Origin of the sequence: Acinetobacter sp. CFCC 10889 (genome assembly GCF_003268395.1) — a bacterium.
In the GTDB taxonomy this organism is placed as follows: Bacteria; Pseudomonadota; Gammaproteobacteria; order Pseudomonadales; family Moraxellaceae; genus Acinetobacter.
This window is the reverse complement of record NZ_LQXQ01000002.1, coordinates 57,672-115,342: the sequence shown is the minus strand read 5'-3', so window position 1 is coordinate 115,342 and position 57,671 is coordinate 57,672. Positions and strand designations below refer to the sequence as shown.

At 36.9% G+C, this 57,671-nt stretch carries 58 protein-coding genes, 1 tRNA gene, 1 other RNA gene and 4 pseudogenes (2 of these 64 cut by a window edge); 26 read left to right on the top strand and 38 right to left on the bottom strand.

Annotated features, from left to right (window positions below; all coding sequences use genetic code 11):
* On the top strand, positions 1-370 hold the 3' portion of the coding sequence (locus AVJ19_RS01090; RefSeq protein WP_111857990.1) for an SMI1/KNR4 family protein. 8 nt of this gene lie to the left of the window's left edge; only the last 370 of its 378 coding nucleotides appear in the window; the start codon falls outside the window, past its left edge; it ends in the stop codon at positions 368-370.
* Positions 371-421: 51 nt separating this feature from the next.
* Here the strand turns inward: AVJ19_RS01090 and AVJ19_RS01085 are convergent, their stop codons facing one another.
* On the bottom strand, positions 422-1,678 hold the full coding sequence (locus tag AVJ19_RS01085; protein WP_111857989.1) for a tyrosine-type recombinase/integrase: 1,257 nt from the start codon (positions 1,676-1,678) through the stop codon (positions 422-424).
* 161 nt (positions 1,679-1,839) lie between these two features.
* On the opposite strand from AVJ19_RS01085, the gene AVJ19_RS01080 reads away from it, so the two are divergent.
* A tRNA-Ile gene (locus tag AVJ19_RS01080) sits at positions 1,840-1,916 on the top strand.
* A gap of 386 nt (positions 1,917-2,302) precedes the next feature.
* On the opposite strand, the gene AVJ19_RS01075 is transcribed toward AVJ19_RS01080, so the two are convergent.
* The 4 genes from AVJ19_RS01075 to AVJ19_RS01060 form a co-directional block, all read right to left on the bottom strand.
* Positions 2,303-3,154 carry a DMT family transporter gene (locus AVJ19_RS01075; protein ID WP_111857988.1) on the bottom strand — a complete coding sequence of 284 codons (852 nt, stop codon included), beginning with the start codon at positions 3,152-3,154 and terminating at the stop codon, positions 2,303-2,305.
* 251 nt (positions 3,155-3,405) lie between these two features.
* Positions 3,406-4,443 carry a class II fructose-bisphosphate aldolase gene (fba, locus tag AVJ19_RS01070; RefSeq protein ID WP_111857987.1) on the bottom strand — a complete coding sequence of 346 codons (1,038 nt, stop codon included), beginning with the start codon at positions 4,441-4,443 and terminating at the stop codon, positions 3,406-3,408.
* A 132-nt stretch (positions 4,444-4,575) separates the two neighbouring features.
* Positions 4,576-4,857: a hypothetical protein gene (locus AVJ19_RS01065; RefSeq protein WP_111857986.1), complete on the bottom strand. Its 282-nt coding sequence runs from the start codon at positions 4,855-4,857 to the stop codon at positions 4,576-4,578.
* A 152-nt stretch (positions 4,858-5,009) separates the two neighbouring features.
* Positions 5,010-6,197, bottom strand: a complete 1,188-nt coding sequence (locus AVJ19_RS01060) for a phosphoglycerate kinase (protein ID WP_111857985.1) — start codon at positions 6,195-6,197, stop codon at positions 5,010-5,012.
* A gap of 138 nt (positions 6,198-6,335) precedes the next feature.
* On the opposite strand from AVJ19_RS01060, the gene AVJ19_RS01055 reads away from it, so the two are divergent.
* From AVJ19_RS01055 to AVJ19_RS01040, 4 genes are all read left to right on the top strand, one after another.
* Entirely contained in the window at positions 6,336-6,719 is a 384-nt protein-coding gene (locus AVJ19_RS01055) for a DUF2237 family protein (RefSeq protein WP_111857984.1), read from the top strand.
* 5 nt (positions 6,720-6,724) lie between these two features.
* A complete protein-coding gene (locus AVJ19_RS01050; protein ID WP_111857983.1) occupies positions 6,725-7,333 on the top strand; it encodes a Maf family protein in 609 nt (202 codons plus the stop codon).
* A gap of 40 nt (positions 7,334-7,373) precedes the next feature.
* Positions 7,374-8,180, top strand: a complete 807-nt coding sequence (locus tag AVJ19_RS01045; protein ID WP_111857982.1) for a GIY-YIG nuclease family protein — start codon at positions 7,374-7,376, stop codon at positions 8,178-8,180.
* Between the two features lie 83 nt (positions 8,181-8,263).
* Complete coding sequence (locus AVJ19_RS01040; RefSeq protein WP_111857981.1) at positions 8,264-9,427, top strand: cupin domain-containing protein; 1,164 nt, start codon at positions 8,264-8,266, stop codon at positions 9,425-9,427.
* Positions 9,428-9,501: 74 nt separating this feature from the next.
* Here the strand turns inward: AVJ19_RS01040 and AVJ19_RS01035 are convergent, their stop codons facing one another.
* Complete coding sequence (locus AVJ19_RS01035) at positions 9,502-9,720, bottom strand: hypothetical protein (RefSeq protein WP_111857980.1); 219 nt, start codon at positions 9,718-9,720, stop codon at positions 9,502-9,504.
* Between the two features lie 317 nt (positions 9,721-10,037).
* On the opposite strand from AVJ19_RS01035, the gene AVJ19_RS01030 reads away from it, so the two are divergent.
* Positions 10,038-11,708 carry an FMN-binding glutamate synthase family protein gene (locus tag AVJ19_RS01030; protein ID WP_111857979.1) on the top strand — a complete coding sequence of 557 codons (1,671 nt, stop codon included), beginning with the start codon at positions 10,038-10,040 and terminating at the stop codon, positions 11,706-11,708.
* A gap of 90 nt (positions 11,709-11,798) precedes the next feature.
* On the opposite strand, the gene AVJ19_RS01025 is transcribed toward AVJ19_RS01030, so the two are convergent.
* On the bottom strand, positions 11,799-13,112 hold the full coding sequence (locus AVJ19_RS01025) for a hypothetical protein (protein WP_111857978.1): 1,314 nt from the start codon (positions 13,110-13,112) through the stop codon (positions 11,799-11,801).
* A gap of 114 nt (positions 13,113-13,226) precedes the next feature.
* Between AVJ19_RS01025 and AVJ19_RS01020 the strand changes: the two genes are divergently transcribed.
* Together AVJ19_RS01020 and AVJ19_RS01015 are read left to right on the top strand one after the other, a co-directional pair.
* Positions 13,227-13,874 (top strand): hypothetical protein, encoded by a 648-nt coding sequence (locus tag AVJ19_RS01020; protein WP_111857977.1) that lies wholly within the window; start codon positions 13,227-13,229, stop codon positions 13,872-13,874.
* A 106-nt stretch (positions 13,875-13,980) separates the two neighbouring features.
* Positions 13,981-14,604: an aminotransferase gene (locus tag AVJ19_RS01015; RefSeq protein ID WP_111857976.1), complete on the top strand. Its 624-nt coding sequence runs from the start codon at positions 13,981-13,983 to the stop codon at positions 14,602-14,604.
* Positions 14,605-14,663: 59 nt separating this feature from the next.
* Here AVJ19_RS01015 and AVJ19_RS01010 read toward each other — a convergent pair.
* Positions 14,664-15,139 (bottom strand): annotated as a pseudogene (locus tag AVJ19_RS01010) (hypothetical protein).
* Positions 15,140-15,264: 125 nt separating this feature from the next.
* Here AVJ19_RS01010 and AVJ19_RS01005 point away from each other — a divergent pair.
* Both AVJ19_RS01005 and ygaH read left to right on the top strand, forming a co-directional pair.
* The gene (locus tag AVJ19_RS01005; RefSeq protein ID WP_171334137.1) at positions 15,265-15,996 is read left to right on the top strand and encodes an AzlC family ABC transporter permease; all 732 of its coding nucleotides are present in this window, start codon (positions 15,265-15,267) and stop codon (positions 15,994-15,996) included.
* Between the two features lies 1 nt (position 15,997).
* Complete coding sequence (gene ygaH, locus AVJ19_RS01000; RefSeq protein ID WP_111857974.1) at positions 15,998-16,339, top strand: L-valine transporter subunit YgaH; 342 nt, start codon at positions 15,998-16,000, stop codon at positions 16,337-16,339.
* A gap of 3 nt (positions 16,340-16,342) precedes the next feature.
* On the opposite strand, the gene AVJ19_RS00995 is transcribed toward ygaH, so the two are convergent.
* From AVJ19_RS00995 to AVJ19_RS00960, 8 genes and pseudogenes are all read right to left on the bottom strand, one after another.
* Positions 16,343-16,966: a protein DA1 gene (locus tag AVJ19_RS00995; RefSeq protein WP_111857973.1), complete on the bottom strand. Its 624-nt coding sequence runs from the start codon at positions 16,964-16,966 to the stop codon at positions 16,343-16,345.
* A gap of 21 nt (positions 16,967-16,987) precedes the next feature.
* On the bottom strand, positions 16,988-17,470 hold the full coding sequence (locus tag AVJ19_RS00990) for a hypothetical protein (protein ID WP_111857972.1): 483 nt from the start codon (positions 17,468-17,470) through the stop codon (positions 16,988-16,990).
* Positions 17,471-17,584: 114 nt separating this feature from the next.
* On the bottom strand, positions 17,585-18,721 hold the full coding sequence (gene rodA, locus AVJ19_RS00985; protein WP_111857971.1) for a rod shape-determining protein RodA: 1,137 nt from the start codon (positions 18,719-18,721) through the stop codon (positions 17,585-17,587).
* A gap of 86 nt (positions 18,722-18,807) precedes the next feature.
* Positions 18,808-19,530 (bottom strand): 2-C-methyl-D-erythritol 4-phosphate cytidylyltransferase, encoded by a 723-nt coding sequence (gene ispD, locus AVJ19_RS00980; RefSeq protein ID WP_111857970.1) that lies wholly within the window; start codon positions 19,528-19,530, stop codon positions 18,808-18,810.
* Positions 19,502-19,896 (bottom strand): annotated as a pseudogene (locus AVJ19_RS00975) (septum formation initiator family protein). Before AVJ19_RS00975 ends, ispD begins: the two are co-directional and overlap by 29 nt.
* Before the next feature lie 561 nt (positions 19,897-20,457).
* Entirely contained in the window at positions 20,458-21,747 is a 1,290-nt protein-coding gene (gene eno, locus AVJ19_RS00970; protein ID WP_068974291.1) for a phosphopyruvate hydratase, read from the bottom strand.
* Between the two features lie 64 nt (positions 21,748-21,811).
* A complete protein-coding gene (gene kdsA / locus AVJ19_RS00965; RefSeq protein ID WP_111857969.1) occupies positions 21,812-22,669 on the bottom strand; it encodes a 3-deoxy-8-phosphooctulonate synthase in 858 nt (285 codons plus the stop codon).
* A gap of 28 nt (positions 22,670-22,697) precedes the next feature.
* A complete protein-coding gene (locus AVJ19_RS00960) occupies positions 22,698-24,338 on the bottom strand; it encodes a CTP synthase (protein ID WP_111857968.1) in 1,641 nt (546 codons plus the stop codon).
* 226 nt (positions 24,339-24,564) lie between these two features.
* Between AVJ19_RS00960 and AVJ19_RS00955 the strand changes: the two genes are divergently transcribed.
* Positions 24,565-25,056 (top strand): internalin, encoded by a 492-nt coding sequence (locus AVJ19_RS00955; RefSeq protein ID WP_111857967.1) that lies wholly within the window; start codon positions 24,565-24,567, stop codon positions 25,054-25,056.
* A 670-nt stretch (positions 25,057-25,726) separates the two neighbouring features.
* Here AVJ19_RS00955 and AVJ19_RS00950 read toward each other — a convergent pair.
* Complete coding sequence (locus tag AVJ19_RS00950; protein WP_065993948.1) at positions 25,727-25,999, bottom strand: HU family DNA-binding protein; 273 nt, start codon at positions 25,997-25,999, stop codon at positions 25,727-25,729.
* A 148-nt stretch (positions 26,000-26,147) separates the two neighbouring features.
* Positions 26,148-26,639, bottom strand: coding sequence for a phasin family protein (locus AVJ19_RS00945; protein ID WP_111858026.1), 492 nt, complete (start codon positions 26,637-26,639; stop codon positions 26,148-26,150).
* Between the two features lie 197 nt (positions 26,640-26,836).
* On the opposite strand from AVJ19_RS00945, the gene AVJ19_RS00940 reads away from it, so the two are divergent.
* The 8 genes from AVJ19_RS00940 to fdx all read left to right on the top strand — a co-directional run bounded on the left by AVJ19_RS00940 (position 26,837) and on the right by fdx (position 33,052).
* The gene (locus AVJ19_RS00940) at positions 26,837-27,490 is read left to right on the top strand and encodes a hypothetical protein (protein WP_111857966.1); all 654 of its coding nucleotides are present in this window, start codon (positions 26,837-26,839) and stop codon (positions 27,488-27,490) included.
* A gap of 142 nt (positions 27,491-27,632) precedes the next feature.
* Complete coding sequence (locus tag AVJ19_RS00935) at positions 27,633-28,106, top strand: Rrf2 family transcriptional regulator (protein WP_111858025.1); 474 nt, start codon at positions 27,633-27,635, stop codon at positions 28,104-28,106.
* 1 nt (position 28,107) lies between these two features.
* Positions 28,108-29,325 (top strand): IscS subfamily cysteine desulfurase, encoded by a 1,218-nt coding sequence (locus AVJ19_RS00930; protein WP_111857965.1) that lies wholly within the window; start codon positions 28,108-28,110, stop codon positions 29,323-29,325.
* 108 nt (positions 29,326-29,433) lie between these two features.
* Positions 29,434-29,820 (top strand): Fe-S cluster assembly scaffold IscU, encoded by a 387-nt coding sequence (gene iscU / locus AVJ19_RS00925; protein WP_111857964.1) that lies wholly within the window; start codon positions 29,434-29,436, stop codon positions 29,818-29,820.
* 44 nt (positions 29,821-29,864) lie between these two features.
* The gene (iscA, locus tag AVJ19_RS00920) at positions 29,865-30,185 is read left to right on the top strand and encodes an iron-sulfur cluster assembly protein IscA (RefSeq protein ID WP_111857963.1); all 321 of its coding nucleotides are present in this window, start codon (positions 29,865-29,867) and stop codon (positions 30,183-30,185) included.
* Between the two features lie 104 nt (positions 30,186-30,289).
* Positions 30,290-30,805 carry a Fe-S protein assembly co-chaperone HscB gene (gene hscB, locus AVJ19_RS00915; RefSeq protein ID WP_111857962.1) on the top strand — a complete coding sequence of 172 codons (516 nt, stop codon included), beginning with the start codon at positions 30,290-30,292 and terminating at the stop codon, positions 30,803-30,805.
* Between the two features lie 32 nt (positions 30,806-30,837).
* On the top strand, positions 30,838-32,697 hold the full coding sequence (gene hscA, locus AVJ19_RS00910) for a Fe-S protein assembly chaperone HscA (RefSeq protein ID WP_111857961.1): 1,860 nt from the start codon (positions 30,838-30,840) through the stop codon (positions 32,695-32,697).
* Positions 32,698-32,713: 16 nt separating this feature from the next.
* On the top strand, positions 32,714-33,052 hold the full coding sequence (gene fdx, locus AVJ19_RS00905; RefSeq protein ID WP_111857960.1) for an ISC system 2Fe-2S type ferredoxin: 339 nt from the start codon (positions 32,714-32,716) through the stop codon (positions 33,050-33,052).
* Positions 33,053-33,141: 89 nt separating this feature from the next.
* Here fdx and AVJ19_RS00900 read toward each other — a convergent pair whose 3' ends face one another.
* The 9 genes and pseudogenes from AVJ19_RS00900 to AVJ19_RS00855 all read right to left on the bottom strand — a co-directional run bounded on the left by AVJ19_RS00900 (position 33,142) and on the right by AVJ19_RS00855 (position 42,990).
* Positions 33,142-34,590 carry an adenylate/guanylate cyclase domain-containing protein gene (locus tag AVJ19_RS00900; RefSeq protein ID WP_111857959.1) on the bottom strand — a complete coding sequence of 483 codons (1,449 nt, stop codon included), beginning with the start codon at positions 34,588-34,590 and terminating at the stop codon, positions 33,142-33,144.
* Between the two features lie 53 nt (positions 34,591-34,643).
* Complete coding sequence (locus AVJ19_RS00895) at positions 34,644-35,078, bottom strand: HIT domain-containing protein (protein WP_111857958.1); 435 nt, start codon at positions 35,076-35,078, stop codon at positions 34,644-34,646.
* Between the two features lie 239 nt (positions 35,079-35,317).
* A pseudogene (mfd, locus tag AVJ19_RS00890) lies at positions 35,318-38,778 on the bottom strand (transcription-repair coupling factor).
* A 189-nt stretch (positions 38,779-38,967) separates the two neighbouring features.
* On the bottom strand, positions 38,968-40,143 hold the full coding sequence (locus tag AVJ19_RS00885; RefSeq protein ID WP_111857957.1) for a DUF6396 domain-containing protein: 1,176 nt from the start codon (positions 40,141-40,143) through the stop codon (positions 38,968-38,970).
* Positions 40,144-40,290: 147 nt separating this feature from the next.
* Positions 40,291-40,497, bottom strand: a complete 207-nt coding sequence (locus tag AVJ19_RS00875; protein WP_111857955.1) for a hypothetical protein — start codon at positions 40,495-40,497, stop codon at positions 40,291-40,293.
* Positions 40,494-40,850 (bottom strand): hypothetical protein, encoded by a 357-nt coding sequence (locus AVJ19_RS00870; protein ID WP_111857954.1) that lies wholly within the window; start codon positions 40,848-40,850, stop codon positions 40,494-40,496. The genes AVJ19_RS00875 and AVJ19_RS00870 overlap by 4 nt, the downstream gene beginning before the upstream one ends.
* 130 nt (positions 40,851-40,980) lie before the next feature.
* Positions 40,981-41,766 (bottom strand): glutathione S-transferase N-terminal domain-containing protein, encoded by a 786-nt coding sequence (locus tag AVJ19_RS00865; protein ID WP_111857953.1) that lies wholly within the window; start codon positions 41,764-41,766, stop codon positions 40,981-40,983.
* Between the two features lie 33 nt (positions 41,767-41,799).
* Positions 41,800-42,312 carry a ribonuclease E activity regulator RraA gene (gene rraA / locus AVJ19_RS00860; RefSeq protein ID WP_111857952.1) on the bottom strand — a complete coding sequence of 171 codons (513 nt, stop codon included), beginning with the start codon at positions 42,310-42,312 and terminating at the stop codon, positions 41,800-41,802.
* Between the two features lie 12 nt (positions 42,313-42,324).
* Positions 42,325-42,990, bottom strand: a complete 666-nt coding sequence (locus AVJ19_RS00855; RefSeq protein WP_111857951.1) for a nucleoside-diphosphate sugar epimerase — start codon at positions 42,988-42,990, stop codon at positions 42,325-42,327.
* A 212-nt stretch (positions 42,991-43,202) separates the two neighbouring features.
* Here AVJ19_RS00855 and rpsT point away from each other — a divergent pair, with 212 nt between their 5' ends.
* The gene (gene rpsT / locus AVJ19_RS00850) at positions 43,203-43,469 is read left to right on the top strand and encodes a 30S ribosomal protein S20 (RefSeq protein WP_111857950.1); all 267 of its coding nucleotides are present in this window, start codon (positions 43,203-43,205) and stop codon (positions 43,467-43,469) included.
* Between the two features lie 54 nt (positions 43,470-43,523).
* Here rpsT and AVJ19_RS00845 read toward each other — a convergent pair whose 3' ends face one another.
* From AVJ19_RS00845 to AVJ19_RS00830, 4 genes are all read right to left on the bottom strand, one after another.
* On the bottom strand, positions 43,524-43,991 hold the full coding sequence (locus tag AVJ19_RS00845; protein WP_111857949.1) for a hypothetical protein: 468 nt from the start codon (positions 43,989-43,991) through the stop codon (positions 43,524-43,526).
* Between the two features lie 50 nt (positions 43,992-44,041).
* Positions 44,042-44,779 carry a histidine phosphatase family protein gene (locus AVJ19_RS00840; protein ID WP_111857948.1) on the bottom strand — a complete coding sequence of 246 codons (738 nt, stop codon included), beginning with the start codon at positions 44,777-44,779 and terminating at the stop codon, positions 44,042-44,044.
* Between the two features lie 61 nt (positions 44,780-44,840).
* A complete protein-coding gene (locus AVJ19_RS00835) occupies positions 44,841-45,692 on the bottom strand; it encodes a 3'(2'),5'-bisphosphate nucleotidase CysQ family protein (protein ID WP_111857947.1) in 852 nt (283 codons plus the stop codon).
* Between the two features lie 131 nt (positions 45,693-45,823).
* A complete protein-coding gene (locus tag AVJ19_RS00830; protein WP_111857946.1) occupies positions 45,824-46,405 on the bottom strand; it encodes a lysozyme in 582 nt (193 codons plus the stop codon).
* Positions 46,406-46,898: 493 nt separating this feature from the next.
* On the opposite strand from AVJ19_RS00830, the gene AVJ19_RS00825 reads away from it, so the two are divergent.
* From AVJ19_RS00825 to AVJ19_RS00810, 4 genes are all read left to right on the top strand, one after another.
* Positions 46,899-47,585 carry an HAD-IA family hydrolase gene (locus AVJ19_RS00825; protein WP_111857945.1) on the top strand — a complete coding sequence of 229 codons (687 nt, stop codon included), beginning with the start codon at positions 46,899-46,901 and terminating at the stop codon, positions 47,583-47,585.
* Positions 47,569-48,027: an RNA-binding S4 domain-containing protein gene (locus AVJ19_RS00820; protein WP_111857944.1), complete on the top strand. Its 459-nt coding sequence runs from the start codon at positions 47,569-47,571 to the stop codon at positions 48,025-48,027. The genes AVJ19_RS00825 and AVJ19_RS00820 overlap by 17 nt, the downstream gene beginning before the upstream one ends.
* 157 nt (positions 48,028-48,184) lie before the next feature.
* On the top strand, positions 48,185-49,234 hold the full coding sequence (gene recA, locus AVJ19_RS00815; protein ID WP_111857943.1) for a recombinase RecA: 1,050 nt from the start codon (positions 48,185-48,187) through the stop codon (positions 49,232-49,234).
* Between the two features lie 144 nt (positions 49,235-49,378).
* Positions 49,379-49,972, top strand: coding sequence for a regulatory protein RecX (locus AVJ19_RS00810; protein ID WP_111857942.1), 594 nt, complete (start codon positions 49,379-49,381; stop codon positions 49,970-49,972).
* A gap of 83 nt (positions 49,973-50,055) precedes the next feature.
* Here the strand turns inward: AVJ19_RS00810 and ffs are convergent.
* Positions 50,056-50,152: signal recognition particle sRNA small type (ffs, locus tag AVJ19_RS00805), an RNA gene on the bottom strand.
* 316 nt (positions 50,153-50,468) lie between these two features.
* Between ffs and AVJ19_RS00800 the strand changes: the two are divergent.
* A pseudogene (locus AVJ19_RS00800) lies at positions 50,469-51,328 on the top strand (YbgF trimerization domain-containing protein).
* An 82-nt stretch (positions 51,329-51,410) separates the two neighbouring features.
* On the opposite strand, the gene lpxA reads toward AVJ19_RS00800, so the two are convergent.
* The 6 genes in view from lpxA to rseP are tightly spaced (at most 49 nt apart) and all read right to left on the bottom strand, a layout consistent with a single transcriptional unit that may run on beyond the window.
* A complete protein-coding gene (gene lpxA / locus AVJ19_RS00795; protein WP_111857941.1) occupies positions 51,411-52,199 on the bottom strand; it encodes an acyl-ACP--UDP-N-acetylglucosamine O-acyltransferase in 789 nt (262 codons plus the stop codon).
* Positions 52,196-52,681 carry a 3-hydroxyacyl-ACP dehydratase FabZ gene (fabZ, locus tag AVJ19_RS00790; RefSeq protein ID WP_111857940.1) on the bottom strand — a complete coding sequence of 162 codons (486 nt, stop codon included), beginning with the start codon at positions 52,679-52,681 and terminating at the stop codon, positions 52,196-52,198. The genes lpxA and fabZ overlap by 4 nt, the downstream gene beginning before the upstream one ends.
* A gap of 2 nt (positions 52,682-52,683) precedes the next feature.
* Positions 52,684-53,754 (bottom strand): UDP-3-O-(3-hydroxymyristoyl)glucosamine N-acyltransferase, encoded by a 1,071-nt coding sequence (gene lpxD, locus AVJ19_RS00785; RefSeq protein ID WP_111857939.1) that lies wholly within the window; start codon positions 53,752-53,754, stop codon positions 52,684-52,686.
* Between the two features lie 3 nt (positions 53,755-53,757).
* The gene (locus AVJ19_RS00780) at positions 53,758-54,237 is read right to left on the bottom strand and encodes an OmpH family outer membrane protein (protein WP_111857938.1); all 480 of its coding nucleotides are present in this window, start codon (positions 54,235-54,237) and stop codon (positions 53,758-53,760) included.
* Between the two features lie 49 nt (positions 54,238-54,286).
* Positions 54,287-56,836: an outer membrane protein assembly factor BamA gene (gene bamA, locus AVJ19_RS00775; protein WP_111857937.1), complete on the bottom strand. Its 2,550-nt coding sequence runs from the start codon at positions 56,834-56,836 to the stop codon at positions 54,287-54,289.
* Between the two features lie 42 nt (positions 56,837-56,878).
* Positions 56,879-57,671, bottom strand: partial view of an RIP metalloprotease RseP gene (gene rseP / locus AVJ19_RS00770; RefSeq protein ID WP_111857936.1) — the 3' portion only. The gene runs 563 nt beyond the window's last position; 793 of the gene's 1,356 nt are visible here — the last part of the coding sequence; its start codon lies beyond the right edge, outside the window; its stop codon occupies positions 56,879-56,881.

The following is a 57,671-nucleotide window of genomic DNA, read 5'->3' as shown; positions in this document are numbered from 1 at the left end:
AATTCTGTTAAATCAGATTCGAGATATTGAAAAATATTGGAAATTTCCTATTCCAAATGCATATCAAAATATTTTACTTGAACAAATCCAAGAACATTTGATTTATGAAATTGAATATTTTGATGAACATGAACAAGAGGAAATTTATATTTGTTTTTACAATTGTTTTGATCTAATAGAGCGTAATCAAACTTATCACATCCAAACCGATGAACCTCACTTTTTGATGGTTGGACAGCAAGGTGACTTAGGCTATTTTATTTCTAATCATCATAATGATCTGACCTTATATCAATTAGATTTAGGTGCATTAGGATCACGTTCAATGCATCTTTTTGTCACTGATTTTAGAAGCTTATTTCATATTTAGAAATGTTTCCAATCATTTTGCTTAACTGATCAGCATCAACTCGCAGCGGCTTTATTGTGCCTTTAGTTTATAGATATATTCTTTTTTATAGTGATTCAGAATAATATCTTCTATTTCATTCATCGCTTCACGAATACGCTTGTCACTCACTTGAATATCGCCTGTTGTCACATCTTTTGAGTCTTCATCTTTCTTGTGATTTAGTAATCTTTTGATTGTGTAGCGACCATAATCTAAGCTTTCAGCAATCGAGCCAAAAGTTCTTCGTAAATCGTGAAATGTGAATTTTACATCACACAATTCATTAATTTTAACTCGAACTTTTGAGATATTCTCTATATGCCCTGATGCTGATCTTGCAGATGGAAATACCCAATCACTCTGAACATAGCGCCTCCTTTTCTTCATTAATTCAAAAAGAAAATCACCCATTGGTAATGTATATGGTTCGCCATTTTTAGAATCTATTGATATGATATTTCCGTATGTTAAGTCAATATTAGACCAAAGCAGTGATTCACACTCATTTCTCCTAAACCCAGTTAAAACAAGTGTTAAAAGAAAATCACGGTTTGTTTCTAATGCCTGCCCTCTATCTTCATACTTAATAATAGCGCGAATCCAGTCTGACATTTGATCTTCATTGATGTAAGTCTTTCTTTGTCTAATTTTATTCCATACTTTTTTTGCACTTAGTGTTTTGACAGGATTATACGCAGTTAAAATCGGATGATCATGATCATCAAGATAATGTTCTATAGAAAAATTATAAATAGCTCTAAATACTCGCATAGCCATATCAGCTTGCGCCTTTGAGCTTTTTGATAAATTTGCATGTTTTTCTTGAATCATTTTACTTGAAATTTCATCAAGCTTAATATTTTGCCAATCTTCAAGATATTGATCACACACTATTGTGTAATCCTCAATTGATCTAGGTCTTAGTGACTTGAGACTAAAGTAATTAGCAAACGCTTCTTTTACTGTTGGTTTCTGTTTTTCTAAATGGATACAATCTTTTCCATCCAATATTTTTTTCTTCTTTCTATCATTTGGATTAACGCCTTGTGACATGAGAAAAAGCTGTTCACGTGCCAACTCTCTTGCTTGAGCTAAAGTTATGTTTCCGTGTAGACCAAGAGTAGAGCGAATTGCCTTTCCTAATACCTTTTTTTCAACGATATATGTCTTATAGTTATTATTCACACGCACAGCAAAACCAATCAATTCGCTATCCCTATATATAGCAGGTTTGAGCTCTAATTGATCAATAAATGACTTTGTTAGCTTTACTCTTTGTGGTGGCATATATAAAATCGCAATTTACCGCAATGCTAAACAATATAGCATAATATTTTCTCTAGTCTACTATCGGTCTACTTGAAGAAAATACTTGATATTCTCTAAAATCTTAGTTAGTATTGCGCACATACCCAAGTAATTGATATCAAATCAGTTGACTTAATATAGGGCCTGTAGCTCAGTTGGTTAGAGCAGCGGACTCATAATCCGTTGGTCCCCAGTTCAAGTCTGGGCGGGCCCACCAAATTTTAAAATCATATACACTCATATAGAACTCCCCTCTTTGTATTCTTGCTTGTATCCTAAAATAAAACTATAACTCAGGATACATACTACTCAAGGGTAATCAATATATAGTCAAACCTACACGAACCACCTACGAAATTATAAATAATTTATTTTAAAATCATGTGTTTAAAAAATATTTAGCGAATTAGCTATATTATATTATACCTAAAGCTAAAATTTTACCTCAATTGGAGATATTCTAAAAATCATCGACTACCGCAAAGATTGGAAAAATGATAGTGCGTAAGTCCTATAACTATAGAATCACTGTAAAAATATTAAAACTAGATAAGCATAATGTTAGTGCAACTAAATACTTCATTCAAACTTTCCCCTAAACACTCAGATTGCCAATGCTAAACACACCACACCTGCCAGACCTAAAACTAAACCTAACACGGTCATGCCTTTTAATTTTTCTTTAAAAATCAATAAACCGGCAATCACACCAAACAACACCACAAGAATATTCATTCCCGCAAACACAATCGCAGGCGAATCTTTCAATAACATATGCGCTTTGACATACAGTGCAATATTGGCAAAATTTAAAACACCCAAAACTGCCCCACCCCAGATATTTTTGCTGTGCCATTGTACTTTTCTGATCAATAAATACAGCACCGAGCAGACAAATGCACAGATAAACATCAGGTTTAACGTCACAGCAAATTGTAAACCCAAACTTGTTGTGTATTTTAATAAAATATCGACTGCGGCATAACCGATCCATACACTGAGCAAATGAAATATACCCTGTTTATTGATGGTTGACGGATCTGATGCAGATTTTGAGAAAACCAGACATAAAACAGCCACAATTCCAAGTACAACGCCAACAACTTTTAGGCTATTAAATTGTTCTTGAAAGAAAAAATAGGCTGCGAATAAAGACAAAACCACAGATAAACGTTGTGCAATTTCAGTTTTTAAAATCCCTGCTGTGTGTAATGATTTGGCAAGACATAAAAATATACTGGGTAACACCACTCCCAATACAGCAATCAACCACCACGGCGTTTGAGCAATGGAAATATGGGCCAAATCAGGCTTAAACCATAGATAGCTCAACACACTGGCAATGGCATAATTCCACGCAATCATTTGCAGTGCATCAAAACCTTTTTGTTTGGCAAATTTCAACAGAATCGAGACCAACACACTACATAGTGCTGCTGAAAAAATCAGTTCCATGACGATCTTCTTATTTCAATTCAATATTTCACGAGCAATAAAAAGCCCACAATAAATTGCGATACGAATTAGTCAAAATAACAGGATGCAAATCTAGAAATCTCCCCTAACCCCTCTTTATAAAGAGGGAAACTCCCTCCTTTGAAAAAGGAGTGTTGGGGAGGATTCAAAGAACCCCTAACTAACTTGCATTACACAATAATGTGGGCTTTCTTTTACAAATCATTCAATTTATAAATAATTAAATCAAATTACTTATAACGATCTACCATTTTCTCTAAAGAAATTGGACGAATCTTATCAGCATTACCTGCTGTACCAAATTGTGTATAACGATCTACACAGATTTGTTTCATTGCATCTACAGTTTTCGCGAAGAATTTACGTGGATCAAATTCGCTTGGTTGTTCAGCCATCATACGGCGCATTGCACCTGTAGACGCTAAACGTAGATCTGTATCGATGTTGATTTTACGTACACCGTGTTTAATTGCTTCAACCAATTGCTCAACAGGAACACCATAAGTTTCTTTGATGTCGCCACCATATTGGTTAATGATCGCAAGCCATTCTTGTGGAACTGAGCTTGAACCATGCATTACAAGGTGTGTATTTGGAAGTGCCGCATGGATTTCTTTAATGCGGTCAATTGCCAAAATATCGCCTGTAGGTGGACGAGTGAATTTGTACGCACCGTGTGAAGTACCTACAGCAATTGCAAGTGCATCAACATTGGTATCTTTTACAAATTGAGTTGCTTCTTCAACCGATGTAAGTAGTTGAGAATGATCAAGAACGCCTTCAGCACCTACGCCATCTTCTTCGCCTGCCATACCTGTTTCAAGGCTACCCAAACAACCAATCTCGCCTTCAACAGACACACCACACGCATGCGCCATTTGAACTGTACGACGAGTTACGTCTACGTTATATTCATAAGTTGTTGGTGTTTTACCGTCTGCACCTAATGAACCGTCCATCATCACTGATGAGAAGCCCAACTGGATAGAACGCTGACACACATCAGGATCTGTACCATGATCTTGATGCATTACCACTGGAATATGTGGCCATTCTTCAATTGCAGCTAAAATAAGATGGCGTAAGAATGGAGCGCCTGCATATTTACGTGCGCCTGCTGATGCTTGCACAATCACAGGTGAATTTGTTTCATCTGCGGCTAACATGATTGCGCGCATTTGTTCTAAGTTGTTTACGTTAAACGCTGGAACGCCGTAATTGTGTTCACCGGCATGATCCAAGAGCTGGCGCAATGAAATAAGAGCCATAATATCCTCCCAGGTAATGCCGCATATTCTACCCTGTCATGTGTTTCAATTCAGCAACAATCTTGACTATTTCATAAAAAATCCCTGCATTTGCAGGGACTTTTAAACAAACTACTACAAAACTTTAAATGTTTAGTGAGCAGCAGCCTCTCCTTCAGTGGCAGGAGTTGCAGCATCCGCAGGTGCATTGGCTTTTTCAGCAGGCACATCTGTATTTTTTTCATCTAATACAGGCTGATCAAGTGCATCAATTGCTGCTTGTTGTTCTGCTGTTACTGTTTCAGATGCAGTCTCTGTGGTTACGGCAGCAGATGCAGCGCCTTGTTCAGCAGCAGGTGCTTTTTCTTGTTTTGAACATGCAGTCAGTGCTAAAGGCGCGATTAAAAGTGCAACAAGAGCTAAATTAAATTTCATCACATTTTCCAGTGTTGGTGATTTGCTTTAGCGTTAGTTTATTGCAGAAATATTTCAATTTTATTACTCAAAAAATAACTTCAAAAATAACAAAAGGCTGAACAGATGTCAGCCTTTCATTAAAACGTCATAAATGTGCTTTAAATAAGTGATTATGCACGTTCAAGTAATACAGCAACTGCAGGAAGTGTTTTACCTTCAACAAATTCAAGGAATGCACCACCACCTGTAGAGATATAGCCGATTTTGTCAGCAACTTCATATTTATCAATTGCAGCTAAAGTATCACCACCACCTGCGATCGAGAAACCTGCTGATTCAGCAATTGCCAATGACAATGCTTTGGTGCCTTCGCCGAATTGATCCACTTCAAACACACCTACTGGACCATTCCAAAGAATCGTTTTCGATGTTTTTAAGATCTCAGCAAATGCTTTTGCTGTTTCAGGACCGACATCTAAAATCATATCGTTGTCAGCAACGTCTGCAACTTTTTTCACAACTGCTTTCGCTGCTGCTAAAGAACCTAAGAAATCATCAAAGTTGATTTCTGAAGCATCAGCAACAACAACGTCAGTTGGAAGTGGCACTGAAACTTTCGCTGCAATCGCTTTTGCAGTATCAATCAAATCATGTTCACACAATGATTTACCGACATTGAAGCCAGCCGCAGCAAGGAATGTATTGGCAATACCGCCACCCACGATCAATTGATCACAAATATCAGAAAGTGAAGTTAAAACATCAAGCTTAGTTGATACTTTTGAACCTGCAACAATAGCAACCATTGGCTTTTCAGGCGTTTGAAGCGCGCGCCCCAAAGCATCCAATTCAGCTGCAAGTAAAGGACCTGCCGCAGCAACTTTCGCTAGACGCGCAACACCTTCAGTAGACGCTTCTGCACGGTGTGCAGTACCGAAAGCATCCATGACAAATACATCGCAAAGCGCTGCATATTTTGCTGCTAATTCAGGATTATTTTTCTTTTCGCCTGCATTGAAACGGCAGTTTTCAAGCAATACCACTTGACCCGCTGCAACTTCAACGCCATCCAAGTAATCTGTAAATAATTTTACTTCTTGACCCAAAGCTTCAGTCAAATATGCAGCCACAGGTGCAAGAGATTGTTCAGCCTTTGGTTCACCTTCAACAGGACGACCTAAATGTGAATACACCATCACCGCAGCACCTTTTTCAAGTGCCAATTTGATTGTCGGTAAAGCCGCACGTAAACGTGCATCGCTTGTAATCACACCATTTTTAACAGGTACGTTTAAATCTTCACGAATAAGAACACGTTTGCCCGTTAAATCAAGGTCAGTCATACGCTGAAAATTCATATAGCTCTCTTTTTAGATATTAAAAATCGCGTTGATTCTAAATGATTACACAAAAAAAGGTTAGCGACTTTTGTAGAAAAGCTGTAGAAATGTTGAGATTTGATTATTATAGGTCAAACTTCAAATATTTAAGTGCTTATGTCTTTTCATCCTGATCCTAAAATTAATGGTTTAAATGTTTTTGGTGAGTCTTTAGCAAGCTGTTGTTTCTCCCCGATTACAGGTTATTTTCGTAATGGTTTTTGTCATACCGCAACCACAGATTTAGGACAACATACTGTTTGTGCGGAGATGACCTCAGAATTTCTCAGTTATTCACAAAGCATGGGCAATGACCTGACGACGCCATTACCTGAGCATGGCTTCCCTGGTTTGCAACCTGGCGATTTTTGGTGTTTGTGTGTGACCCGTTGGGTACAGGCTTATCAAGATGGTCAAGCACCCCGTGTCAAAGCAGAAGCCTGTCATCAAGCAGTCTTGGCCTATGTGCCTTTAGATGTACTTATGGAATATGCAGTTTAAAGTTTATGACTGATTTTAAAATACAATATTCTGACATTATTTTGGCCTCATCAAGTCAAACCCGAAAAGATTTAATGAATCGTTTGGGTTTGAATTATCACTGTATTTCACCTGATATAGACGAATCTCCTCGTGGTGAAATACATGCTGATGATTTGGCAATGCGTTTAGCATTTGAAAAAGCACAAATCATTGCCAAAGATCACCCCAATGCCATTGTGATTGGTTCTGATCAAGTCGCTTGGCGGGAACATGCGCCACAAGTGTTTATTGGCAAGCCTTTAACAGTGGAAAATGCTGTTCGTCAGTTACAAGCCAATTCAGGTCAGAATGTTTATTTTAGTACTGCCCTGAGTGTGCAACATCTCACCTCTGGTTTTGAATGCACCTTGGTTGAACATTATCATGTGAAATTTCGTGAATTAACACTTGAAGAAATTCAACGTTATATCGAAATGGATCAGCCTTTGCATTGTGCAGGCAGTTTTAAATGTGAAAGTTTGGGAATATCGTTATTTGAACAGATGATTGGGCAAGATCAAACCACACTAATGGGAATGCCTATGATTCAGTTATGTGGGATTTTGAGGAATTTGGGTATTAAACTCCCTTAAATTCAGTCTAGTATAAATTACAACAAGAGTATTAATTGCAATGTTACTTGAAACATTAATAAAAGAATTAAATGATGATAGTCTGTATCGGTTTCATCTAGCTAAAACAAATCCTGATGGACATAGACCATTAGATGCCTTAGCTAAATCTGATGATGCATGGCTCAAATGGCAAATATACCCAGGAAATAAAAAAGAGCGTTTTATCAAAAATAATATTGTGAGTTTCGCTCAAATTAATGGTAACAGTTTTTTATTTGGTGGAATATTTCACATAAAAGAACGAACAGAAAATGCGTATAAAGTTGAATATTCTCAACAATATCAAGACTTAATTGGACGATTAATTATAGAGTACAATGGCGATAACCAAAGAGGTACTGTCTTTCTTCCAAAATATATTTTTAAAAACTCAATAATCAAAGGAATATATGAAACAAGATATCGCGGTGAAAAATTTCAGGGATTTGAAAATATAAACCATAGCTTTATTGAAATAGAAGTTATCGTTAAAAATAAGCTAAACGATTGGAAGGCAGCTTTAAGTAGTGTGTTTGGCATATACCTTATTACTGATACTGCAACAGGTATGCATTACATTGGTTCTGCTTATGGAGAGCATGGTATTTGGGGACGATGGATAAATTATGTCTATAATTTTCATGGCAACAACAAAGATTTGATAGAGCTTTTTGGTTCGAAAGGAGAATCTTACATTAAAAACCACTTTAAATTTGCAATTCTTGAAGTGATTCCCTCTTCAAAGTCTATTGACGAAGTAATTACCAAGGAATCTTTGTGGAAAAAAAAGTTATTAACAAGGCAATTTGGATATAATTGTAATTGATTTACAAAATTTTGACTTGTTTAAGCAATTGTCTCATAAGACAATACTCCCAATATTGATTCAAATTTGCTTAGGCTATTTTCATGTCGCAACCTTTAGATGTTTTAGGCGGAATCACCGCAGAACAATTTCTCTCAGAATATTGGCAAAAAAAACCACTTTTAGTGCGTAATGCGCTTTCTGAAATTGCTGATATTTTAGTCCCTGATGATGTCATGGAACTTGCGCTAGATGAAAATACGACCGCTCGACTCATCAAACAAAAAGATAAAGATCCAACACAGTGGTCAGTAAAAAATTCACCATTGATTAAAGGTGATTTCCAAAAAATGCCAAAGCTTTGGACATTACTTGTTCACGCTGTAGACCATTATTCCTTTGATTTAGCTGAACTTTGGAAAAAATTTCCTTTCATTCCACAGTGGCGCCGTGATGACATTATGGTCTCTTACGCTCCGCAGGGTGGATCAGTCGGTCAACATTTTGATTTTTATGATGTATTTTTAGTTCAAGGCTATGGTCATCGCCGTTGGCAACTCGGTCAAATGTGTGATGCTGAAACTGAATTTGTTGCAGGTCAACCACTTAAATTACTTCCTGAAATAGATGTTCATTTTGATGAGGTTCTAGCGCCAGGCGATTTACTCTATGTCCCACCTGGTCTTGCCCATTATGGTGTTGCAGAAGATGATTGCCTCACCTACTCCTTTGGTTTCCGCATGCCAAATGTCCCTGACATGATGGATCGTATTTGTGATAAATTTTCAGAAAATCAAGATTTAAAAAATCCATTGCTTGATATTATCCGTGACCAAGTTTCTCGTGCAGGGGAAGTCACTGAAAATGAACTGACCTATTTAAAAGCAAAAATTTTAGATCAATTGCAAAACTCAATGGTGCTAGATGATGCCATTATGAGTTTAGTATCAGATTCGAAATATCCTGAAAATATTCCTGAAGCTGAAGAAATCGGTACAGGTGATTTAGAAGAAGCTTTAGATCAAGGCTATATCATTCAACTTGAACCTGCATCACGCTTACTTTATTCAGATCAAGAGGGTGAAGTTTTATTTTGGGCAAATGGTGAAGGTTTATGTATTTCGGAACCATTCACAGCATTTTTACAGCAAATTGCCGATGGTCAAAGCATTGAATTAAATATTGATTTAGCTGATGATGAAATTTTAGAAGATTTGGCAATGCTTTTAAATGAATCTATTTTAATGCTTGTACCAACCGAAGAATAATTTATTTATAACACAATTACTCAAACTTAAATAAAGCCTGTTATCAGGCTTTATTTTATCACTCAATTATATTGTTATTTTGATGTAATACCCACAACTTTCCTTAGACTAATATTTGAATGAGATGGATGATCCAACTGTTGTTTTAATAGCTCATTTTCCTTTTTAAGATGATTTATTTTCAAAAATTGGAATAATAATCCGATATAAGCAATACCAACAATCACTGACACATAAATCGCTAAAAAATGGATATTGGGATTTAATAATTTTGCTAAAAACTCTTCAAACATTTTGACTCCTTTTTGTATTCATTTTCTAATCATTGCTTTGTATAAATTATACCTAAAATATTAAAAAATAAATCATTAAATCTATTTAAAAAAATTACAAATAAAACAACAACTTTATTTGAAAATCATTCATAGCAAATGTTCAGTAATTTAAGAGCCATAAATGCTTAAACACTGTCTTTATAATAGCTAAATAAAAATACATGATTCTTTGATTGTATTAAAAATCATTCTCAAAGCTAACAATTTAACACTTGAGAAAACATCACAAAATTGGCAACTTAACAACATAATATTAAGTTGGACAGATGATTCCTATGGCAAGCCCTGCTCAAGCAATAAGAAGTAAATTTTTAAATACTTTTTTTTCACGTTATTCGGTTTGGTTCTTGTGTTTATTCATTGCAATTTATCTGACTTGGACGATTTTTTTGCATGATTCCCATTTTATTTACTACTTCTTTTCCGATACTGTGCTGAATATCGCATGGGTTATTAGTATTGCGCTGAGTGTAGTCGGAATTTATGACATTCTTCAAAGTAAGCATGCAATTCTTAGAAACTACCCAATTATGGGACATTTCCGCTTTTTCTTTGAAAGTTTTCGCCCAGAAATTCGTCAATATTTCATTGAATCCGATGAAGATGCCCTACCATTTTCACGCTCTCAACGAAGTCTAGTTTATCAACGTGCCAAAAATGAAAATGCGGATAAACCTTTTGGGTCAATTATTAATGTTTACCAAGATGATTATCGCTTCCTCACACATTCTTTAGCACCTCGTACACCTGCTGACCATACAACTTTCCGCATTAATATTGGTAATGAGCAATGTTCACAGCCTTATAGTGCTTCTATCATGAATATTTCAGCGATGAGTTTTGGTAGTCTAAGTGCCAATGCGATTCGTGCCTTAAACAAAGGGGCGCAACTCGGCAAATTTTACCATGATACAGGTGAAGGCAGTTTAAGCCCTTATCATCTTGAAAATGGTGGTGATATCGTTTGGGAGTTGGGGAGTGGCTATTTTGGTTGTCGAACTTTAGATGGAAAATTTGATCCTGAAAAGTTCCAACAACAAGCTGCTAATCCTGTGATTAAAATGATTGAAATCAAGTTATCACAAGGTGCTAAACCTGGACATGGGGGCATCTTACCAAAAAATAAAATCAGTGAAGAAATTGCTCAAATTCGTGGCGTTTCACGTGATGAAGACTGTGTTTCTCCTGCTTCGCATTCAGCTTTTAGCAATCCAATTGAAATGATGCATTTCATTCAAAAATTACGTGAATTATCCAATGGAAAACCTGTTGGTTTCAAATTATGTATTGGTCAACCGTGGCAATTTATGGGCATTGTTAAAGCCATGCTGATCACCAAAATTGTGCCTGATTTTATTGTTGTTGATGGCTCTGAAGGTGGTACAGGTGCAGCCCCAATTGAACTGATCGATCACATGGGAACACCACTACGTGAAGGTTTACTCTTTGTTCACAATACTTTGATTGGTGCTGGTTTACGTGACAAAATAAAAGTTGGTGCAAGTGGTAAAATTATCAGTGCTTTTGACATTGCAAGTACTATGGCTATAGGTGCCGATTGGGTCAACTCAGCACGTGGTTTCATGTTTGCAGTGGGTTGTATCCAAGCACAAAGTTGTCATACTAATCAATGCCCTGTCGGCGTTGCAACCCAAGATAAAGAGCGTCAAAAAGCCTTAGACGTTGGAGACAAATCGCAACGTGTGTTCCATTTCCAACAAAATACCCTCAAAGCTTTGGCGGAAATGATTGCGGCTGCGGGTTTACAGCATCCCTCTGAAATTAAAGCACATCATTTGGCACAGCGCATCAATGACCGTGAAATCAAAAACTATGCTCAACTGCATTTTTGGATGAAAGACGGTGAATTGCTTTCTTGTGAAAATAAAGATGAAGAAAACTTTTATTTTAGAATGTGGAATTTAGCCAAAGCAGAAAGTTTTTAACCACTGAATCAGAAATCATGAAAATCTAATCTAAATTGCTTCACTAAATAATTAAATTATTTTTTAGTGAAGCCACATTTTAAGATCATTTTAATCTATTCTAAAACCAGTACGACTGTTTTTACCTCTGCGCTCATTATAAATATAAGTACTCTTAAAATTTCCAAGCCGATTCAAATCAAACTGTATCACTTTTTTTTGAATCACACTTTTAATATATAGGTCTATTTGTCGCTGTGAGCTAAAATAATTAAAGATTGCATATAACATAAAACCTAAAATCATAAAAACAAAGAGAATGATCACAATCATCACCACACCCAAAAGATCAAATAAGATCAAAGCGATAAAAATTGCACCGATGATTATTCCTACCACACCATCTTGAGTCAGTGTTTCTTTATCAAATATCTCTTTATAAATAGATAGATAACTATTCAATAAATTTTCATACTCGACAGTGATTTCTTCATCTACAACTAAATATTTCTCTAAATCACTGATCAGCCAAATATAATGCCCTTTTTGATCAGCATATTCGGAAATAATGGCATAAAGCTTTTGATTTGGCTTAAACAAAAACTCATCAAAATAACCATACACACGTTGATTATTTAATTTAGCAGTAACCTCAATAAATGCATCAGTATAAAAGGAATTCTTCCTTTTTAGCGTTTGTCGAATATCAGAAATATTACTTTCAATTTCTATCAAGCCAAGTCGTTCAATTTCAAAAGCATTTAGCCCAAATTTATTTTTATGCTTTGTTTTTTTATTCAAATAATCAACTATTTCAGAGCTTGTCATTTGTTGTTGCAACTTTATTAAGGCTGTAAGATCAAAATGATTAGGCTCTACCCTAAAATAAGAATTTCTAAACTCTAAACCATATAAAGCATCTTGGTATAAGGGTGGAATTTCTAGTAATTTATATAATTTTTTGCTGTTATTATATTGTCCATCTGTCGAATAAAAACCGAGACCAGCCAGTATAATAACAAGCGTTAGTGCCATTATAATCAACGTGCCATGCAGTAAATCAATATAATAAATAGTACCATCAAGCGCATATTGATAAAGTGCATAGACTACAGCTACAACTAAAGTAATGGATAAAAATATAGGAAAGGTTAATCTAAAATAATGTTTAACACTGAATTTTTTAATCCTTTGTAGATTTGGATGTAAAAAAAGAATTTTTTTTGATAAATTTAAAGCAGCATAAACTTCTTTATCTTGCACATTAAACACGATTCGGACTTTATCATTCACAGCAATAATGGGCTGATTCATTGAACGCCCAAAGAAAACATTTTGACCAATATGAAGCTCAAATCGTCCATGCTGATAATGTTTAATACAGCTAACCTGACCTTGTACAACATTAATATTTTGTAAATTCATTGTGAGTAAAATTCATTATTCTAAAACTATTTTTTCTTCACATTATTTTTATGGCACAGTGAAGAGTGATAGATTATTTTAGTCTAAATTATCTATTGGAAACACGTAAAAAGAATGAATAATTTAAAAAAACTTTGCCTAATGTTAATGCTTCCACTGTTTCTTTTCTCAATCTCCTTACAATGCAAAGCCACTACGGGTGCTCCTGAAAGCATAGATGTTCTAGGTTATGATCAAAAAGACAAAAAAATCTATGTTTTGCGTCAATTTAATGATGAATCTTGCAAATTACCACGTTTATACTATTTTAATCTAAACAGTAAAATGTCTTCCAATAAAGCAGTCCCTGTTCAATCCATTTATATGACAACAAAGACAGAACAAAATCTGAATGATTGTACTGATACATCTGAACTCATACTCGAAAAGATTGAACATATTCAAAAGCGTTTACAGACTTTAAACTCAATTCCCACAGAAAATTTTCAAGTTAAGATACAACAACGTAAGATAGAAACAGGACAGTTTTGGCAACATATCCTAGAAGATTATCCAGTGCAACGCTACACACAAAATTATATTATCCAATATCAAAAGTTAAAAAGTTCAGTACAAAAAAGTATTAGCTATAATCATGCTGAATTAAGAATTGCTCGTGCCTATCATATTCCTCAACACAACACTTTTCTTGTGATCGTACAATATCTTGGTATTCCTTTTGAAACAGGCTATACCGTTGAGGATGCGGTTTTAATCCGTTAAATACTTACAATTGCTCCTTATTTTACGCAAAACATGCACACAATATTCATGCTCTATTTGCAATTTTTTGACACGATGTATCTCATCTCTTAACGTGAATAAAAATATGAACATTACCCAAAAGTTAATATTTACAAGCTGTCTCAGTTTTTCTCTGCCTGTATTTGCCACTGTTGGTGGACCACAAAGTATTGAAGTTTTAGGCTATGAAGCTAAAGAACAGAAAGTATATCTACTTAAACATTATGAAGATGGACGTGGTCGCCTACCACAACTGTATTATTATCAGTTTAAAAATAATGCGCATCCCAATAAGCTCATTCAAGTTAATTCTTTATATATCAACCCTAAAACCCAAAAAGTAGATTATGATCAGGACGATACTCACTTTAAAAAAGAACTCACGAAAATTAAAAAACGTTTACAGCCTTTGCCTACAACACATGCGAAATATCATATTGCAGTGAACCAAAAAACAGTGCAACGTGTACCCACTTGGTATGATCCAAAGCAAAAGCAGTCCGAATTTCATTATACTTATACAGTTAAAAATCAAAATTTTAAAAGCCAGCAACAACAAGCAACGGCGTATCAGGAAAAATTAAAAATTACACAGCAATTTATGATTCCTCAACAAAATAAAGTTTTAGTGACTGTACAATATCTCGGCATACCGTATGAAACAGGTTATATGATCGAAGACCCTGTACTTTTACTTCCAAAAAAATGAATTAAAAAATGCGCTCTATCAGCGCATTTTTTGTGTTTTTATTCATCAATCAATTGATTTTAAAATAAATTGGTATATGTCTTAGTATTACCTAAACTCGGATTATCAATTGCATCTTTACATTGTGTTTTATCACGTTCGTAATCTGATTTTTTTGGTTCAATCCTTGATCTTTTTCCAATGTTGCTCGTGCAAAACTATCCAAACTGGTCAGTGCTTTACGACACAAAGCATACTTTCCTTCTGTCACTGAATCCGTCATTTTGACATTAATACGCCAGTCTGTACTGAGTTTACGCACAGGCTTTCTGACTTTTTCTTCAATTAAATTCAACTGCTTACGATAAACAAATGGTTCGATTTCGTTGATTAATTTCCATGCTTCTTGAGCATAAGCCGTGGCATCATTACTCAGCTTTGGTGCGGGTTTAAGGGGTTCTTTTGGCTCAGAAGATGAATTATCACAGCCTTGTAACAGCAAAACACCGAGTATTAAACCAGACTTAAGCAATAAAGGAGATTTCACCGCAAACATAGCATATCGCCAAATTAAACAATTGAGCACTATGCTAGTAAATTCGGGTACAATACACAATCTTGATTTTACCTTTTGTTTTACTCCCAATTAGGTGTTACGTGTCCCAACACACAACTTCCTCCATCAAACCTGCGGGTTTTTGGCAAGGTGCTAAAGATAGTCAAGCGATTATTTTTACCTATTTACCTGTGTCTTTTGCTTTTGGTGTCTCAGCAACTCAATTTGGCTTCACACCTTGGGAAGCTTTATTTCTATCTTGTTCAATGTATGCAGGTGCGAGTCAATTTTTGGTTGTGGCATTGCTTGGTAGTGGTACATCCATTTGGATGACAGCACTGACTGTAATCGCACTCGATATTCGTCATGTTTTATATGGTCCTGCACTGCAAAACTTGATTCAAGATCGCTTAAATTTAAAGAAAACTGCAATTTGGTCTTGGGGTTTAACCGATGAAGTCTTTGCTGCTGGCATGATTAAGCTATCGCAAAGACGCCAAGAATGGTCTGAATCGTGGATGTTGGGTTTAAGTCTATTCAGCTGGATGTCTTGGGCTTTAGGTTCTCTTTTAGGTGGTTTGTTTTCTGATCAAGTGGCGAATTTACCACAGTTTCTACAAGCTGCACTTGACTTCTTATTACCTGCACTTTTCCTTAGTTTCTTATTGGCAGCATTTGAAAAGAAACATACCCTTGTCGTTGCTGTTTCTTTGGTTGTTGCTGCGATTTCATGTTATCTGATTAATTTATCTGCTGCAATTTTCATTGGCATACTTGCAGGAATATTCGCAGGAATATTCAAATATTATGTATTAAAACAGCATGATGACATCGTAATCAGTAATTCAGGAGAATAATATGGATCTAGAAATTATTTTAGTCGGGATTATTGTCGGAATTGCCAATTTTGCATCCCGTTTTGGTCCATTATTCGTCATTCAAAAGAACCAAAAAAATCAGCAAGCACGTGGTGCAACATGGTTAAAAATTGCTTTGGGTAGCATTGGCATTGCAGCGATTAGTTCCATGCTGGTCGTTGCTACATTGCCACCTTTGATTGAAACGCCAAATAAAAGCTTTGCGATGCTCATCGGCTTTTTAGTGCTGATTGGAATTTATTTTAAATTCAAAAAAATCGTCTTAGCGACCTTGGTAGCAGCCGTATCTTACGGTTTGGTCTATACTTATCTGCCACTTTAAAATTTAAATGAAATATTTAAAATACTGCGAAAAGCCTTGTTGTTGATATTTCGCATAGGCTTTTCTTAGCTCCTCTCCATAAATTGGATCAGGGCTATTCAGCTCTTTATGTAACACTCTAGGCATCAACGGATTCTGTGATTTTTGACTCACCAATAAAGCAATAAGCTGACAAAAGCCTTCTTCCTCTGCCATAGAGTTAAATTTATATTGCTGTTGTGAAACCAAAACATGCCCGATCTCATGACTCAGCACCCAAACTAGATTTGCTGTGGGCATACCATAAATTACATTAATCTGTGCATGAGTATGTTGATCTTTAAAAAATAAATTACTGCTGACTGTATTCATTGCTAAACCTTCAGCATGATCAAAGCCTAAATCTTTCATTTTCTCTTTACTAATCAGGCTGACATGGGTATAGCCTCGTGTAAATTTAAAGCCCAGATTATCGATTTGTTGTAATACCCATTGCGCCACAATATTTAAATTTTCTGTCGTCACAATAATATGCCTGACACAATCTTTACATAACATGCGACCATCAGCATAACTTGAAATATCTTGTTTAAAGTGCTGATGATGACAATAATAACAAGGATATAAGGTTTTTAAATTTAGCCACATAAATACGACTTCAGTAAATCATTATTGTCCTGCACGAGTTTTTAAGTCTTGCAAAGCTTCTATTAAGTTTTGATTTAACTGCATAGAATGCATGACCAATTTTTCTTTTTGTTTTTCATCATTTTCCCATTGTGCTTGATTTTTTAACAAATAAATTGAATCATTATTATAGGCAATAAAAGCAGCTTGAACTTTTTTCCCTTCAGGTGTTGTAAATTGAGCTTGATCTAAAGATTTACCTAAAGCTTTTAAATTTTCAATCACCTCAGCAACTTGTGCTTTCTGTTCCGCTGATGCTGTATCCTCACCTTCTTCTGACATCATGGTCATTTTTTGCATATCGACTTGTTCCATCAAACCAATAAATAAATCAAAATCAGCTTGATGATTTTGGCTTACAGCCGATGTTTCTGTTTGCATTTGATCAGCTTGCGTTGGAATTGCATATGCAGAACTAAAAAGTAAACTACTTAAAAACGTACTTATGAATAAAAAGTGGCGCATGATGGTTATTTCCTCTCTATTTTATAAAATGAATACTTATAGTGAATATGCAATATTTTAAGTTTATTTTTACAAAAAAATAGGGATATTCTGTGAAATATCCCTCTTATTAAATTATCGATGAGTATGAATCGACATCACAATGCCAAAGCTCGCTAACAATGTAATGACCGCCGTTCCCCCATAACTCATTAAAGGTAAAGGATCACCTGTTACAGGTAAAATGCCACTAACCATACCTGAGTTAACAAAGACAAAGAAGAATAAAGATAAACCTATTGTTCCTGCCAAAATTCGACCATAATTATGAAAACAATTTAGGCTAATCATCATGCAACGGAAAATGATCGCTGCATACAACACAAATAATAAGAAAACCCCAATAAAACCAAATTCTTCAGCATAAGTCGACATGATAAAATCGGTATGATGTTCGGGTAGATAACCTAGTTGCGACTGTGTACCACCTAAATACCCTTTACCTGTAAACCCACCTGAACCAATGGCAATTTTAGATTGAATAATATTCCAACCTGCACCCAAAGCATCAGATTCAGGATCAAATAAAGTTAAAATCCGTTTCTTTTGATAGGCTTGTAAAACAAACATCCAAACCAAAGGTAATGCCATCCCTGCTGCGGCAATCGCACCCAAGATCAACGTCCATGACATTCCACTTAAAAATAAAGCAAAAACACCACCAATCACGATCCCAATCGCCAAATCAGGTTGTAATAGTGCTAAACCGAATGGCACCACCATTAAAATTAAAGCCCCAATCACATGCCTAAATTTAGGTGGTAAGGGCTGTCGAGAAAAATACCATGCCATCATCAATGGCATTGCAAACTTGGTAAATTCACTGGGCTGCATACTTCCAATGCCGGGTATAGTCAACCAACGCTTTGCCCCAAGTCGCACATCTCCCACCACTAACACCAAAATTAGCAATAAAATAGCAATACCATAAAACCATGGACTAATGGCTTGATAGACTTTTGGAGGTACTTGCGCACAAAGGAACAGCAGAATAAAACCAACAACAAAGCTCACACCTTGACGTGCTAACATTCCAACATCTTGATCCGATGCACTATAGACCATTAACAAGCCTAAAATGGCATTAATAACCAAAAAGGCTAATAACCACGGATCTAAATGTAATTTATCCCATCTTGATGTACTTTCATTAAAACTACGACCATCTCTTAAAGATTGCCGGAGAAAGCGATATTGCTCATTTGGTGGCATATTATTTTCTACAACAAAAACGGGGAAACAAAATTATAAAGAGAAATAGCTAAGAATACAGCCTTCGCTATATATTTCTCCTGTATTTAAGCAGTTTTGCCATGCTGAGCATTTAAAATCAGACGTGCCAACTCTAGATCATCAGGATAAGTAATTTTCAGATTATCAGAGCGCCCCTGTACAACCTGTACAATTTCTCCCATAAACTCTAAAGCACTGGCTTCATCTGTAATGACAATGTCATTCTTTAATGCAGTTTCAATGGCAGTTTTAAGCTTGATTAGGCTTGAAGCTTGTGGAGTTTGTGCTTGCCACAACTGTTCACGACTGACTGTCTGTTGAATTGATTGCTGATGTACAACACGTTTTAAAGTATCTCGTACAGGTATTGCCAAAATCGCACTGGTCGCAACTTTACTCACAGTATTGACCAAATCATATAAACATTCGACCGTCACACAAGGTCGTGCTGCATCATGTACAAGGATAATATCATTAGGTTCTGCAAGATCACTTAAATAAATTAATGCATTTAGAACAGAATGAACTCGCTCTGCACCACCCAAACAAAAATGAATATTTTCAGCATTTTCAAAGTTGAGCTGATGTGCAAAATCATCCTGTTCACCAATGGCTAAGACACAGCCTGCCAAGGGCAATTGGTTAAGACGGTTCACTGTGTGTTCTAAAACAGTTTGATCTTGAATGCGTTGATATTGTTTTAATTCTGTTTTTGAAAACCGACTGCCAGACCCCGCAGCAGGTACAATTGCCCAAATTTTACGGTTGTTGAGGGATTGAATCTGCATCTTCATCTTCATTGGTTCTGTCGTCTACATCTGCATTTGGGTCGATATAAATCGGTTTATAATGCGTACTGATCGTGCTCATTTGCACAAATGTTTCATGTGGCTTGATCAAGCAAGGTCAAGGCGTGCATGCTCTTCAATGGCTTCAGCACCATTTTTTAAGTCATACACTTCCGCTGCTAAAATACGGTTACGCTCTTTTAACTCATTATTGACTTCAGTTTGTTGTTGAATTTGCTGTAACAGTGCTTGGTGTGGGTAGTATCCACCCTCACCGAACCAATAGCGGTATTGCAGTATTACAATGATTATCAATGCAATAACAAGGATAATTTTACTTGAAGTTGATTTGAGGACTTCTGGCATAGTGTTTTGTGGGTTAAAAGCAGCATTGAATTATGCACTCAATATACATCAAATCAGATGGATGGAGAATGTCAAACTGTAGCAAAACTGCAAAAGTTGAACAAAAGTCTATCTTACACAAAGGCATTATAACTATTTGACTAGAGCTTCCCCTCAAGGGCATATTATCCCGTACAAATACTATTATAAATTTTATTTCTAAAGTGTCATATTCAAACTAAGTAATATCACCTTGAATTCACATCATTCACAACAAAATATAGAAGCAATAAAAATTCATGAGCAAGTATGAACAGGACTATATAAAATCAATCAAAAATTGGGTACGCAATACTTTTTAGCAAGCATAAAATATATACCATCTGATACTCTACCAATTACAATATATAGCATTAATTCAAACTTTAATTATAAAAATACATCCTAGAACTGAATTTCTTTGAATCTGAAAATTGAATTTTATTGTTTATTTTAAAGCCTATTTATAAAAAAATCATAGTGCTCATAAAAAAACCACCCTTTTCAGAGTGGTTTTTTTCAATCTAAATCAATCAATAACGATTAATTCAAACCTTTAAATTCAGCTTTACCACGGTAAACTGCATTGGTTAACTCTTCGATACGAAGCAATTGGTTATATTTCGCAATACGGTCAGAACGTGAAAGTGAACCCGTTTTGATTTGACCCGCAGCAGTACCCACAGCAAGATCTGCAATTGTAGAATCTTCTGTTTCACCAGAACGGTGAGAAATGACAGTGCTATAACCATTTGCTTTCGCAAGGTAAATTGCATCTAAAGTTTCAGACAACGTACCGATTTGGTTATATTTGATTAAAATCGAGTTACCGATTTTCTCATCAATACCACGTTGTAAAATCTTAGGATTTGTAACGAATAAGTCATCACCAACCAATTGGATTTTATCACCTAGGATCGAAGTCAAGTAAGCCCAACCTTCCCAGTCAGACTCATCCAAACCATCTTCAATAGAGATAATTGGATATTGCTTCACAAGACCTGCTAAATAGTCAGCAAATTGGTTGCTTGTGAATGCTTTGTTGCCTTCACCTGCAAGAACATATTGACCATTTTTATAGAATTCTGAAGATGCACAGTCAAGCGCAAGCATGATGTCAGAACCTGCTTTATAGCCAGTTTGACCAATTGCTTCAAGAATCGCAGTAATCGCTTCTTCGTTGGTACGAAGGTTAGGTGCAAAACCACCTTCATCACCCACTGCTGTATTTAAACCTTGTTTTTTAAGTACAGATTTTAAAGAATGGAAAATTTCCGCACCCGCACGTAAAGCTTCAGAGAACGAAGTAAAACCTACAGGCTCAATCATAAACTCTTGAATATCTACAGTATTATCTGCATGCGAACCACCGTTGATGATGTTCATCATAGGTACAGGCATAGATAAAGTCGTTTGACCACGTAAGTCAGCGATATATTGGAACAATTCAGTTTTCTTTTCAGCAGATGCAGCGCGAGCAGCAGCCAGCGATACCGCTAAAGTTGCGTTAGCACCTAATTTTTCTTTATTTTCAGTGCCATCAAGCGCGATCATTTTGTCATCAAGCGCTTTTTGTTCAAATACGTTTTGACCTTTTAATAAGTCTTTGATTTGACCATTTACGTTTTGAACTGCAGTGCGAACACCTTTACCCAAGTAACGTGATTTGTCACCGTCACGAAGTTCTAAAGCTTCACGAGAACCAGTTGAAGCACCAGATGGTGCACATGCACGGCCAACAACGCCAGAGTCTAGGATAACGTCTGCTTCGATGGTAGGATTACCACGAGAGTCCAAAATTTCACGTGCACGAATGTCAACGATTTGACTCATGAACAATTCCTCAGTTGATTAATAAAACGACGCGCCATATCTCAGGCGCATCTAATTGTAAAAATTAGTGTGTATCTAGCTTTTTGAAACCTTTCACCAAGGTATCCAATTCTTTTAACTGTGCTAAGAATGGCTCTAGCTGAGACATACGTAATGCACAAGGTCCATCGCATTTGGCTTGTTCAGGATCTGGATGTGCCTCTAAGAACAAACCAGCAAGACCTGTTGCCATACCCGCACGCGCAAGTGTGGTGATTTGCGCACGGCGTCCGCCCGCAGAATCTGCACGACCACCCGGTGTTTGAAGTGCATGTGTCACATCAAAGAACACTGGCACATTCATGTCTTTCATGGTATCAAAACCAAGCATATCAACGATTAAGTTGTTATAGCCAAATGCTGAACCACGCTCACACAGAATCAGTTTGTCATTTCCTGCTTCCAAACATTTGTTCAGGATATGACGCATTTCATGCGGTGCAAGGAATTGTGCTTTTTTGATGTTAATAATGGCTTGTGTTTTCGCCATTGCTTCAACAAGATCAGTCTGACGACTTAAAAATGCAGGAAGTTGAATAATGTCAGCAACTTCTGCAACAGGCGCTGCTTGGTAAGGTTCATGAACATCAGTAATGATTGGCACATTAAAATGTTTTTTAATGTCTGCAAGCCACTCAATACCTTTTTCTAAACCTGGACCACGAAACGAATATAAACTCGAACGATTAGCTTTATCAAAGCTCGCTTTAAATACATAAGGAATTTCAAGACGTTTGCAGATATCGACATATGTTTCTGCAATTTCAAAAGCTAAGTCTTTCGACTCAAGTACATTCATTCCGCCGAATAGTACAAATGGCAAATGATTTGCCATTTGTATATCGCCTAAACGTACAATTTCTTGTGGTTTTAATTGTGACATTTAAACTTCCTAGTTGTGTCCTGCTCGCTTATTTGCTTTTTTGATACTGTTTTTTCGCAGCATCAATAAAACTTGCAAATAATGGATGTCCATCACGTGGTGAGCTGGTAAATTCTGGGTGGAATTGTACCGCAATAAACCAAGGATGTTTAGGAATTTCTACAGTTTCTACCAAATGTTGATCCGCTGAATAACCTGAAATTTTCATACCAGCTTGTTCAATCGCAGGAATAAAACGATCATTCATTTCATAACGATGGCGATGACGCTCAATAATTTCTGCATTTGCATACACTTCACGTGTTTTAGTGCCTTCAACCAATTCAGATTTTTGAGCACCTAAACGCATGGTTCCACCAAGGTCAGAATTTACAGAACGGTGTTGAATTTCACCACGCTCATCTAACCATTCAGTAATTAAACCAATCAATGGAAACTTAGTTGAACGGTTAAACTCTGTAGATGTCGCTTCTGGCATATTTGCAACATGACGTGCAAATTCAATCACAGCCAATTGCATTCCTAAACAAATACCTAAGAATGGCACGCCATTTTCACGAGCAAACTGAATTGCTTGCATCTTACCTTCTGTACCACGTTCACCAAAACCACCCGGAACGAGGATAGCATCCGCATCTTTTAAGATTTCAGCAGGATTTTGTCCTTCTAAATCTTCAGCATTAACATAATCAATCTGAACTTTTACGCGGTTTTGAATGCCTGCATGTAAAAGTGCTTCATTCACAGATTTATAAGCATCTGGAAGTTCAACATATTTACCGACCATTGCAACACGAACGGTATATTCAGGATTTAACAATGCTTCTACCACATTATCCCAATCCGTTAGATCAGCTTCTGGTAAATCGTTATAACCAAAACGTTCACAAATTAAATCATCAACATTTTGCTCATAGAATGTACGAGGAATTTGGTAGATTGAACGTGCATCTTTGCAGACTACAACAGCACGTGCTTCAACATTCGTAAATAATGCAATTTTACGTGTGGTGTCAGCATCGACATCATGTTCAGTACGACAAATCAAAATGTCTGGTTGAATACCAATTGACAATAATTCTTTTACAGAATGCTGTGTCGGTTTAGTTTTAAGTTCCGCAGCAGACTTGATATATGGCAATAATGTTAAATGCATTAACATGGTACGTTTATGACCAAGTTCAACCATGAGCTGACGTACTGATTCCATGAATGGGAGAGATTCAATGTCACCGACTGTACCGCCAATCTCAACGATCGCCACGTCATAGCCTTCGCCTGCACGAAGAACACGTTCTTTAATATTATCCGTAATATGTGGAATAACTTGTACAGTACCACCAAGATAATCACCACGACGTTCTTTATTTAAAACATCTTGGTAAACACGACCTGAAGTAAAGTTATTCAATTTGGTCATTTTAGCACGACGTAAGAAACGTTCGTAATAACCCAAGTCTAAGTCCGTTTCAGCGCCGTCTTCAGTCACGAAAACTTCACCGTGTTGGAATGGGCTCATCGTCCCAGGATCGACATTAATGTATGGATCCATTTTGACCATGGTCACTTTTAAACCACGGGCTTCTAAAAGTGCAGCAACTGAAGCAGCTGAAATACCTTTACCTAGTGATGATACAACACCACCAGTGACGAATATAAAATGGGTCATTAAGTTTCTCATACAATGGAGCCTAAATCGGCCTACAATGTTGTGCGATTTTACTTTACCTTGTACCTAGAAAGCAAAGTCAATTCACATCAATTCATAGAACAATAAACAATTGGCTATTCTATCAGCATTTCCAATCAAAAATTAACATTTCAGTAGATGATTTTTATCTCTAATTTTACTGTTATAATAGGCTTACTCTCTAGAAGCTATATTTTGTGTCAATATGAATAAGAAACTTTTAATTTGTGGTTTGATTGCAACAGGTCTTGTTTTAACAGCATGTGTGAAAAAAGAAGAACCTAAAAATGATGAACCTGAAAAAGTTGAAACAACTCAAACGCAGCAACCTGCTCAACAGCCTGCTCAGTTTGAAAATCTTGAAACTGCTGAACATGATCAAAATGATCAACAGCAAGTGAGTCAAGATGGCTCTACCCAACAAATCAATGGATCATCTGAAACAACTCAAACTCAGCAACCTGCTGCTGTGCCTGCACCACGTCCAGAACCTCGCCCTGTTCAACACAACACTGAAACTGCACGTGTAGAACAGCCTAAACCAGCAGCACCAAAGCCTGAGGCAAAACCTGCACCTGTAGAAACTGCACGTGCCGAAGTCGCTCCTACACCTAAAGCAAGTTCAGGTACAGCTCAAACTGAAGATGATGCTGTAGCGGCTGCGATTGCTGCTGCTACACCTGCTTTGAAAAACTAATTCTGAGCTTTTTAACAGTTCCAATAAAAAATCCAGCAATAATGCTGGATTTTTTTGTCTTTATATAGATTGGTCACTGATGTAATTTTTTTCTAGCTCAACTTTAGAATTTTTTTTATAAAAATTTTGCCTATATTCAATCATGGTCATACGATTGGCAAGTGAGTAACATGTTTCATGTTGTCCATCATATTCCTATAAACAAATACTGCACCCATCCCAATCTAGTTCTAAGGATAAACCATAAAAACCACAACAAGGGCATTGCAAATAATATGCTCTTGAATCTTCTTCGATCTCAACATCTTTATGATATAAAATTTTATACATTTGTTGTAACTTTGCATTATTATAAATAAGATAACCAATTGTTAAATCATAGATAATTGCTGGGTGGTGTTCTAAAAAGTATGCTACTCAAATCTGTCAATAGAAAAATTGAAAATATAGAAACTAAATGCACTATCTTTTCAAGATTTTATAATATTGAGATGGTGAGCAAAATATAGTCAGCATACTTTTTGAAACACCTCCAGTTTTTCTATTCATAAATTCAACATCTTAATTTAAGCATATTCAAAAAAATAAAACATTGAGCACAAAAAATGCCAATCAATTTCTAAATTGATTGGCATTTCCCCGATTGGGGCATTCTCTAAAGCATCAAAGATTAAGCAACAGAATCTTTAAGCCCTTTACCCGCTTTAAAGCTTGGTACTTTACTTGCTTTAATTTGAAGCTCTTCACCAGTTTTTGGGTTACGACCAGTACGAGCTGCTCGCTCTTTTACACTGAAAGTACCAAAACCAACTAAAGTTACAGTATCGCCACCTTTTAACGCTTCACCAATTGAAGCAATAGTCGCATCCAATGCTTTACCAGCATCAGTCTTAGACAATCCCCCTTTTTCTGCAATCGCGTCAATTAATTCTGATTTATTCATGAAGATTACGTCCTCTTATATCGTTCGTTTAATATCAAAAGCTGTGGTTTGAAAGGCCATGCAGACTTTATAGCAATGCTTTGGGGGGAAACGCAAGACTGCAACAATGCTTTTCATCAAAATAATCTATAAAAAATGCAAAATAGGTTTATTCTGTTGGCTGACTGACTATTTTTTGTAGTTGATCTGACAATTTTTGATTTTCTTCTACCAAACCATCAACTTTTTGATGCAATTGCAAGATCAAAGTCTCTAAATGCTGTAGATCCTTTGCCGTCACCAAGCCAATACGATTCAGCGAATGATTCACATGATGATCTAAAGTCTTTTCAACTTTTTCCTTAGTTTCAGTGACTGTTTCCTTGGTTTTCTCAACCACATTCTTTGCAGATTGCTCCACTTCAGTATCTTCAACACTTTTAGACTCAAGCTCCTCACCCACCTTGACCAAAGAGTCAAATAATTTATTACCTTCCTCTTCTGCACGTGAAAAAGCCCCCAAACCTGCGAGCCAAATTTGTTTGGTATATTTTCTAAAATCAAGCGGAGATTTACGTGAAGATTTTTCTTTTATCTGCGTTTTTTCTTTTGTTGAGTTCAGTTTTAAATCATCCTGTGATTCTTGCTGTTCTAAATCCATTTCTTTTCCCTCCTGCATGCTTTATGTGCAATTTAATCATTAAAATGTGAAATATCGTCATAATAACAAATAAATTACTTGAACCTTTTGCTAAACTGTTCTACAAAGCAAAGTAATTTATTTTATTTAAATGTGAACCAGTTCACCATAGGTATAACACGAGATTGGACTCTCTGTACAAATTATAGGATTTATTTATGAGCGAATCGCAACAAAAACAAGGTCAAAGTCGTTTGTTGCTTAATACCTTAATGATTATTTTGGAAACATTTTATTCATTTGTATTAAAACATGACCGCGTGGTTCGCTTACATGCAAAATTTTTTATTGCTCAACAAATCACCATTAAAATAAATAGTTACATTCCTTATGTCGATTTCTATGTTCAATTTACGGACAAAGGCATTTTGTTTGATCTAAAAGCACCTGAAAAACCTGTAGATTTAACTGTCAGTAGTACCGTTTTAGATCTCATCCAAATTTTTGCTTTTGCCAATCGCCGCAGCATGAAGAAATTGCGTATTGAAGGTGATGAAATTTTGAAAGATAAATTTCATGATCTCATTTTACCTTTAACCATTCCCAAATTACTTTCCGACTGGAAACAATGGCTTACAAATCCAGACCATGATGAAACTGGCGTAGGTTCAAAAAAGCGTATTGCTCCTTTGTTAGAGAAAATTGATCAACAACGTTCTAAAATCAATACTTTACAAGTAGAGGTGAAGCAATACCAAAACCGTATTCGCCGTATGGAGCAAAAACAAAAAACGATAAATATATTTTTATCGGTGATTTCAGTTCTATTTATTACGTTAATTGTGTATAATTTATGGCAAATATTTTCTTGATAAGTCAATTTAAACAATAAATTAAACACAACACAAAAAATACCTTACTAAATTAGTCTGAATTAAACCGAAAAATACTTGACTATTTTAGTCAGGATTCATAAAATCAACACATCTAGTCTAATAACATGTGTATCGAATCATGCGCCTTACTACTCGCGGTCGCTACGCAGTGACTGCTCTACTTGATCTAGCTTTGCAGCCAACTGAACAAACGATCACGCTTGCTGAAATTGCAGCACGCCAAACTATCTCTGTTGCTTATCTTGAGCAATTATTTGCCAAACTTAAACGCAATGGTCTAGTTTCAAGTGTTCGTGGAGCCAACGGTGGTTATCTTCTTGCGCGCAATGCTGAAGAAATTACAGTATTAGAAATTATTGAAGCCGTAAATGAAACCGTTGATGCAACACGTTGTGACCACAAAGGCAACTGCCAAAATGGTGCGATGTGTTTAACGCATGATTTATGGCAAGAACTCTCCCATCATATCGCCGATTATTTAGCTAAAATTACACTTGCTGATCTCGTTTCACGAGACAACGTGCAAACTGTTGCTCTACGCCAAAACACTCCAAGTTTAGATTCAGCCCTTTTATCGGCTACAGGTATTTGACATGAAACGTCCTATTTATCTTGACTATGCAGCAACAACTCCTGTCGATCCTCAAGTTGCTGAACGCATGATGGAATGCTTAACCTTTGACGGTATCTTTGGTAACGCAGCATCTCGTTCACATGCTTATGGATGGCAAGCAGAAGAAAAAGTTGAATATGCACGTGAGCAAGTCGCAAACTTGATCAAAGCTGACCCGCGTGAAATTGTTTGGACTTCAGGTGCAACTGAATCTGACAACCTTGCACTTAAAGGTATCGCTCAGTTTTACGCTTCAAAAGGTAAACACATCATCACATCTAAAATTGAACATAAAGCAATTTTAGATACTTGTCGTGAACTTGAAGAGGAAGGTTTTGAGATTACTTATCTTGAGCCTGAAGCTCGTACTGGTTTGATTACCCCTGAAATGGTTCAGGCTGCACTACGTCCAGATACTATTCTTGTTTCATTGATGATGGTGAACAATGAAATTGGTACAGTGACTGATGTTGCTGCGATTGGTGAGTTAACACGTGCCAATAAAACGTATTTCCATGTTGATGCTGCACAAGCTGCGGGTAAAGTAGAAATTGATCTTTCTACCATGAAAGTGGACTTGATGAGCTTCTCAGGTCATAAAGTATATGGTCCTAAAGGCATTGGCGCACTTTATGTACGTCGTCAACCACGTGTTCGTATCAAAGCACAAATGCATGGTGGTGGTCATGAACGTGGTATGCGTTCAGGTACACTTGCAACCCATCAAATCGTGGGTATGGGTGAAGCTTTTGAGCTTGCAGGTAAAACATTACATGCAGAACAAGCGCGTTTACGTATCCTCCGTGACAAGCTGTGGAATGGTTTGCAAGATTTAGAACAGGTATTTCTAAATGGTCACCCAGAGTTTAACGTTGCCAACTATTTAAATGTTAGCTTCAACTTTGTTGAAGGTGAATCATTAATGATGGCACTCAAAGATGTTGCAGTTTCTTCTGGTTCAGCATGTACATCTGCTACTTTAGAGCCATCTTATGTTCTTCGTGCTTTAGGTCTTTCAGATGAACTTGCTCATAGTTCAATTCGTTTCAGTTTCGGTCATTACACAACTGAAGAAGATATTGATCATGTGATCAAAATCTCTAAAGCTGCTGTTGAAAAATTACGTGCCCTTTCTCCACTTTGGGACATGTATAAAGAAGGCATCGACTTAGATTCAGTTGAATGGGCTGAACATTAATTCAAGATATTATTGATCACATCTTTTTGAGTTGTTCTCATTGAAAATCAAAAAGATGTCCCAATATTATTTATTATCAACGCTGACCCCGAGGTTTGGAGAAGCATCATGGCTTATAGTGAAAAAGTAATTGATCATTACGAAAACCCTCGTAATGTTGGTGTGTTAGATAAAAATGCTGAAAACGTAGGTACAGGTATGGTCGGTGCACCTGCTTGTGGCGATGTTATGCGTCTACAGATTCAAGTAGATGACAATGGCGTAATTGAAGAAGCACGTTTTAAAACTTACGGTTGTGGTTCAGCAATTGCATCAAGTTCATTGGTTACTGAATGGTTGAAAGGTAAAACTTTAGACCAAGCTCAAGCGATCAAAAACATCGACATCGCAACTGAACTCGCATTGCCACCAGTCAAAGTTCACTGCTCTGTACTTGCAGAAGATGCAATTAAAGCCGCTGTTGAAGACTATCGCAGCAAAAAAGCTAAAGCTTAATTTTGCTTTTAACCATTTACAGAAAGTGAATTAACGGAGTTTTCATGATCCATTTAACTGAAAATGCTGCAACTCATATCAGCAATTATTTAAAAAATCGCGGTAAGGGTGAAGGTATTCGTCTTGGTGTGAAAACTTCAGGCTGTTCTGGTTTGGCTTATGTGCTTGAGTTTGTCGATGACGCTGATACACATGATCAAATGTTTGAACAGTTTGGTGTAAAAGTTTTTGTAGACCCAAAGAGTTTGGTGTATTTGGATGGCATGGAAATGGACTATGTAAAAAATGGTCTAAATGAAGGCTTCGAATTCAACAATCCAAACAAAAAAGGTGAATGTGGTTGCGGTGAATCTTTTACCGTTTAACAGCAACTTTGCCTTTGTTTCGCATTAAAACAGTGTCCCACACTGTTTTAATCACATTTAATTCTGCTATTTTATGCAAACCCAATCGTGGATGAATATTTCCCATGAGTCATTTTGAGCTGTTCGATCTCCCAGAAGCACTCGATATTGATTTAGCAACATTAAAATCAAATTTTTTAAAATTGCAGCAACAATATCATCCTGATAAAGCCGAAGATAAAGACCAAGCCTTGATTAAATCTAGTGAAATTAATCAAGCTTATAAAGTCTTATCTCATGTCGATAGCCGTGCGGCTTACCTCCTCTCTCTGAAAAAGCAAGATCATCATTTAGATCAATCCATTAATGATTTTGAATTTCTACAGTCTGCTTTAGAAATTCGTGAACAATTGGATGAGTCTCGTGATATTGAACAATTACATTCACTAAAAAATGAAGTCCAACAATGGATCGATGGCTTAGTGCGTGAGTTTAAAATTGACTATACCGATGAAGATTGGGCAGATGCACGTGATACCGTGCGCAAATTGCGTTTTTTCCAAAAAGTCATGAATGACATTGATAAAGCTGAGGATCGGCTTTTAGATGACGAAGATTTTGACTTAGATGATGATTTTTAATTTATTTATTTTTTTATTAAGGATGTAACACAATGGCACTCTTGCAAATTGCAGAACCTGGACAATCAAGTGCGCCACACGAACATCGTATTGCCATTGGTATCGATTTAGGCACAACCCATTCACTTGTTGCGACTGTATTATCAGGCAAAGCCAAAGTACTGAATGATGAACAAGGTCGTGTGTTACTCCCCTCGATTGCACATTATTCAAAAAACTCTACAGAATATGGTGATGCAGCCAAACCTTTTGTGACTACAGATCCAAAAAATACCATCGTTTCAGTGAAACGTTTTATGGGTCGCTCAAAAGTAGATATTAAATTTCAACATCCCTATACCTTAGTGGGTGAAGATAATCAAATGCCTGCATTTGAAACCGCACAAGGGCGTAAAACACCCGTCGAAATTTCTGCTGAAATCTTAAAACAACTCAAAGATCGTGCCGAATCAAGTTTAAAAAATCCTGTGAATGGTGCAGTAATTACTGTGCCTGCTTATTTCGATGAAGCTCAGCGTCAAGCAACTCGTGATGCAGCACAACTTGCTGGTTTAAATGTTTTACGTTTATTAAATGAACCGACTGCTGCAGCGGTGGCTTATGGTTTAGACCAAGAGACCAATCTTGCAACAGATCGTAACTATGTTATTTATGATTTGGGCGGTGGTACGTTTGACGTTTCAATTTTACGTTTTGCACAAGGTGTATTTGAAGTTCTCGCAACGGGTGGTCATACCGCACTTGGTGGTGATGACTTAGACCGTTTAATTGTGAAATGGGCAAAAAAACAACTCAACATTGAAACCCTTGATGATGCTGAATATGCACATTTTGTAGTTACAGCACGTAAAGCCAAAGAAGCTTTATCTGACAATGAATCGGTTGAACTCAAACTTTTAGAGCAAACTTTAACGCTTAACCGTGAAAATTTTGAACAGATCATTCAAGTTGCTTTGGATAAAACGATTAGTGTCTGTAAACGTGTGTTACGTGATGCAAAACTTGAATTAACAGACATTCAAAACGTCGTTTTAGTGGGTGGCTCGACTCGTTCATACGCCGTACAAAAAGCAGTTGCCGAAGTATTTAATCAAGAGCCTCTATGCACCATCAACCCTGATGAAGTTGTTGCGATCGGTGCAGCAATTACCGCCAATCAATTGATTGGCAATAGCCAAGATGGTTCATTGCTTTTAGATGTAACCCCACTTTCTCTTGGATTAGAAACCATGGGTGGCTTGGTAGAACGTTTAATTTCACGTAATACTGCAATTCCTGTTGCACGCCGTCAAGAATTCACCACCTACCAAGATGGTCAAACTGCAATGTTAATCCATGTCGTACAAGGTGAACGTGATTTAGTGGAACATTGCCGTAGCCTTGGACGTTTTGTACTGCGTGGTATTCCACCAATGACTGCAGGTCAGGCACGTATTGAAGTGACTTTCCAAGTCGATGCAGATGGTTTACTTACTGTTTCTGCAAAAGAAACAACTTCAGGTGTACATGCTGAAATTGACATTAAACCGTCTTATGGCTTGTCTGATACAGATACCGAACGTTTACTCTTAGATGGCTATAAATTTGCTGAAGAAGATAAGCATTTACGTCATTTGCATGAAACTAAAATTGAAGCACAACGTGAATTAGAAGCTTTAACGCAAGCCCTCAAAGCTGATGCGCAATTACTTGCGACTGAACAGTTAGATGCCTTAACTCAAGCACAAGCACATTTAACTGCACAACTTGCAACAGATAATATCCAAGCCATTGAAGATGCTGTGGAAAAACTTAAAACCCATAGTGATGCTTTTGCTGCTGAACGTATGAATCAACACATTGATCATGCACTCAAAGGCACAAAACTTGATGACTGGTCAAACTCAAACTAATTTATAGGTAAAGACTATGCCACGTATTAAAGTACTACCTCATGCAACAATTTGCCCAAATGGTGCTGAGTTTGAAGTTGAAGCAAATAGCAATCTTTGCCAAAGCTTATTGGACAATGGGATCAAAATAGAACATGCTTGTGATATGTCAAAGGCATGTACAACTTGCCACGTTGTTGTACGCCAAGGCTTTGATAATCTAGATGAAATGGATGATGTCGAAGCAGATCTGCTTGACCGTGCTTGGGGCTTAGAACCTGACTCTCGCTTGTCTTGCCAAGTCAAAATCACTGATGAAGATATGGAAATTGAAATTCCAAAATATACCATCAACCATGCATCAGAAAACCACTGATTTTTATGAAATAAAAATAAGCCACTTAAAATAGTGGCTTATTTTTTAAATTAATATTTATGAAGAATACATAAAAATCAAACATGTAACTAATTAGATGGAGAAATAATTTCATCTTCTCTACGTAGTTGTGCAACTCCCATAGAGTTTGTTAATTTTTGCTGTAATTGAATTCGTGCAATCATTTTTTCCAAAACTTCTACCAATTCAGTATATTCAAAGTTTTGCACTTCTTGCATATTTAACACCAAATGAAAACCTTTGTATTCATAATCAAACCATTGTTCATTTTCATTATGAATATTGGTATATTTTTCCATCACCTGCCAAGTCTTCACTAGATCATGAATACCTTTTAACTCCATCGGCTCTTTCGGTGCACATAAATAACTATTTTTCACTAATTTATGAGTATCATCTGAAATCAAAATTTCATCAATTTCCGCAGCATTTTGCAAACGTGCAGCTAAATTCGCATCACGACCTACAATCGTATAAGCCATACGATGTACTGCCCCATAATTTCCAACGTGACAATACCCTGTACTAATGCCCATACGGATATGCAAAGGTGCATAGCCCATTTGTTCCCAACGTGCCCGCAAAAATTTCATCTGTTGACGCATCGCAAGTGCCATATCGAGGCAATTTTTTGCATCTTGTTCAACACCTTGCGAATCTGGGTCGCCAAAGAAAATTAGGATTGCATCACCCATGAACTTATCAATCGTTGCACCATATTGCTTGGCAATTTCAGTCATATGGCTAAGGTAGTCATTCAAAACAAATGCTAAATCATCAGGAATCAATGTTTCAGACAATTCAGTAAAACCCTGAATATCTGAGAAAAATACTGTAATTTTTTTACGTTTATATTCTAATTTTGCCTCAGTTTCACCACGCATGATCGACTGCCACAATTGTAATGGTGCATAACGACTGAGTTGGTTAGATAACTGAATATAACGATTCATCTCATTAAAATAATTTTCACGCTGAGTATCTACACGCTTCATTCTTCTATTTTGATAATAATTGGCGACATTAATAAAGATAATTAATCCAATAAAACTTAAAATTGTTAATTCAATCGAAGTTTGTTGAAAATAATCATCGAAACCAAAAATAAAAATAATATTAAAATAAAAAACCAAAATACTAATTAAAATTGCCAATGAACTAATCATCATGGAAACTTTATAATTGACTGCAATGTAAATTACACTAAAAAATAAAATAAAAGTAATTACTAGACTGAGATGCACTGCTGCCAAAACAGTTGATACAACAATCACATCTATGAGGAAATACACATTACGCCGTACCAGCGCACCATACTGGTATTCCAACCAACGTGATAACCTTGGACTAATCAGAAAAATAAAGAAAATAAAAATCGGCACATAAAGTTGGTTATGTGCATTTGGTGTTGTGAAATAATAAATAACCAACAACATCGCAAGCATGATATATCCCATCAAACGTTGGAATATCTCAAACTGTTTAGGTTGCTTATCTAACATACGATCTAATGGCAAATGAAAACCTCGAATGTCATTGATTATTTATCTATTCATATACGCAATAGAACTTAATCCATACGCCAATCAAAAGGCATATCCCCTTGACCACGCAATGCCAACATCAAAGTCTGGCGCATATGTGCGAGAACTTCATTTGAATATGGAACAGTTTGTAAACCAAATACTGGTTTTGGCCATGCTGTATCATTTTGATAACGAACCACATGATGAAAATGTAATTGTGGAACCATGTTACCCAATGCTGCAACATTCATTTTGTCAGCACGGAATACACGAGACAATTGGCTAGATAACCAACTTGATTCACGTAAAAACTGCTCCTGATCCGCTTGACTGAGTTCATATAACTCAGTAATACCAGGCACACGTGGGATCAGAATTAACCACGGAAATTGCATATCATTCATTAAACGACATGTTGAAAGCGGAAAATCGCCGACAAAAAAAGTATCTTGAGCAAGTTGAGGATGCAGACTAAACATATCTTTATAAATGACATAAAATGAAAAAGGATACCCAATACTAACACATCAGTTTTAACGTGAATATTGCTAGACTTGTGTTTTAGTACAAATAAATACAGTTTGTTTTGAACAGTGTCTCAAATTTATCATACGAAGCATAATAAAACTTTTTTTTAAACTGTTTTTTACAACACATGCCTGCTTTATTTTTCCAGTTATTACTGCATTTAAAGCATCTAACAACTGGAATTTTCAAACTATTTTAAATCGACTAAAAGCATTTTCAAAAGGTCTACAATAAACTGAATCCGCTTTTCATTTTCTTCCAACATCACCATCACTTTCAGGCGCTGACCACCTTCCATGCGGAACCACGTTGGATGTTTTTGCATGAGCTGAATAATCGTAATGGCTTGCACGGGTGTATCAGGTGAAAACTCAATCGCTCCGCCACGTGCCCCAACATCAATTTTAGTGATGCCCAATTGTTCAGCCTGAATGCGAATCTGATGCACACTAAACAGTTGCTTCACGGATAATGGTGGCACACCAAAACGATCAATTAACTCCATACGGATATTATCGAGTTTATCCTGTGTATCGGTATTACTGATGCGTTTATAAAACATCAGCGTTGATGTACATCACCCAGATAGTCATCAGGAATCAACGCAGGCATGTGCAAAGTAATTTCAGAGGTTAATGACAAGGGTGCATCAAAGTTTGGTGTTTTACCTTGTTGAATGGCTTTGGTGGCTTTTTCCAACATTTCCATATATAGACTATAGCCAATTGCATTCATTGAACCGCTTTGCTGCTCACCCAGTAATTCGCCTGCACCACGAATTTCCAAGTCTTCGGTTGCCAACATAAAGCCCGCACCCAAAGTCGATGCACGTGAAATGGCATCAAGACGTTTTTCTGCATCACCTTTTAAGCCTTTGATTGAAGGCACCATCAGATAAGCATAGGCTTGGTGATGTGATCGCCCTACACGACCACGTAATTGATGTAACTGCGCTAAACCAAGTTTATCCGCTCGTTCGATGATAATGGTATTGGCATTGGGCACATCAATCCCAGTTTCAATAATGGTTGAACAGACCAAAACATTATATTCTTTGTGATAAAACTGCTGCATGACCTGTTCAAGTTCACGTTCACGCATTTGTCCATGTGCCACCGCTACACGGGCTTCAGGCACAAGATGACGAATGTTTTCCGCAGCACGTTCAATGCTATCGACTTCATTATGTAAAATATAGACCTGACCACCACGCAGCAATTCACGCAGAATCGCCTCTTTCATGGTTTCATCAGTCTGTTCATTGACAAAGGTTTTTACAGCTAAACGGCGTGCAGGTGGCGTGGCAATAATGGATAGATCACGCATCCCTGAAAATGCCATATTCAATGTTCGTGGAATCGGAGTCGCAGTCAGCGTCAACATATCCACATCGGCACGCATGGCTTTAATACGCTCTTTATCACGTACTCCAAAACGATGTTCTTCATCAACAATCATCAAACCTAAATTTTTAAATTGCACATTTTCCTGAAGAATTTTATGTGTCCCAATCACAACATCGACTTTACCCTCAACCAAATCCTCAATGGTTTTGGTATGGGTTTTACTTGTGCCAAAACGGGACAATACCTCAATGCGAATCGGCCAATCTGCAAAGCGGTCTTTGAATGATTCATAATGTTGTTGTGCAAGCAAAGTTGTAGGTACGAGCACAGCAACCTGCTTATTATTTTGCACTGCAACAAATGCCGCCCGCATTGCCACTTCGGTTTTACCGAAACCGACATCACCACAGACCAAACGATCCATTGGTTTAGCAAGTTGCATATCATGCAAAGTCGCCTCAATGGCATTGGCTTGATCAAGTGTTTCCTCGTAGGCAAAACCACTTGAAAATTGCATATAACTGCTTTGTTCAAGCTCAAAACTGATACCGGGCTTAGACTGACGACGTGCTTGTATATGCAATAATTCGGCTGCAACATCATGGATTTGCTCCAAAGCTTTGCGTTTGGCTTTGTTCCATGCATCAGTACCGAGTTTATGCAAAGGCGCAAGATCAGGATCACCACCACTAAAACGGCTAATGAGATGTAAATGCGTCACAGGCACATACACTTTGGCTTCATCTGCATAATTGAGCTGCAAAAATTCATAATCTTGATCATCAATATTCAGCGTCACCAAACCTGCATAACGCCCCACACCATGATCAATATGCACCACAGGCGCACCGATATTCAGTTCAGTCAGACTTTTAATTAAAAATTCTTCAGAAACTTCTTGCTGACGTTTTTTGCGGCGCTGCACCACACGATGTTCATACAGTTGATTTTCAGAAATTACTGAAAGATGATCAGTAATCACCAAACCACGATCTAAAGGCGCATGGGTAATTGCCACTGAAAAATTCGACTGTTGAAATGCCGAAAAATTCTCAACAACAGGAATTTCACCCAAACTTGGACGCAATGCATCTTTCAGCGTTTCACGGCGACCCGCACTTTCTGCCACAAGCAAGACAGGATGATTGGCTTCATCAATATATTTTTTAACAACTTTAAACGGTTGTTCTTGTTTCGGATCAACGGCAAGCTTGGCAGGTTGTTCCGCTGTTAAATTAATTGCCCCCGATTTCAACGCATCTACAGATTCTACAGATGCAATGATTCTTGGAAATTGATTGAGATATTCAAACACCTGATTTGGTTGGATAAATAATTCTTCAGGGGGCAATAAAGGCTGATCTGCATTGTGACGGCGATCTTCATAACGACGCATCACATCTTTCCAAAAACTTGCTAATCCATCATCCAAATGCTCATCTGTAATGACAATGCAATGCTTTGGTAAGTATGATGTCAGGCTACTTTGAGCTTGCATGGCGTCTTTGCTAAAGAATAATGGAAAATAAAAATCCAATCCTGCTGAAGCAATGCCATCGAGTACATCAGTATAAATCGGGTTTTTCTTTGGATTTGCTGTTGGAAAACTTTCTGCATAACGATCACGGAATGTTGAACGTGCTTCTTTCAGTGGAAACTCTTTAGCAGGTAAAACAGTAAAATTTTCCAATTTGGTGGTGGTTCTTTGCGTTTCAGGATCAAAGAATTTTAAGCTATCAATTTCATCATCAAACAGATCAATACGAATCGGCGCATTTTGCCCTGAAGCATAAATGTCCATGATGCTGCCCCGCACCGCAAATTCACCATGATCATAAACCGTATCGACCAAGTGATAACCTGCTTGAATCAAACGCATTTTTTGTTGTTCTAAGTCAAATTTTTGCCCAACTTTAATATCGAAATGTTCACCGAGCACCCAAGATGTTGGAGCAACCCGCTGTGCTAAAGTTGTTGCAGAAACCAATAAAATGCCTTTCGTTGGCATATTGGATAGAATCGAAAGTCGTTCTGAAACAATATCTTGATGTGGTGATAAACGGTCATAAGGTAAAATTTCCCAATCAGGAAAAATGGTTGGTTTTATGCCATAAAACTCAAGTTCGCTTTCAAGTTGCCCCACATGCTGATTGTTCCGAGCAACCAAAACAAATAGTTGCTCAGATTGCTCTGAAATTTCTTTGAATAATAATGCAGCCGATGAACCAAGCATTGAGCCGATCCAACGCTTTTCGCCTGCTTTGAGTTTTTTTAAATTAAGATCAGAAATTTCTTGTTTAAACATAATCGCTTTGGGTCAAAAAGACATGGGCAATAGTTTAACATGATGACTTTCTACAGTTGAGTGATTTTGTTTGGTCTTGTTGATTTAATAATGGTGAAACGCCACCTTTTCCTCATCAAGATAATGCCCTCTCCATCCGCATGCTAAGCCACCATTTAAATAGACCTTTCAGCCCAATTTTTGCAATCCTTACTTTTCCGCTTCCTGTTTAATTTTAGGCAATGGACGACCAGTCACAGGATCCAGTCCTGCATTTAAAGCCAATTGAGTCAACCATTGTTCATCTGGCTTTTCAGGCGCTGTACCCTTTAACCAAGCAGCTGCTGTTATCGTACCATCCCATTTTGGCAGTTTTTCCGGAGGTAAAGGTATAATTTGGTTCAATTCAGGAATTTTTTCATCATCATCCGAAAGAAAATAAGGCAAGGCCCTGAATAATTTTAAAATTTCTTTATAACGTTGTGAACGCGCTGGATCATCGGCCCCCAAATCAAGATTATAACGAATCATATCCTGATAATATCGCTGAGGTACAATTTCTGTTTGATATACAAATATTTTTGATAGTACTTCCGCACTGGAACGATCACCCTGAGCCAAAGCCAATTGATATTTTTCAAGTGCTTCTCTATGTTTTCCTGCTTCTTGTAACCTCTCTGCTACCTTTCTGGTCGCATAACCATCTCCCTGTTCAGAGGCACACATCCACATATCATCTTTGATTTTTTTTGCCCGCTCAGGTTGTGTAACATCATTTGCATTTGCAGCAATCGATGCGACTCTCAACATTGCATTGACATTACCTGCCTGTAAAGCCGGATATAAATAAGGACCTATCATCATATTGCTTCGATATTTATAATAGTTTGCAAATGCGGGTTTGAATTTGGCATATTGCCGATATATCAGTTCATATTCCACACGATCACCTAATTCCAGACTCCCCATACGATTCAACAAAATAATTCGATTTAAACGATCAAATGCCCGAGTATCTCCATATGTCAAAGCAATGTTGTAATACCGATACAATCCCAGCCAAAACTCTGGATCTCTATTGTCTTCATTATTGATCTCTGTAAAATACGCATAGGTATATATCTTGGAAATTTTAGGATCAACTTTCAGTTTTTGCTCTTTCACACATGGTAGAGGCTGTGGTAACTTCAATACATATTCATCATAATTTTTTTGATTTTGGGCTATTTCCATCATTTTAGCCTTATCACAATGTTCTGGCGTTTGCCCTGTGCCGCCTAATGTAAATGTTGAGCATTCACTAAAGATTTCAAACAACTCACATCCTTGTAACGTTCCCACCACAACCACTAAAGACCATGTTTTCAGTATTGTATTAATTTTCATGAATTTGCCTTGTGTTATTTTTAAAAATCAATTCAAGCCATTGTTCTACATTAATGTTCTGTTCATCTGAAATATTCAATGTCAAACACAGATGATCAACATCAAAGTAAAAGCTTATGCGCTGTTGTGAATCCTGCTCATAATGGGTTAAATGTTGAATTTCCCCATCAAAATCAAGTACAAGGTCCATTCAAAATCACCAACTGCTTTCCCACCATCTTGTTGTTCTGTTGCTCGAGTCAAAACCAAATAGCGCTCAGGCATATCAGAAAGATCTGATGCAAAAGCAAGCACAGCACAATAATCTTCAATATAAGCAACAACTTTGGCGATATCTAAACTAATCGTTTTCATTTTTCCCGCTTAAACGCTTTATAATAATCATTCAGTTTCTGAATAATGGCTTTTAACTGTTTTAAGTTTTCTTCAGTATTGTCAAGTCGTGCCACATAGCGCCCTGAAGCGATTTCCAAGTCTATTTTTTCATTGATCAAAATTGCTTTATAAAACAGTGCATTTAAGTCATCAAAGTTTTTTAATTTTCGGTTGGAAAAATATTCCAAACGCTCCGCCAATTCTTGATTTAAAACAATACCATCAACGATAAAACCTTGCTCAGAATCAATTTGAATATGATTATTTTCTAAAAACTCCAGCTCAGCTTTCGCCGCTTTACCTTTAAACAAATCAGTAATTTTAGCAAACATCATAGATTCCACATTTAAACAATAAATGCAGTTTAGTCTGATTTCGACCCAGATTAAAGTATGAGTTAGCTTAGGCTATTTCTATTCTATGCTAAAAAAGCACCCTTTTCGGATGCTTCTTTACATAAGATTATGCGTATTTTTGTTTTAAATAATTGACGATAGCTTCAGATTCAAACAATTGTGCACCTGTATTTGGATCAACCAAAAATGGCACTTGAATATCACTTTTTACACGCCCCATGATTGGCACAACTTTTTCACGCTTACCACCTGCCAAAGGGACGTATTTCCCCGGTTTTAAACGGAGAACAGAAGGTCCTTGATCTTGCCAACGCTCTTTTGCCACATTATGAAAGACAAAAGGCAGTTCCAACTCAGTCAAAACCCCACGCACTACACGAGTATAAGGACTCGCTTCAAAGCCCCACAACTCTAAAAGCTGTTCAGGTGCAGCACGATTGACGATTTTTTTATTGATCCACACGCCACGTGCACCATTAATCAAAGTGCCTGCAAATGCAAGCACAGGTAATTTTGGATAATGCGCATATTTTTTTGGTGTTTTGCCATTTTTGCCATAATTTTTAAAAAGATGATGAATAATATCTTGTGATTCATACAGTTTTTCACCTGTATTTTCATCTATTAAAAATGGGAACTGTGCTTTTCCACCTTGTTCTTTGGCAATTTTACGGTATTTCGTACCACCTTTTGGACAAGGATACACTTCATAATCCAAATTCAATAAGGTCATCACTTCACGAACACGGCGACAAAATGGTGAACCTTCAAATTCATACAACTTTAATGCCTTTTCAGGCTGATTGGGAAATGGCGTACCATTTGCGCCACGTCCACCTTCTGTAATTGCTGAAGCCAAAGCTTGTACGACTTTAATCTGATGATGCACCATTTTGTTATCCTTCGGGCGTCAATGACCCTAATTTTAAAGATCCACTAATTTTTCTTTAGCAACCACAATGCCGTTATTATCCGCATAGATAAAATCACCTGCATTGAACGTTACACTACCAAAATACAATGGCACATCAACTTCGCCTATGCCCTTACGGTTACTTTTTTGTGGAATTGAAGCCAATGCATGCACACCCAGATCAAGTTCAGCAATCGCATCGACATCACGCACACAACCGTAAATCACCACACCATTCCAATGATTTTTAACTGCAGACTCAGCGATCATATCGCCCATCAATGCACAGCGCATAGAAGCACCACCATCTACCACAAGAACTTTGCCTGTGCCATCCGTTGCCAAAAGTTCTTTGACCCGTGAATTATCCTCGAAACATTTCACAGTCACGATTTGACCGCCAAAACTTTTGCGTGCGCCATAACTTTGAAAAAAACGCCCATCTAATGATGGAATTAAGGTTTGCAGCTCTTTTTCAGGATTGTCATCAAGTAAATCGCAAGTTACAAAAGCGGGTGAAGTCAATGTAGTTCTCCTTTATTTGGCATTTTGTATGTATAAATTATCATAAATTTCAAATTGAGCGGTCTGAGTTTGTGCAACCTCGACCATAGTATGAGCCACTTGCTCGGCTGTCACTGGCTTATATTTAAATGTATTGGGAATGAAATGCGATAATTTTTGAAAAGCTTTTTGCCCAAGGTCTTCTAAAGTACGCTGTTCATTTCGCTCTCCTAATAACAACGATGGTCGAATGATCGAAATACGTGCTAAATCTAAACCTTGCACATAATGTTCTAGCTCACCTTTTACACGGTTATAAAAAATTTTAGACTTGGCATTTGCACCCATTGCACTGACTAAAAGCAACTGAGTATCTGTAGTTTGAAAAAGATCAGCAAAATGCGCATTAATCTCATAATCAATCGCATAAAATTTTTCTTTAGAACCTGCTTTTTTTTGGGTTGAACCTAAGCAACTAAAGGCATGACTAAAACCATTCACATCCTGATCATTGAGTAATAAAAAATCATCCAAAACCAATTGTTCTACTTTTGCTAGTTGTTTAAGTTCTAAATCTTCACGTCGCACAATTGCTGTAATTTTTTCACATTGGGAAAGTTGACTCAGTTTTTTGACCAAGCTTTTACCAACCAAACCTGTTGCCCCTATCACGATTGCACTTTTAATCGTTTGTGTCATTTTTAAACAATCTCCTTTATTTTTGAATAATCTAACGTTTTCTTTTATTTTTTTCTGCATCTATTTAGTGTCAAAGCATGTCAAGACTTGACTTTGCAGCATGCTTTAATCACAATATGGCACTTGTTTACGGGCTGGTGAAAATTCTCTGATGTAGGTTTTCAGATGTAATTTCAGCCCGCCCAGACCAATCTATTTCAAGGAGTGCACGAGTGGCAAACTCTGCTCAAGCTAAAAAACGTGCTAAACAAAACGTTAAAGCACGTAAACACAACGCTAGCTTACGTTCTATGGTTCGTACTTATCTTAAACGTACAGTAGCTGCTATTGCTGCTGGCGATTATGCTGCGGCTACTGAAGCTTATAAAACAGCTGTACCAGTAATCGATCGTATGGCTGATAAAGGCATCATCCATAAAAACAAAGCTGCTCGTCATAAGAGCCGTTTAAATGCACAAGTTAAAGCTTTAGCTAACTAATTTGTTGCGTGAAAAGAGCCCTTTTTAGGGCTTTTTTTGTATCTAAAATTCGATTCACTCTCTATTCAATGTAAATTCAATCACATTTGAACGAATAAAACCTCTTAAATAATGCCCCGTCATCACACGACATTGTAGCTTTTTATTTTGGATTTCTTGTCTTTGCTGCTCATCGAGATCAAGAGAAATATGATAAATATAACGCTGTTGTTGTGAATCAAATTGTGCAGGCATTTTCTCAATAAAACCGATATATTCTTGACCTGTAGGAATAAAATTCCACGCCGTTAAGTGTGAATGATCATCTGAGTTACAAAATAAACGACTATTCACCTCAAAGAAGCCACGTGTTCCAAAATCTTTGAGTGATGTAAAGTTGATAATAATTTGTGGTTGCTGTTGCACATTTTGCAAAGTAATCGTGCTCTGCGGATAAAATCGAAAAATATTCCAAATCACAATCACCAAAAGAACAAGTCCAATTGATTGGATGATTTTATTTTTAAATATTTTCATATCCATTTGAAACTATTATTCCTACTGAATGAATTTTATTATAATTTCAGATCTATTTAATTCTCCAACTTTTGAAAATCTCGAATTGATAACTGATTAACTTCACCACGCCAAACCCATTTTAAATTACTATCCTCAAAATGATCACCCTCAAACCACACGAATAACCCTTCCATCATTTGTGGCCAATCTGCTTTGTCCACCTGATGACGCCCTGAAATTACTGCAATAATGGCTGCCAAGATCGTATCATGACTGACCGCCAAGCTTAAACCCTGTGCATTTTGCGGATGTGTGTTATAAATCAACTCTAAAACATCAACCACACCCGAAATCGGATGCTTCATTCCTGGCAAGGCATTATTGACAAAACTATTGATAAAGCCCAATGCACCTTGCTTTTGAAAATATGGCGCAGCTTGTTGAATATCAAGAACAAAACTTCCAGGCTCAACCAACAAACCCTGTTCAACAATTTCAATTCTATGAGTATTATGATCAGGACTTGATAAATCTGCCCCTTCGATCATCAATGCCGCAGTATCAACACAGCGTTGAATCGGACTAGAAATACAATGCTGAATCACACGGTCTGTATTGTCAGTTAAATATGAACCCCAAGCCTGCGCCAAATCACGCCCTTGTGACGTTAACTGTAAGTCATAACCTGCTAAACCCTGTCCACTCACCATTTCACGAATCGAATGGCGTGTAAACAAAGTCACAGGGATTTTCGGGTCAGGCAATAAATCTATTGCTTTCAACATGCTTTTTGGCAGTAACTCAAGCGCCATACAGACTCAGTTTATTTTTTAGCTCTTGCCTACTATACCATGCCGAAAAAAACTCTCAATCTTATAAAGACACGTTACTGAGTGCATCTAATGCTATTTTCTGATTTTCTTTATCTCTAAAGGCGATAAAACCATCATTTAATACTGTTTCACGTTGGTTATAGGTAAAGGCTTGTGCTTTCAAACTCACCAAACCACCGCCAATACTTTCAAGTAAACCTTGTCCTGCACTGGTATCCCATTCAGAAGTCGGATGAAAACGTGGGTAAATGTCAATTTCACCCTCAAGCATCATACAAAACTTATAAGCACTCCCCGCTTCACGTTTAATCACAGGGTTTTCTTGTTCAATATAATCAATATATTGCTGATATTTAGGATTTTTGCTGCTATGACTTAAACCCACTTGAATAGCATCTGTTTCGACATCTTTAAACTTGCTATAGCGTTCCCATACTTTTTGACTAAATGAATATTTGTAAGGTAATTCAGTGAGATAACCGACATACATGACTTGCTCAGTTGGTACAGCAATGATGGAAAATATCGTTTGATGATTTTGGATCAGACTTAAATTAATGGTAAATTCATCACGCTCATGAATAAATTCTTTTGTACCGTCCAAAGGATCAAGCATCCAACAGACATTCCACGCTTGACGCTCAGAATAATCACTTTCCTCAGAAATCACAGGAATATCAGGGGTTAATATTGCCAATTGTTCTAATAAATAAGCATTTACTTTCAAATCTGCTTGGGTCACAGGTGAATGGTCTGGCTTTTCATCAATCCTAAACTCACGCCCAGCACAATATGCCTCATATTCATCCAACAAAATCTGGCTTGCATGTGCCAAAATTGGAGTTAAATTTAGGATTTGCTCATCTTGTGGTGCTTGGGTGGTAATAAACATTGCGTGCAACCTACCTGCTTTTTTAAATGTCGATTTTTAAACGGCATATTTTAACATCAAAAAATGACATCTATGTTTTAACGACAAAATATGTTTGAATCACAGAAAATGAGCATTGAATAGTGATAATTTTATGCTCTTTTCTCAAATAATGCCCTTTCTACTGCTCTACGATTGATCAAGCCTTGCATTCGCTGACCACCTGCATAAACCCACACATCAAACTGCTCAGCAGCTTTATGATAATTCATTGCATTTAAATGACGTAACAAAGTTGAATTTTTAAATGCTGTAATACCGATGTTATAAGTTAAAGACACCAATGCATCGAACTGGTTTTGGGTTAAATTCACTGTAACAGCTTGATTGACTGCATTTTCAAACTTTTTTAAGTCATGCTGCATATAGCGTTTCGCATCATTTACACTACAAGTATCAAATGCTTTCACAACAGTTTGATCAGGATAACGTGTAGTCCCATAGCCAATCGTCCAACACCCCGTTCCATCATCATAGGCAGTCAGCTCCAATCCCTCAAAACTGCAAATCTGCTCTCGTCCACGAACACTGACTTGGCGTTGAGCTAAATCTGTTGCAACTGCAATTTGGCTATGATCAGTGTCTGTTGCTGTTGCGATATCCGCTGAATTTGGCTGTTTAAGGCTACGCTCTAAGATTTCTTTAACAACACGAAATACATCTTGCCAGCGCATATTCATTCCTCAAATAATTTAGAAAATGAGCTTTCATTTCACTATTTAACAGCCTATTGATCAAAAATAAAAATATATTATGGATTGAATTTGTTAATCTAATTTTAGACAAAGCATTTTTAATGCATCAAATATAAAACTTCTCATACTGGCTAAATTCATCCTAAGAGAAAAATGATGATCAAATCTAGAGTTCCAATCAACAATGATAATTAAAGCTTATAAATCATCACTCAATTAAAAACTTAGAGAAATCATCATACGGGCTTTTAGATTTTATTCGCCCCCTCAATATTTAGCGCTATACTTCAATCTCAAGTCATACGTAAAATAATGTACATCAATTTGTACATTATTTTTGATGTGGTGTATAACATCATTAAAATTGATCTATATTTCAAAACCTTCAATTTTGAATTATTCCTCAAAAATCAATGAACTTTGCTTTATTTTAAGCACTCATTGTACTTTTAAAAATAAAGGTAGTTAAACTATGCAGCCTATCCTGATGTTCGATATGGATGGAACACTTCTTGATCTCGCATTTGACGATCTCATTTGGAATCAAAAATTACCTGAACGGCATGCGCAAACCCATCAATGCTCACTTGAACAAAGTAAAGCAACTTTATTTGAATTTTATCAAGAACATAAACACACGATTCTATGGTATTCATCGCAATATTGGAGTGAAAAAGTCGGTGTTGATGTTTTAAAATTACAATATGATTTTCAAGATAAAATCCAACCACGCATCGGTTGCATCGAATTATTAGAAAGCTTAAACGCACAAGGCTATCGTTGTTGGTTACTGACCAATGCTGACCGTGCAGGTTTAAAATTAAAACTAGAAAATGTTGATCTTGCACCCTATTTTGAAGTCATTGTCAGCAGTCAAGAGTTTGGTTATTCCAAAGAATTTGTTGAGTTTTGGCAAATTTTACAACAAAAGCACCCTTTCGACCCGCAACATGCATTTATGATTGATGATACTGCGCCTGTACTAGAAGGAGCAAAAAATTTCGGAATTAAAAATCTGATCACCATTACCCAACCTTCTAGTTTAAAAGCTGCACGTAATCCATTAGAGTTACATTATCCAGCGATTCACAATTTAACTGAATTATTGCCATTATTGGCGCAATATCAAAGCAAGGATGTCGATGTCAAAACAGCCTAAAAACCATAAAGATCAAAATTCTCCAGAAACAGATAGCGTACGTGCTGACAAATGGCTGTGGGCTGCTCGTTTTTTTAAAACCCGTTCTATTGCTAAAGCAGCAATCGAAGGTGGTAAAGTCCACCACAATAATGAACGCATCAAAGTGTCAAAAGAAATTCGCATCGGTATGGAACTCACTATTCAACAAGGTTTTGACCGCAAAACAGTCATGGTCAAAGCCCTATCCAATATACGTGGTGGTGCGCCTGCCGCCCAATTGCTCTATGAAGAAACCGAAGTCAGTATTGCACGACGGGAATTGATTTCAACCCAAAGAAAATTGCATAATCTTGCACGACCTGAGCACCGACCGAGCAAAAAAGATCGCCGAGACATCAGTCGATTTAGACAAGAAAATGATGCAGGTTATGAGCAAAATTGGTCATATCATGATGAATAAAAATTAAATTGCTAATGCGACATTCTGTGTCGCAATAACGCAATTTGATGTAGATGAGACATTTTTTTTCTGTCACTATTGCTCTTGTGGACGAAGATCAAATTTAAAGACATCCACTTTAGTGAATAGTGAATTTATATAGTTTTGAGGTTTCAAAATGGATGATAATAAAAGTAAAGCGCTGAATGCTGCGTTAAGTCAAATTGAAAAACAATTTGGTAAAAATACAGTGATGCGTTTAGGTGAGAATACTGTGCAAGCAGTAGAGTCTATATCAACAGGTTCTTTAACCTTAGATATCGCACTTGGTATTGGTGGTTTGCCAAAAGGTCGTATTGTTGAAATCTATGGTCCTGAATCTTCAGGTAAAACCACAATGACTTTACAAGCGATTGCACAATGTCAAAAAGCTGGTGGCACATGTGCCTTTATTGATGCCGAACATGCACTTGACCCACAATATGCACGTAAACTTGGTGTAGATATTGACAATTTATTGGTATCACAGCCTGACCATGGTGAGCAAGCACTTGAAATTGCAGATATGTTGGTACGCTCTGGAGCGATTGACATGATCGTTGTCGACTCTGTTGCTGCATTAACCCCAAAAGCTGAAATTGAAGGTGAAATGGGCGACTCGCACATGGGCTTACAAGCGCGTTTGATGAGCCAAGCATTGCGTAAAATCACAGGTAATGCCAAGCGTTCAAACTGTATGGTGATTTTCATTAACCAAATTCGTATGAAAATTGGTGTGATGTTTGGTAGCCCTGAAACCACAACTGGTGGTAACGCATTGAAGTTCTACGCTTCTGTACGTCTTGATATTCGCCGTATCGGTCAAGTGAAAGAAGGTGATGAAATCATTGGTTCAGAAACCCGTGTTAAAGTGGTGAAGAACAAAATGGCTCCTCCTTTCCGTGAAGCACTGTTCCAAATTCTTTACGGTAAAGGTGTCAATCATTTAGGTGAATTAATCGACCTTGCTGTAGCACAAGACATCGTAAACAAAGCAGGTGCTTGGTATTCGTACAATGGCAATAAAATCGGTCAAGGTAAAAATAACGCCATTCGCCACATGGAAGAAAATCCTGAAATGGCAGCTGAAATCGAGAAATTGATTCGTGAGAAATTACTCACCACAACAAATGCTGCACCATCTTCAGCAGAAGATGATGAAGTAGAACCAGAATTTTTAGATGCTTAATTCAGCACTAAATTGAAAAATTAAACGCCAAATTTGGGCGTTTTTTATCATAACACGTCCAAACATAGTCAAAGTTTTGGAATATCAACAGAAAGCGTTAAAATAGCAACGTATCATTTAAAGGTTAAAGTTTCTTCTACTGCTATGTCATCTCCTAAATTTCCGAAAATGCTGAACTATGAAGCATTGAAACAACAATTTTCAGATGAAGTATCCAATGAAAATAACACTACAAACGCAGATGAACATGCGCTCAACTTCGAACAAGAACATCAAGCAAAAAACCAAGGCTTAACAGGTACTCGCCTACGCTCTTATGCCTTTGCAAAGTTAACACGCCGAGAGTACTCAAAAGCAGACTTGATCGAAAAACTATGTCTTTATGCAGCAAATAGAGAAGAAGTTATTGCCTTAGTCGATGAATTAGCAGAAGAAAATTATCAAAGTGATCAACGTGTTGCTGAAATGACTGTCCGCAGCCAAATCCGTCAAGGCAAAGGTCCAAATCGTATCAAAATGGCTTTACGCAGCAAACATTTAGACAAAACCTTAGTGGCTGAGGATTTAAAAGAAATCGACTGGTATGAACAAGCCTACCAACTCAAAGTCAAAAAATATGGTACAGAAGTCAGTACAGACCCTAAAATAAAAGCCAAACAAATTCGTTTTTTACAATATCGTGGTTTTGAAATGGATGTAATTATGAAAGCTATTCGTAAAAAACCGAATGATTTTTAGGTTAATGCTAAGTTTAAGGTAAAGATATTGAATGAAATAAAAAATGTGAAAATTCAGTTTATTCTTTTAAAATCTGGTGGCAGCCCTACTAGCAAAACTTCGGCACATCATATTTCTGATACCGTTGCTACCTTCCGGTCCTGGCGGGGTTTTCAGAGTACAATTGCGAAGCCACCAGTAGGGCTACCATTGCAAGAACAGAGTATAGAGATTTTTAAATTTCTTGCAAGTGCTCATATTCATTTTTAACAGTTTTTATGACTGTTTGATTAATTACTCAGCAATAGTAATAAAAACAGCAGCATAAACTCAAAAAACTCCAATATTCCTTCTATATTCAGTGCGAAATAAGAACATTCTTAAAGAAATGCTAGAACATTGTAAAAGTGACTTGCTTTTCCCTGCTGAGCCGTTTTAAATAAAACCCATTCTCGAATGATATGACGAATTTCTCAATAAGAAATAAAGTCAACAAAGCTACTATTATGGATTTAACATTATGCTAAAAAAGCATGCGCTCTTTTCTCTCGCACTTTTAAGTTCAGCGACTTTGTATGCTATTCCAATTGAATCACGAGGTTTGAGTAATCAAAGCTCAAATAGCAATATTTCTGGTTCATCTACCCCAATTACAGGGAATATGAATTGGGATTTGATGCAAAAAATCAACAATTAGAAAATCAAATCCGAGAGCTACGTGGCAAGATTGAAGAACAAGACAATGCCATTGAACAACTGAATAAAGAACTCAGCAACCGTTATACTGACTTAGATCAACGTTTAGAACTGATGACACAAAAGTTAGAGGCTGCTGAAGCAACTGATGAAACAAATCCTGATGAAACAAATTCAGATGATCAGGCTCCTATCAATCCAAATACCACTGAACCAAAGACTCAAAATTCAGCACCTATTGCAACCACACCTAATTCACAAGATTCAACCGAAACATCAACACAAGACAGTGCGAATGCGAGTAATGCTATAGACTTAGAAAAAGCCGCATATACCATTGCATTAGATGCCTATAAACAAGGAGGTGCTCAAAAAGCCATCGAACCAATGCAAAATTTTATTAAAAACAATCCTAACGGAGTCTATACAGGCAATGCTTATTTTTGGTTAGCAGAATTTAATTTAGCGATTGAACCACCAAATTATGAAGAAGCCAAAAAAAATTATGAAGTCATTGTATCCAAATACAGTAACTCATCTAAAACACCACGTGCTTTATATCGCTTATACAGCATCGCGACCGAAGTGAATCAGAACCCACAAACAGCAGATGTTTATAAAAACAAATTATTAACAGCATTTCCTGATTCAGAAGAAGCCAATTATCTAAAAAATAGTTAAGCTTTTAAGCCATTATATTTTATAAATAAAAAAGACATCACGCAGGATGTCTTTTTTATGACTATGTATTTAGGCGATCAAATCAACGTACAATTCCACGTTTTGACTCAATCAAAGAATCCAATAAAAGCTGTGCTTCAGGCACTTCAGGCAAAATCTCTGCTGTGATTTTTGCAATTGCTTGTTCAGTCGTTAAACCATCTTTATAGATCAATTTAAATGCTTCACGTAAGCCCTGAATTACATTTTTAGACCAACCTTTACGACGCATGCCCTCTACATTCATACCAAAAGCATGTGCAGGATTACCTGATACCATCACATAGGCTGGAACATCTTTCAAAATTAAGGATGCACCACCAATCATACTGTATGCATCAATTTTACAGAATTGATGAATACCAGAGTTACCACCGATAATCACATAATCCGCAATATGTACATGCCCAGCGATCCCAACATTATTGGCAAAGATATTATGATCACCAATTTGGCAATCATGCGCAACATGAGTATTCACCATCAGTAAATTATGGCTACCCACTTTTGTTAGACCTTGATCTTGTACCGTTCCTCGATGCAGACTACAGTGTTCACGAATTTTATTCGCATCACCGATTTCCAACCAAGTTTCTTCACCTTGGTATTTTAAGTCCTGACAAACTTCACCAACACTTGCAAACTGGAAAATCTCATTGTCTTTACCAATGCGAGTAAACCCACCCACCACAACATGTGAATGAAGTTTCGTACCCGCATCAATACTTACATGAGGTCCAATAATACAATAAGGTCCAATTTCTACGTCAGGTGCAATCTGTGCTGTAGCATCGATAATAGCGGTTGGATGAATGAGGTCTGTATTGCTCATGCCTGCTCTAATTTTTGATGTGAAATGATAATTTCAGCGGTTGCTGCTACCATGCCGTCTACACTAGCAGTACATAAATATTTGTAAATGCCACGTTTTTGCATAAGTAATTCAGATTTTAGCACAAGTTGATCACCAGGAACGACTTGTTTCTTAAAACGTACTTTCTCTGCACCAGCAAATAAGAACAATGAACCAGGTCTAGGTTTCTCATTATTCATAATGAAGCCCAGTACACCCGAAACTTGTGCCATCGCTTCGACGATCAATACACCTGGCATAATTGGATAACCAGGGAAATGACCTTGCATAAATTCCTCATTAATGGATACATTTTTGTAACCAGTAATGCTATTTTCTGTTACTTCAGTAACTCGATCAACCAACAAAAACGGATAACGATGCGGCAAATAGTCACGAATCGTTTGGGTTTGCATTGGTAATTCAGGAACCGTAAAAGGTAGAGATTTTGACTCAGTCATAATTATTTACGCGATTTTAAAGTTGATTCAAGTTGCTCAATTTGAGCCTGCATATGATCTAGCTGTTTGACTATCTTGGTCAATGGCACATCTGCTAATTGTCGCAGACGAACAACTGTACGTTTCCAATGCTTTGTTTCAAACTGCCCAGTTCCTGAAGAGTATGAACCTGCTTCAGAAATAGTTTTTGTCACTATTGACATTCCTGTAATTGTCACATTATCTGCGATATTAATGTGACCTACCACACCAACAGCACCTGCAAGGATACAGTTTTTGCCAATCGTGGTACTGCCTGCAATACCACATTTTGCAGCAATTGCGGTATTTTCACCAATAACCACGTTATGTGCTATTTGCACAAGGTTATCAATGATGACACCATCTTTCAAAATTGTGTCATCCAAAGCACCACGATCTACACTACAATTTGAACCAATTCGAACATCATTACCAATTTGAACCGAGCCTAATTGCACAATACGATTCCATTTCCCTTGATAAGGCGCAAAACCAAAACCCTCACCACCAATCACAGTATTGGCGTAAATACGCACACGATTGGCAATTTTGGATCTTCCTGTAACCGTCACATGCGAATCAATAAAACAATCTTTTCCGACTTCAACGTAGTCATCTAGATGTACATGAGATTGAATAACCGTATTATCCCCGACCACACAGTTTTCACCAATAACCGCATAATGACCAATATAAGCTTGATCTGAAATCATCGCTGAATCTGCGATTTGCGCAGTGATTTCCACACCACGTTTCAGCACTTTATCTTCAAAATGATGGGTTAAAATCGCAAATGCCAAATAAGGATTATCCACCACAATAAAATTATGATGATTGCTTAATTGAGCTTTTAAAGCAGCGGTTACAATCAAAGCACCTGCTTTTGAAACTTGTGCTTGTTGCAGATATTTGTCGCCGTTTACAAAAGAAAGATGTTTAGACTGAGCTTGCTCTAGACTGGATAGCCCCACTAAAACAAGATCAGATTGACCAATTAGCTCACCTTGAACAAGTTGAGCTAATTCATCGAGATGAAATTGATGAGATGTCATTGATTATTTAATTGCATTAACCTTTTGGATCATTTTAGCAGTTAAATCATTCTTTGCGTCATAGGCTAAAGCTGAATTTTTATTCAAAACCATATCTAAACCATTCTCTTGGCGCAATTGTTCAGCAGCTTGTTTAACACGCTCTTCAAAAACCTTGTTGGTATTTTGAATGGTTGTTTGAACTTTCGTTTGCACCGCTTGTTGAATAGATTGATATTCAGTCACTTTCGCTTGATATTGCTTTTGAATTTGCTCAGGATTTGCACCTTTTGCTTGAGCTTGCTGTTGCAATGCTTGAATATCTTTAGAAATTTTCTCTAATTTTGCCGATTCTGGCTTCACAGTTTGCTCTAAGCTTGCATTTTGCTGTTTTAAATAAGCACTGCTCTCAACCACTTTTTCAATATCAACAACACCATAGCCTGCAGCATTTGCTAAGCCTGTGAATCCTAAACCGATCAATGCACATACTATTTTTTTCATCATTTAATCCTAACTATATTTTAAATTTTAAAGTACCCAATGATCGAACTTAGAAAGTTCGACCAATTTCAAATTGAATCTCTTTAGTTTCATCACCTGGTTTATCATTCAGCGGGAATGCATAACTCAATGATAATGGACCAATCATCGTGATCCATGTGAAGCCTACACCCACACTATAACGCATATTGTCGAGCTCAAAGCCGAAATTATCTTTACAATATTGTTGCGCATCCACACCATCAGTGGTTCCTTGTAAATATAATTTACCCTTAGGTACATCACATTGTGTATCAAAGACTTGTGCGCCTTCCGCAAAGATTACAGGACGCACTTGACGAGCCCAATCTCCTTTAAATGGTAATGGCAAAGCAAGTTCAGTACCAAATTGTACTAAAGCATTACCCCCTACTTCCTCAGGACTTGGATCCGCACCACTTTCAGCATCAATTCTTCTACGTTCATTAAATTGAACGCCAGGATATTTTGGACCTAAAGTGCTGTTATCATAACCACGTACCGAACCATAACCACCCGCATAGAAGTTTTTATAAAATGGTAGATCATTACCATAGCCCAGCTTACCATAACCACGTAGAACAAAGTCTTTACCTAATGGGAGGAAAGCTTGCGCATCATAAACTGCTTTTTGATACTCAACGTCACTACCTGGTAAAGCAATTTCAGCATTAATACGGTGTGACATACCACTAGTTGGGAATATTGGACGGTTCAAAGTATTATATGACCAACCTAAATTTAAGTTATAGGTTAAGAAATCCCCCTCAAACTTATCCTGATATGTCTCTATCTTATCAGGTGGACATGGCTCAATACCTGTAGGGGTTTTAGGGTTGTCTGGATCACCATAAATGAGTTCTTGTTCAACAGTACATATTTCTGATGTATGTGTATCCTTACCACCATTTGCTAATAAATAGTCACGAACGTATGTTGATACAAAAGGACCTGTTGTTACTTTGGTGCTATCTAAGTTTAGACCCGCACTTAAGCTTTGATTTTCATCAATAGGATAAGCAAAGTTAATACCACCACCGAAACTGTCTGTGACATAGTTATTGACGTTATAATCATTATCTAGTTTAGTTTTACGGTAGTACAAGTTGTAACCCCGACTTACACCATCAATAGTAAAGTACGGATCAGTCACACTTAAATTATAGTAATCTTGCGTTTCAGAACGCGATAAATCAATTGAAACACGATTCCCTGTACCTAAGAAGTTGGTTTGACTAATTCCTGCTTGGAATGTCATACCACCATTTTGTGAATAACCTACTGCTAAGGTACTCGTACCCGAATGCTGCTCTTCAACTTCAATATTTAAATCAACTTGATCAGGCTGATTTGGTATACGAGTAGGTTTTAAATCAACTTTACTAAAGAAACCTGTACGCTCTAAACGTACTTTTGACAGTTCAATTTTTTCATTACTTGCCAAAGCACCTTCCATTTGGCGCATTTCACGACGTAAAACCTCATCAGCAGTTTTATTATTTCCTGTGAAGTTAATACGACGCACAGTGACCTGTTGACCTGGGTTAATATAATAATTTAAATCCACTGTATGTGTTGCATTATTAATTTCAGGCACAACATTAACTTCTGAATAGTAATAACCCGCATTACCATATTTACGAAGTAGCAACTGTTTTACCGCATTGACCTTCTCTTGCGAATAAGTTGTGCCATCCTTATAAATTTGTAATGCTTTTAATTCTTCAGGCTTATACAGCGCATCACCTAAGAACTTAGACTCACCAAATTTAAACTGCTCACCCTCATCAACAGAGACTTCAATAAAAATATTTTTCTTATCTTCACTAATATTTAAATTAGAACTGTTAATATCAAAATTGATATAACCTTTATTTAAATACATCGCACGCAAAGCTTCTAAGCTTGCAGACATTTTCTCACGTGCATAGCGATCATTACGCGTTAGAACTGATGCCCAACCACTTTCTTTTACTGCAAAAGCACGTTTAATATCTTCATCTTTAAAAACAGTATTGCCAATAACATTAATATTAAAAACTTTAGCAGGCTTACCCTCATTAAAGTCAATATTTAAATCAACACGGTTATTTGGACGTGCAATAGATTCAACAGTAATATCTGAATCATAACGACCTTGTTGTGAGTACTGCTGTTCTAATTCTGTTTCCAAAGTTTGTAAAGATGACTTTTTAAGCACCTCACCTTCAGCCAATCCCATTTTTTTCAAACCTTCATCTAAGGCTTCTTTAGGAATTAACTTATTACCTTTCAGATTAATTTTTGAAATGATTGGACGTTCAACCACTTTAAAAACTAAAACATCATTTTCTCGCGTTGCTTGAATATCATCAAAGGAATTTGAGGCATACAATGCACGAATCGCATCCGCAATCGCAGGATCGTTGACACGATCACCACTATTTATCGGAAGCAAAGCAAGCACATTACTTTGGGTTAAACGAACCAAACCATCCACACGAATGTCACGCGCAATGAATTCATCTGCTGCATGTACGTGCTGTACTGCCGCCATCGCAATAACGAGCGCCAATGGCATAAATAAATGTGAGTGCTGCATGCCTATTATTTTCCAGTAAGTTAATTTTTCACTCTTGCGCTATTATAAACGCATAAAATCATTAAATATTGCTAGAAGCATCATACTTCCAAGCAGTACCATACCAATTTTTAGTCCAACCAATTGTATTTGTTCAGAAACAGGTTTACCACGTAAAACCTCAATAAAATAGTACACCAAATGCCCGCCATCCAACATTGGAATCGGCAATAAGTTTAAAATACCTAAACTTACGCTCATCAAAGCCATAAATGAAATAAAGGTTTGCCAACCCATTTCTGCGCTTTGACCTGCGACTTTAGCAATGGTAATCGGACCAGATAAATTATCTAAGCCAATCAAGCCACGTACCATTTTCACCATCGAGTTTAAAATCATGCCCGAAAGTTGCCCTGTTTTTTCCACAGCAACAACAAAAGCTTCCGCAGGATTATACTGAATTGTTTGCTTATATTCTGCAGGGATATTGGCTTTACCTGATTGTGCTTGTACGCCAAGCATTCCTGTCACTTTACCCATATTGTCACGTTGACCTTGTGGCATCACTTGCAAATGTACCACTTGCCCTTGGCGCAACACATCAATATTGAGCAGTTTTTCAGGTGATTTTTGTACTACATCTACCACATCAAACCAATCTTTCATTTTAACTTGGTCAATGGCAATAATTTCATCACCCTTTTTCATACCTTGGCGAATTGCTGCACCATCACTACTCAAATCATACACAACTGCTGCAATATGTGGACGATAAGGCACAAAACCCAATACATCAAAAGGTGACTGAGTTTGATCTTTTAGAAAAGCTTGTATTGGTAATGCAAAGGTTTTGATT

Bases quoted from the DNA above. Each gene is read 5' to 3' on its own strand.
- AVJ19_RS01085 (WP_111857989.1), bottom strand. From the start codon at position 1,678: ATGCCACCACAAAGAGTAAAGCTAACAAAGTCATTTATTGATCAATTA.
- AVJ19_RS01075 (WP_111857988.1), bottom strand. From the start codon at position 3,154: ATGGAACTGATTTTTTCAGCAGCACTATGTAGTGTGTTGGTCTCGATT.
- fba (WP_111857987.1), bottom strand. From the start codon at position 4,443: ATGGCTCTTATTTCATTGCGCCAGCTCTTGGATCATGCCGGTGAACAC.
- AVJ19_RS01065 (WP_111857986.1), bottom strand. From the start codon at position 4,857: ATGAAATTTAATTTAGCTCTTGTTGCACTTTTAATCGCGCCTTTAGCA.
- AVJ19_RS01060 (WP_111857985.1), bottom strand. From the start codon at position 6,197: ATGAATTTTCAGCGTATGACTGACCTTGATTTAACGGGCAAACGTGTT.
- AVJ19_RS01055 (WP_111857984.1), top strand. From the start codon at position 6,336: ATGTCTTTTCATCCTGATCCTAAAATTAATGGTTTAAATGTTTTTGGT.
- AVJ19_RS01050 (WP_111857983.1), top strand. From the start codon at position 6,725: ATGACTGATTTTAAAATACAATATTCTGACATTATTTTGGCCTCATCA.
- AVJ19_RS01045 (WP_111857982.1), top strand. From the start codon at position 7,374: ATGTTACTTGAAACATTAATAAAAGAATTAAATGATGATAGTCTGTAT.
- AVJ19_RS01040 (WP_111857981.1), top strand. From the start codon at position 8,264: ATGTCGCAACCTTTAGATGTTTTAGGCGGAATCACCGCAGAACAATTT.
- AVJ19_RS01035 (WP_111857980.1), bottom strand. From the start codon at position 9,720: ATGTTTGAAGAGTTTTTAGCAAAATTATTAAATCCCAATATCCATTTT.
- AVJ19_RS01030 (WP_111857979.1), top strand. From the start codon at position 10,038: ATGGCAAGCCCTGCTCAAGCAATAAGAAGTAAATTTTTAAATACTTTT.
- AVJ19_RS01025 (WP_111857978.1), bottom strand. From the start codon at position 13,112: ATGAATTTACAAAATATTAATGTTGTACAAGGTCAGGTTAGCTGTATT.
- AVJ19_RS01020 (WP_111857977.1), top strand. From the start codon at position 13,227: ATGAATAATTTAAAAAAACTTTGCCTAATGTTAATGCTTCCACTGTTT.
- AVJ19_RS01015 (WP_111857976.1), top strand. From the start codon at position 13,981: ATGAACATTACCCAAAAGTTAATATTTACAAGCTGTCTCAGTTTTTCT.
- ygaH (WP_111857974.1), top strand. From the start codon at position 15,998: ATGGATCTAGAAATTATTTTAGTCGGGATTATTGTCGGAATTGCCAAT.
- AVJ19_RS00995 (WP_111857973.1), bottom strand. From the start codon at position 16,966: ATGTGGCTAAATTTAAAAACCTTATATCCTTGTTATTATTGTCATCAT.
- AVJ19_RS00990 (WP_111857972.1), bottom strand. From the start codon at position 17,470: ATGCGCCACTTTTTATTCATAAGTACGTTTTTAAGTAGTTTACTTTTT.
- rodA (WP_111857971.1), bottom strand. From the start codon at position 18,721: ATGCCACCAAATGAGCAATATCGCTTTCTCCGGCAATCTTTAAGAGAT.
- ispD (WP_111857970.1), bottom strand. From the start codon at position 19,530: ATGCAGATTCAATCCCTCAACAACCGTAAAATTTGGGCAATTGTACCT.
- eno (WP_068974291.1), bottom strand. From the start codon at position 21,747: ATGAGTCAAATCGTTGACATTCGTGCACGTGAAATTTTGGACTCTCGT.
- kdsA (WP_111857969.1), bottom strand. From the start codon at position 22,669: ATGTCACAATTAAAACCACAAGAAATTGTACGTTTAGGCGATATACAA.
- AVJ19_RS00960 (WP_111857968.1), bottom strand. From the start codon at position 24,338: ATGACCCATTTTATATTCGTCACTGGTGGTGTTGTATCATCACTAGGT.
- AVJ19_RS00955 (WP_111857967.1), top strand. From the start codon at position 24,565: ATGAATAAGAAACTTTTAATTTGTGGTTTGATTGCAACAGGTCTTGTT.
- AVJ19_RS00950 (WP_065993948.1), bottom strand. From the start codon at position 25,999: ATGAATAAATCAGAATTAATTGACGCGATTGCAGAAAAAGGGGGATTG.
- AVJ19_RS00945 (WP_111858026.1), bottom strand. From the start codon at position 26,639: ATGGATTTAGAACAGCAAGAATCACAGGATGATTTAAAACTGAACTCA.
- AVJ19_RS00940 (WP_111857966.1), top strand. From the start codon at position 26,837: ATGAGCGAATCGCAACAAAAACAAGGTCAAAGTCGTTTGTTGCTTAAT.
- AVJ19_RS00935 (WP_111858025.1), top strand. From the start codon at position 27,633: ATGCGCCTTACTACTCGCGGTCGCTACGCAGTGACTGCTCTACTTGAT.
- AVJ19_RS00930 (WP_111857965.1), top strand. From the start codon at position 28,108: ATGAAACGTCCTATTTATCTTGACTATGCAGCAACAACTCCTGTCGAT.
- iscU (WP_111857964.1), top strand. From the start codon at position 29,434: ATGGCTTATAGTGAAAAAGTAATTGATCATTACGAAAACCCTCGTAAT.
- iscA (WP_111857963.1), top strand. From the start codon at position 29,865: ATGATCCATTTAACTGAAAATGCTGCAACTCATATCAGCAATTATTTA.
- hscB (WP_111857962.1), top strand. From the start codon at position 30,290: ATGAGTCATTTTGAGCTGTTCGATCTCCCAGAAGCACTCGATATTGAT.
- hscA (WP_111857961.1), top strand. From the start codon at position 30,838: ATGGCACTCTTGCAAATTGCAGAACCTGGACAATCAAGTGCGCCACAC.
- fdx (WP_111857960.1), top strand. From the start codon at position 32,714: ATGCCACGTATTAAAGTACTACCTCATGCAACAATTTGCCCAAATGGT.
- AVJ19_RS00895 (WP_111857958.1), bottom strand. From the start codon at position 35,078: ATGTTTAGTCTGCATCCTCAACTTGCTCAAGATACTTTTTTTGTCGGC.
- AVJ19_RS00885 (WP_111857957.1), bottom strand. From the start codon at position 40,143: ATGAAAATTAATACAATACTGAAAACATGGTCTTTAGTGGTTGTGGTG.
- AVJ19_RS00875 (WP_111857955.1), bottom strand. From the start codon at position 40,497: ATGAAAACGATTAGTTTAGATATCGCCAAAGTTGTTGCTTATATTGAA.
- AVJ19_RS00870 (WP_111857954.1), bottom strand. From the start codon at position 40,850: ATGTTTGCTAAAATTACTGATTTGTTTAAAGGTAAAGCGGCGAAAGCT.
- AVJ19_RS00865 (WP_111857953.1), bottom strand. From the start codon at position 41,766: ATGGTGCATCATCAGATTAAAGTCGTACAAGCTTTGGCTTCAGCAATT.
- AVJ19_RS00855 (WP_111857951.1), bottom strand. From the start codon at position 42,990: ATGACACAAACGATTAAAAGTGCAATCGTGATAGGGGCAACAGGTTTG.
- AVJ19_RS00845 (WP_111857949.1), bottom strand. From the start codon at position 43,991: ATGGATATGAAAATATTTAAAAATAAAATCATCCAATCAATTGGACTT.
- AVJ19_RS00840 (WP_111857948.1), bottom strand. From the start codon at position 44,779: ATGGCGCTTGAGTTACTGCCAAAAAGCATGTTGAAAGCAATAGATTTA.
- AVJ19_RS00835 (WP_111857947.1), bottom strand. From the start codon at position 45,692: ATGTTTATTACCACCCAAGCACCACAAGATGAGCAAATCCTAAATTTA.
- AVJ19_RS00830 (WP_111857946.1), bottom strand. From the start codon at position 46,405: ATGCGCTGGCAAGATGTATTTCGTGTTGTTAAAGAAATCTTAGAGCGT.
- AVJ19_RS00825 (WP_111857945.1), top strand. From the start codon at position 46,899: ATGCAGCCTATCCTGATGTTCGATATGGATGGAACACTTCTTGATCTC.
- AVJ19_RS00820 (WP_111857944.1), top strand. From the start codon at position 47,569: ATGTCAAAACAGCCTAAAAACCATAAAGATCAAAATTCTCCAGAAACA.
- recA (WP_111857943.1), top strand. From the start codon at position 48,185: ATGGATGATAATAAAAGTAAAGCGCTGAATGCTGCGTTAAGTCAAATT.
- AVJ19_RS00810 (WP_111857942.1), top strand. From the start codon at position 49,379: ATGTCATCTCCTAAATTTCCGAAAATGCTGAACTATGAAGCATTGAAA.
- lpxA (WP_111857941.1), bottom strand. From the start codon at position 52,199: ATGAGCAATACAGACCTCATTCATCCAACCGCTATTATCGATGCTACA.
- fabZ (WP_111857940.1), bottom strand. From the start codon at position 52,681: ATGACTGAGTCAAAATCTCTACCTTTTACGGTTCCTGAATTACCAATG.
- lpxD (WP_111857939.1), bottom strand. From the start codon at position 53,754: ATGACATCTCATCAATTTCATCTCGATGAATTAGCTCAACTTGTTCAA.
- AVJ19_RS00780 (WP_111857938.1), bottom strand. From the start codon at position 54,237: ATGAAAAAAATAGTATGTGCATTGATCGGTTTAGGATTCACAGGCTTA.
- bamA (WP_111857937.1), bottom strand. From the start codon at position 56,836: ATGCAGCACTCACATTTATTTATGCCATTGGCGCTCGTTATTGCGATG.